The following is a 57,671-nucleotide window of genomic DNA, read 5'->3' on the forward strand; positions in this document are numbered from 1 at the left end:
CGGAGAATGATACCGGGATCGCGTGCACCCTGAGAAGATTGACCGCACTCGACCGAAGCATGATCCTGCTCACTTCAGTCGAACAGCTGACTTTCCAGGAAGTCGGGAGCGCCTTGGGCATACCCCACAGCTTCGTAATCAACGAACTCCCTCTCGCGAGAGAGCGACTGAGGGAGTTCGTCGAGATTCCACTACGGGCGAGCGCACACAAGGGCACACATCTCAGGAGCATCAAGTAATATGCCAACCATCACTGAAATCGAAATCCAGCTGTACATCGACCACTCCCTTCCCGAGGAGCGCAATCGCGCTGTGAAACAATACCTGTACGATGACCTGACAGCTGCGCAACGGATCGGGGCTTACGAGCGCCACGCCGACGCACTTAGGAGAGCGCTCTCTCCTGTCGCCGAAATGCCACTTCCTTCGATCTTCGAGCCAAGCGCGCTCGAGACGGAGTTGTCGCTGTCGCCTTTAAGGCGTCTCAACTCGATCACTGGCGCAATCCTCACAGCCGTCATCGCCTACGTTGGATGGGGATGGTGGCGAGTGCTCGAAGAGCACATAGCCCATTTTCTAGTACGTTAGCATAGGGAGCGTACGACGTCCCGTTTTGCCTGCTCCATCGGGGCCGGGTTTCGTCTCTCGCTATGAAATACGTGATGTCGTGGATAAACGCGTTTCCTCTAATGGCCCTTACTGTGCCTGCGCGTGCTTCCGTCAACCCGTGACGTCGAGAAACTTCAGCGCCTGATGTATCTGGCTGACGACCGCGGCCCCCTCGCCCACGGCTGCGGCAACTCTTTTGGTCGAGCCGGCGCGTACGTCCCCGATTGCGAAGATGTTGGGTATGCTCGTCTCCAGGGCGAACGATTGCCGCCCGAGGGAAGACGAGACATCTTCATCGAACCCCCTGCCTGTAAGTACAAAACCGTTGTTGTCCATGTCAATTTTTCCGCCAGTCCAACTTGTGTTGGGGTCGGCTCCGGCAAACAGGAAGAGGTGGCCAAAATCACAGGCCCTCGTCTGCGTCGATTTCTTATGCTGCAGGATGCCTGAGACATTTGGCCCATTGTCCCTGCTGACGGAGACTAGTTCGTAGCCGAGATGTCTTTCGACGTTAGGCAACGCCGCAATCCGTTCGATGAGATATGACGACATCGTCTCGGAGAGATCGCGGCGAACGATCATGTGCAGTCGCTTGACGCGTGGCGCGAGGAACACGACCGCCTGGCCAGCTGAATTTCCACCTCCGATAAGGGCAACGTCCGAGTTCTCGCAAAGCTTGGCCTCTAGGGCGGAGGCCCAGTACGAAACAGTGGTATCCTGTATCTTCTGCAAGCCGTCGATCTCGGGCGTGCGATACCGCGCACCGGATGCAATCACGAGCGACTTTGCACGAATTGACTGCCCATCTTCGAGTTTCAGCGATATGGGTGCTGACCGTGCACGAGATATTTCGGGGGCCGTCAGTTCCCTGACCTTCAGCGGCAACGCAACCTCTACTCCGAATTTGAGCGCTTGGCTGAAGGCTCGCCCCGCAAGTGCAGCTCCGGAAATTCCAGTCGGAAAGCCGAGGTAATTCTCGATACGGGATGAACTTCCCGCCTGTCCGCCGATCGCGCGTTGGTCGATGACAATCGACCGCAGACCTTCTGAGGCCGCATAGACCGAGGTTGCCAGACCTGCCGGCCCTGCTCCCACGATCGCTACGTCATACAAGATCTCCGGATCGAGCTCAGGAGTGATGCCGAGGCATGCCGCCGCCTCCCCTTCCGTCGGGTTTCTCAGCACCGTGCCGCTTGGGCAAATCATCAGCGGCAGTTCGCTCTGCGATATGCCGAGTCGCTCGACGAGAACCAGCCCTTCCTCGTTCGACGCGGCATCGAGGACCGTGTGGGGGTATTCGTTGCTGGCGAGAAAGCGCTGAAGGCGCAGTAGGGACGGATCACTCGATGTCCCGACCAGGATGGAGCCGCCCAGACCAGTATCAAGATAGGCGACGCGACGAAGTATGTAGGCGCGCATAACAGTCTCGCCGACTTCCGCGGACCCGATGATGAGTGCTCGCAAATGTGCCGCATCAAATGGAATGGCCACACAGCCATCTGGACCGGCCCTGAGGCCCGCCAATGAGGGACGGCCCGATAGCTGGTTGATTTCGCCCGAGAACTGACCGGCCTTATGAGTAGCGGCATCCTGATCCCCGCGAAAGCCATCGTGCCGAAACGCATCGATCCGCCCTTCGAGAACCAGAAAGGCCGGCGCGTTCCGCTCGCCAACAGGAAATATCTCTTGGCCAGGATTGAATGAAAGCGGCCCCTCACTGGCGAATCTGCGGGCTGTCTCTACCTGCAAAGGAGTGAGCGTCGGAAATCTCTGATAGTCGCGGGAACCGTTATCCATGGTCCATTCCTTTTGTCCACGAGCAGTGAGGCCGCGGACAACCTGTCAGGCCTTCGAAAACGCTCGACCAATATTTGAAGCTCGGACGGCGGCCTAGCTCTCGGTCATTCCATCTTGCCGGACGCCGGAGGATCGCTCGCCGGGAAACTTTCCTCGAGTGCTTCCTCGAGAAGTGCGTCCGCGGGAGAAGCTGGTGCGTCTCCTACTTCGAGGATGATGTCCGACAGCTCCGGCAGAGTTTCGATACCGTCCCGAACAGGTTCTTTGCTGACCTCAAGCTTCTTGTTCATCGATCCCGAGCTCCTTTCGTATCAAAGGTTTCCTAGCGATCATTCCGACGTCGATATTGGACGATCGGGTTCCCTCGGGGAGGACCGATCTTACAATCGTTTTTTGCTCGCCTCCGGCACTCCTTTCGAGCGTGCAGCATCGGCGTTGGCCTGTGACGCGCTTTTCCGCAACACCACAGGGGGCTTTGATGAAGTACCGCTCTATTCCATTTTCACTTTGGCTCCTCGCCTGTAGCGTCGCTTTGACTTCGGTCGGAGTTGCTCAGGAAACAGGTACTGCGCCGACGGTCGTCGTGGCCAAGCCAGTGCTGCGCGATGTCGTAGACCGCGATGAATTCATCGGCCGTTTTCAGGCGGCCGAAGAAGTCCAAATCCGGGCGCGCGTAGGCGGATACTTGCAGGCGATCAACTTCAAGGACGGTCAACTCGTCAAGGAGGGAGATCAGCTCTTCGAGATAGACCAGCGTCCTTTCTTGACTGCGCTTAATCAAGCGCGCGCAAACCTCGCCGTTGCCAATGCAGGCCTTACCTATGCGCAAGCTGAGTTCGATCGCGTCAATTCGCTGGTGAAGTCCGGAAGCCAGACGATATCTACTCTGGACGACCGCCGGCGTGCGCTGGACTCGGCTCTAGCGAGTGTGCAGGGTTCGCAGGCGGCATTCGACCGCGCGAACCTTGATCTAACATACAGCCGGATCACAGCACCCCTCGGTGGCCGGATCGATCGCCATCAGATCTCGGTGGGCAATCTCGTGCAAGCCGACGAGACGCTACTGACTTCCATCGTCATGCTGGATCCGATCGACTTCTATTTCGACATCGATGAGCGCAGGCTGCTGAACTACGCCGAAACGGCACGCAAAAACGGCGAAGCCCTGCAGAGCGGCGGCGGACTCAAGGTCTCCGTCACCCTCGGTGATCGCAACCGCACCAAATTCCAAGGAACCCTGGATTTCGCAGAAAACCGCGTCGACCCCCAGACAGGCACGCTTCGCGCTCGCGCGCGGTTCGCAAATCCGGATTTCGCGTTGCAGCCGGGGCTATTCGGCAGGGTCGAGCTTGAGGGATCGAATTCCTATGAGGCTATTCTCATCCCTGACGAGGCTATCAGCTCGGACCAGGATGAGCGGGTCGTTTTTGTTGTCGGGAAAGACAATACGGTCAGTACGAAGGCCATCCGGCCCGGCCCGCGAATATTCGGTTACCGTGTTGTCCGCAGCGGCCTTGACGGAAGCGAGTCCATCGTTGTGAGAGGCGTGGTGCGTGTGCACCCCGGCATGAAGGTCGATCCCAAGGAAACAACGCTGCCCCCGGAAAACAAGGACCCAGTCGGCTCCGCACCGGAAGCCGCTCGGGCAACGGAGGTCGGCCAATGAGATTCGCTCACTTCTTCATTTCCCGTCCGATTTTCGCCTGCGTGATATCGCTTGTCCTGATGATCGTCGGAACGATCGCCTACTTCGAACTTCCCGTCTCCCAGTATCCAGAGATCGCACCTCCCACCATCGTCGTCAGGACCTCCTACCCCGGGGCCGACTCGCAGACGATCGCCGACACCGTTTCGACGCCGATCGAGCAAGAAGTGAACGGCGTCGAGGACATGCTTTATATGTCGTCCTATTCGAGTGCGGACGGAGCAATGACGCTTACGATCACGTTCGCCCTGGGAACCGACCTCGACAAGGCGCAGGTCCTTGTGCAGAACCGCGTAGCCGTCGCCCTTCCTCGACTGCCCCAGGAAGTGCAGCGCCTCGGCGTCACCACCACGAAAAGCTCACCCGACCTCCTCATGGTCGTGCATCTGCTCTCGCCGAATGGTCGCTACGACCAGCTCTATACGTCCAATTACGCGCGAAACCGCGTCAGGGATGTGCTCGTCCGCCTGCAGGGCGTGGGCGATATCCAGATCTTCGGCGAACGGCAATATTCCATGCGGATCTGGCTCGACCCGGAGAAGCTGTCTTCATATGGAATGACAGCAACCGATGTCGTGAACGCTCTGCGCGATCAGAACGTCCAGGTTTCCGGCGGCTCCATCGGAGCTCCACCCACAGCAAGGGAGAACCCGTTCCAATATACCGTGCGCACGGACGGTCGATTCCAGGATGCCCGGCAGTTCCGCTACGTCATCGTGAAGTCAAGGCCTGACGGCAGGCTCGTCAAACTCGAAGACGTTGCCAGGGTCGAGCTCGGCGCGCGGGACTACGTAACGAACTCCTACGTGAACAACCAGCCCGCGGTCGGCATGGGCATTTTCGCGCGGCCCGGTACGAACGCACTGCAGACAGCTGCGCAGATCAAATCGATCATGAAAGACCTCTCCGGCCAGTTTCCGCCCGGTCTGGAGTATCGGATCATCTACGACACCACGGCTTTCGTGTCGGATTCGATCAACGAGGTCTACAGGACGATCGGCGAAGCGATCGTGCTCGTCGCCATCGTCGTTCTCATATTCCTGCAGTCGTGGAGGACCGCGATCGTGCCGATCGTCGCGATCCCGGTTTCGCTTGTCGGTACTTTCGCCTTCCTTGCGGCATTCGGCATGTCCCTGAACATGCTCACTCTCTTCGGTCTGGTGCTCGCAATCGGTATCGTAGTGGACGACGCGATCGTCGTGGTGGAGAACGTCGAGCGCAATCTCGCGAACGGTATGTCGCCCCGTCGGGCAGCGCACGTGACAATGGATGAAGTGGGCACGGCGGTCATCGCTATCTCGCTCGTTCTTATCGCCGTATTCGTGCCGACAGCTTTTATCCCGGGAATCTCCGGTCAGTTCTACAGACAATTCGCGGTGACGATTTCAATCGCGACCGCGATTTCGGCGCTGAACTCGCTGACCCTGTCTCCGGCCATTGCCGCGATCGTCCTGCGCGCTCACGGTCACTCGGAGACGAAGACGAACCTTCCGGCGAGACTGGGGAAATGGTGTTCCGAGATATTCAATCACTGCTTCAACAAACTCAGCTCCGGCTACTCCGCAATCGTCCGAAGCATCGTCAGCTCGAAAACCGGTCTAAGCTGCGCAGTTGCCGTCTTTGTCGCCCTCCTCGGAGCAACCTGGTTCCTCAACACTAAGGTGCCGAGCGGCTTTATTCCGATCATGGACCAGGGTTATGCGATCGTGGTCGTCCAGCTTCCGGAAGGCGCATCCCTCGACCGCACCGATGCGGTGATCAAGAAGGCCGGAAATATCGCTAAGGACACACCTGGTGTCGCCAATGCGGTGCAATTCGCAGGTTTCAGCGGTGCAACCTTCACTAACGCGTCAAACGCCGGCGTGATTTTCACGCCGTTCAAGCCGTTCGAAGAGCGGCTGGCTACCGGGGACACGTCCGAAAAGATCATCCGGGCGCTTTATAAAAACCTGCAGAGCGTCGATGAGGCCTTCATTATTGCCATCCCCCCTCCACCGGTTCAGGGCATCGGCAATTCGGGCGGCTTCAAGATGCAAATTATGGATCAGGACAGCTCGAACATGACCCGCATCCTCGGCCTGGCTCGGCAGATGATGGTCAAAGCGAACCAGACGCCGGGCCTCACCGGGGTCTTCACTACCTTCTCGGAATCGAGCCCGGAGTATTTTCTAGATATCGACAGAGACAAAGCCCAGTATCTGAACGTTCCGATCCCCAATATCTTCGACGCCCTATCCAGCAATCTGGGTGTCGCTTACGTCAACGATTTCAACGCATTCGGAAGAGTCTATCAGGTCCGCGCCCAGGCCGATAAACAGTTCCGCCTCGAACGTGACGACATGCTCGATCTCAAGGTCAAATCCGCGGCCGGAGCCCTTGTTCCGTTGGGAACGCTTGCGGACATCAGGGAGACAAGCGGACCAACGCTCGTCCAGCGCTACAACATGTATGTCTCAGTCCCTCTCCAGGGCAACGCTGCTCCGGGCGTCTCCACCGGCGAGGCGATCGCAAAAATGCAGCAGCTTGCCGCAAAGACGCTACCACCGGGTACGACGTACGAGTGGACCGAACTGTCTTACCAGGAAACCCACGCTGGGGGCAGCGCTGTCTACATCTTCGCGCTGTCAGTAGTCTTCGTGTTTCTCGCACTGTCCGCACAGTACGAGAGCTGGATCCTGCCGGCGGCAATCATCCTCATCGTTCCGCTGGCGGTGTTGGGTGCGCTCTTCGGGGTCTATCTGAGGGGAATGGACAACAACATTCTCACGCAGATCGGCTTCGTGGTTCTGATCGGCCTAGCGGCGAAGAACGCCATTCTGATCGTGGAATTCGCGCGCCAGGCACAGGACGCGGGAAAGACTGCAGTGGAAGCAGCTATCGAAGCCTGCCATCTACGTCTGCGCCCAATCCTCATGACGGCACTCGCATTTATCTTCGGCGTTTTGCCACTCGCGATCGCCGAGGGGCCGGGAGCCGAAATGCGGCGCTCGCTTGGCACCGCCGTGTTCAGCGGCATGATCGGAGTCACGCTATTCGGCCTGTTCCTGACTCCGGTGTTTTACGTGCTGCTGCGGTCACGATATATGCCGAGGAAGCACGTCGAGGACGAGTGGGTGCCGGAGACAAAGCAGGCGGCTGAGTAACCCTCTCCGATCGAAGCCGTCTCCAGCCGGCAGCCATCCGGTGGCAATCGCAATATTGCCAATCCATATAGACAAGGTCTGCCGGCGTCTCCGATAGGGAGTAACGTCGGCAGTGCCGCATTCAGCGCCGCACTGAAAACAGCAGGAGTAATCAGGACTATGCGCAGCGTGGGTTTCATTCTCGAGGATGGTTTCCAGGTCATGGGACTGGCGGCGCTGTCAGCGTTCGAATTCGCAAACCAGGAACTGGGTGAAGAGGCCTATAAGTTGACGGTGATGTCTGAAAAGGGCGGAACGGTCAGGTCGTCCTTGAGCATCGGCATCCAGACCAAGAAGCTGGAAGAGTATCCCGATACATTGATGGTCGTCGGCGAGCTGGTTCCGCGTGCGCCTTCACCGGCACTACGGCAATATATCGTCAACGCCGCCACGGAAAGCAGGCGTGTCGCGGGGGTTTGCACAGGAGCCTTCCTCCTGGCGGAAGCGGGCCTGCTCGATGGCCGGCTCGCCACGACCCATTGGGCACACGCACGCAATCTGCAGCGGAAGTTCCCACAAGTTCATGTCGACGAAGATCGAATCTTCGTTCACGACGAGAACATCTGGACATCAGCCGGAATGAGTGCCGCCATTGACCTGACTTTGGCGCTCATCGAGGATGACTACGGGGCGGCGCTTTCGAAGACGATTGCGCGCAAACTTGTCGTCTATCACAGGAGGCCAGGCGGGCAGTCCCAGTTCTCAGCTCTCCTCGAGCTCGAGCCACGCTCCGACCGCATCCGAAAAGCACTCATCTATGCCAAGGAGCATCTTCGAAATCCGTTGAGCGTCGAAGAGCTCGCGGATTCCGCCAATCTGAGCCCTCGCCAGTTCAGTCGGCTGTTCCGTGACGAAACGGGACATTCTCCGGCAAAAGCCGTTGAGCGACTCCGGCTCGAGGCAGCAAAGGCAATGCTCGAGGACGGAAGCCATCCCGTTGAAATCGTGGCACGCGACACAGGTTTCGCTGATCGGGATCGTATGCGCCGCGCGTTTCTTCGCTCATTCGGTCAGCCGCCTCAAGCCGTTCGTCGCACTCTTAAAATGATTGGAGGCGCTGGGCTGGAGAATGTGGAGAGCTGACGGCCAAATAATGTCCTAAAATGCCGTTTCCTTGACATTTGAGACGATCGCATTTTGGGACATGATCCTCCAATCGAAACCGAGGCGATGCGCCTAGAAATACGCGCGCCTCAACGAATAGGAGCGATCCATGAAAACGACAGGTAACACGATCTTCATTACGGGCGGAACTTCCGGCATCGGCCGCGGGCTGGCGGAAGCCTTCCACAAGCTTGGAAACAAGGTCATCATCGCAGGCCGCCGCAAGGCCTTGCTCGACGAAGTCTCCGCGGCAAACCCAGGGATCGATGGCGTCGAGCTCGACATCAACGACATCAACGACATCCATCGCGTCGCCAAGAAGCTGATCGCCGAGTATCCCAAGCTGAACGTCTTGGTCAACAACGCGGGCATCATGCCGTTCGACGATGCTTCCGGCCTGGTTGACGACGAAGTATCACGTCGCATCATTGACACGAACCTGCTTGGCCCGATCCGTATGACCTCCGCGCTCGTCGAGCACTTGAAGGCGCAGCCCGAGGCGACGATCATCAATAACACATCGGTGCTCGCATTCGTGCCGCTCGCTTCGAACGCGGTCTATTCAGCGACAAAGGCAGCCCTTCATTCATACTCGCTTTCGCAGCGGTTCATGCTTCGCGACACCAATGTAGGGGTCCAGGAAATCGCTCCGCCATGGGTCGATACGGACCTGGTCAAAAAGAGCGGCGATCCGCGCGCGATGCCGCTGGATGTTTTCATCGAAAAGACGATGAAGGGTCTCGAGACGGACGCCCCGGAAGTTTACGTCGAGGAAATTGCAGCCCTTCGTGACAACCCGGGGAACAACGAGCATGCCTTCGTCCATGGATTCAATGAATCCTTGGCGGCGAACCCGATCCCAGTCTAAGCCTTCAAAATCGCGGCATTGCCTTCCGGTCTACGGCCGGGAGGCAAATTCCGCAGGGAATCCGTCATGTCAAATCGACTGAAATCCAAAGACAACAGGTTGTCGATTGACGACGTCACGCAAAACGCGGAAACGTCGGCACCCTCCCTGGTCCCAGCTTATTTCCTCGCTCTCGGTACCTTTGCCATCGGCACCGAAGGCTTCATGATCGCGCCTCTTCTACCAACCATCGCCGACGATCTGGGGATGAGTATTTCGACGACGGCCATGCTGGTCGTTGTGTTCACGCTCGTCCTGGCCATCAGCTCGCCGATCACGACCGTCGCCACCGGACGCATGAATCGCCGGGACACACTGATCTTGGCAATGACGTTGTTCACTGCTGGCAATCTTGCCGCTGCGTTCTCTTCTACCTTCAGCACTCTACTCGTAGCGCGCGTCCTGATGGCGGTGGCATCGGGTCTTTACGTTCCAAGTGCCAATGCGCTCGCGGGTGCCATCGCTGGTCCGCATAGACGCGGCCGTGCCCTGGCGATTGTCAGCGGCGGGATGACCATCGCGATTGCACTTGGTCTGCCGCTCGGCGCGCTGGTTGGCCATGCGTTTGGTTGGCGTGCCACGTTCCTGGCTGTCGCGTTTATGGGCCTCATTGCGATCATCGGCATCATGGCGGGCATACGCCGTCAGGTAGGAGACGGTATGACCGTGGCCAGCCTTTCCGAAAGGGTCAGTGTCGTCCGCCAGGCGGCTATACTTGAGCTGCTCGCCGTGACCCTGTTCTGGTCCCTGGGGGCTTACACTGCGTACCCCTACATTGCGCCCTATCTGAAATCCGAGCTTGGCTTCGGAGTGACCGGCATCGCTGCAACCGTTTCAATGTGGGGAATCGCCGCTGCCGTGGGAGTAACCACAGGCGGAGCGCTCAACGATCGGTTCGGCTCGCGAAAGGTTGCTACAGCTTCACTGATCCTTCTGGCGCTGTCCTTCCTTGCCCTTGCTGCAGTGACGGGCCTGACGCCAACAGCTGCGTTAGTTCCAACCCTCGTTGCGATCGCCGTGTGGGGTTTCAGCGTCTGGTCCTTCTTCCCGGCGCAAATGGCGCGTCTCATCCAGGCCTCGTCGCCGTCCCAGGCATCGGTATCTCTCTCATTGAATACCTCGACGATGTATTTGGGTTTCTCTATCGGAAGCGCTATCGGAGCGGCCATCGTTGGTGCCGGCGACATCTGGCTCATCGGAGTGGCAGCAGGTGCAGCTGAAATGATCGCGCTGCTTCTCGACCGGCGCTTCAAACGCCAAGGGGTTTGAGCACAAACAACCCTTGAAAGCTCGGCGGCGATGTCGAACATCGCCGCCGAGCTTTTCGCCATTCGCGTATCACGGCATCGGATCGGGATCGTCGATAACTACGAGCCCGCGCCCCTCTGCATTCAGTGCATCTCGTACCGACTGCCTTTCAGATACAAGTTTGAGCAAATTCCTCACTCGTGGATACTCATCGGTCGCGATACCGAAGTGCCTCGTCCAGCTCCCAATCACAAAGAGATACGCATCGGCGGCCGTGAAGATTTCCCCGGTCAGGAACGGGCCTTTGAGGCTCTCGTTAAGGAACCCGAGGCGGCTACGGATACGCTGCAAGACGAGCGTCCGCATTTCGTCGTCGATCGGCCAGAACATCGGGACGAAGCTCTTGTGCAGTTCCGCCGCCACGTAGCTCTGCCACTCCATGACACGGTAGCGCGGCATGGTGCCCGGTTCCGGCATGAGGTCACGACGCCCAGCAAGATCACAGAGGTACTGAGCGATCACGAGGTTCTCGGTCAGCATCTCGCCGTTGTCTAGTTCCAGAAGCGGTACCATTCCCCGCTGGGCGACCGTCCAGTAGTCGGAGCCATCCGCGCGAACTTTGGCAGTGACATTGATCACCTCGAGGTCGAAAGGTAGACGCGTCTCGCGCAAAAGGATGTGGACGGAGAGCGAGCTTGCCCCGGGATGCGTGTAAAGTTTCATTGGATGATCTCAATTGAGGTGAGAGGTTAGACGACGGTATCCGGCGTGGAATTTACGCCGGTCGATTTTGCCGATGGAAGTATGGGGCTTCCCACCTTCCACGATGGTCGTCGGCGATTTCCAGCCGAACTGCGGACCGAAAGAGACTCTACCCTACGACCTGCGAGCGCCGCTGTGTGTCGACCATGTGATCTTGCGCCGAGACGGTACCACTCGCTTCTAGCCAGCTGTAGGTACCAATTTATGTGACTGATAGCGGTCGGTTTTCGTTTGAGCCCAGAGACGTCGCGCCATCACAGTTGAGCCAACGCCGTCTCTCAGCTCCTGTTGCTAGCTCAGAGCCGCCTCCGCGAGTGGCAGCGAACGGATGCGTTTTCCGGATGCCGCAAAGATGGCGTTCGCGAGCGCACCTGCGGCAGCAGCCGTTGCGGCCTCACCAACGCCGCCGGGTGTCTCCTGGCTCTTGATGTGATAGATTTCGATCTTGGGGATCTCGTTGATGCGGAGCGCGCGGTACATATCGAAATTGGTCTGGTCGACGGCCCCGTCGGTGAAGGTGACCTGATTGTACATGGCGCTGCTCAGCCCGAAAATCACACCTCCCTGCATCTGGGCTTCTACGGTATCGGGGTTGATCGTCATACCACAATCGACCGCGATGACCGATCGAAGAAGCTTCACTTCTTCTTTCGTAATCTCGATGTCGAGGACGTGTGCGAGATAGCTTCCGAACGCCACCTGAAGGGAGACCCCCCGGCCTCTTCCGGCTGGAAGCTTTTCGCCCCAGCCTGCCTTGGCCGCCGCCTCGTTCAGGACCGCCAGCGCGCGCGGGTTTTTGGTCAGCATCCTGCGTCTGAATTCGACGGGATCCTGCTTTGTCGCCGCGGCCATTTCATCCACAAAGCTTTCAACTACGAAAAGATTGTGCGACGGGCCAACTCCACGCCACCAGCTCGTATTGACGCCGTCGGGTTCATTGCGGACATAATCCACGAAAACCGCGTCCTCGTCGTAGGGCGTCTCCGAGGCGCACTCGATGGCATCAGGATCGACGCCCTTGATGAAAGCCGCAGGCGCATAGCGTGCAAAGATCGAGGATCCCGTCACACGGTGCGTCCGCCCGATGAGCCGGCCATCTTTATCCAGTCCCGCCGCGACCCTGTCATAATAATAGGGGCGGTAGTAATCGTGCGTCATATCCTGTTCTCGGGTCCAGACGAGCTTTACCGGATACCGAATGTCCTTGAGAAGCCGGGCGGCGAGTTCGATCGAGTCCACGTCAAGGCGACGTCCGAACGCCCCGCCGATCAGCTGGTTGTTCACAACTACACTCTCTTGCGGTAGCCCGGTTGCTTCGGCGACGGCCTTCTGTGCCCGAACTGGAACTTGCGTGCCGACCCACATCTCTGCCTTGTGGTCCTGAATGTGAAGCGTGCAATTGAGCGGTTCCAGCGGCGAATGGGAGAGAAAGGGCGACTCATAGACAGCTGAAAGCTTCACCGCCGCATTCGAGACCACCGAGGCGGCATCCTTGTCGTTGCGGATGATCACCCCCTGTTGCTGCGATGCCTGTGCCAGCTTCTCGACGATCGAATTGAGGCTCATCGATCCATTGGGTCCAGCCTCCCACTCGATGGCAAGTGCATCGACGCCCGCCTTAGCGGCCCACATATGATCGCCGATTACGGCCACGGCATCCGGCAGCTTGACGATATCGCGGACTCCTTTCACGGATCGAGCCGCATTTTCATTCATCTTCAAGATGCGTCCTCCGACCACTGGGCTAATGGCCAGGGTCGCAAATTTCATGTTGGGAATGATGATATCTATCCCGTAGATAGCGCTGCCGTTCACCTTGTGCGGGGTATCTAGGCGCTTGGCGCGGGTGCCGATGACCCTAAATTCCGAAGGCTCCTTCAGCACAACGTTTTCAGGAACTGGTAATAACGCAGCTTTGGGCGCGACCTCGAGGTATGTCATGGATCGTCCGGTGGTATCGTGATGGACGACGCCTCGCTTGACACGACATTCGAAGGCGGGCACCGACCATTCGGAAGCGGCGGCCTGAACCAGCATCGTCCGCGCGGTCGCCCCAGCTTGCCTCAGGCGCATCCAGTCGGCTCTCGTCGACGTCGAACCACCTGTCGACTGGTCGAAGAGAAGCGGATCGAGATATTTCGAGAGGTCTGGGGGGGCGGGTTGGAGCTTGACCTGATCAAGTCCAACCTCGAGTTCTTCTGCCATCAGCATGGCGCTGGACGTGAAGATGCCCTGACCGACCTCGTGATGAGCCATGATCAGAGTGATGCCGTCATTGTCGATTTTGATGAATGCATTCGGGAAGAACGACTTCTGGTTCTCCTGACCGGCGGCGATTGCGGCTCTCCCGAGGCGCGGCAGCTGGACCGAAAGCACCAATCCACCCGTCGCCAAAACCGTGCCCTTCAAGAAATTTCGTCGCGAGTGCAAATTGTTAATCATCGCTCTCTTCTCCGGTCCGGCACCATGGATCTGACAAGGAAGCCCACATTCCGGACAGATAACATCTGTGAACTTCGATCCGAGAACTTGCGTCCGTGTCGAATGGTTTTCTTGGACGATCCGGCAGCAACAGCGGGAACTTAAAAAAAGGTGCTCTGATCGGATCCAGTCGCTCCCAGGTGGCATCTTACAGGACGCGGTCGTCTGCCCGGCATATCGTGGTTTATCAACCCCGGTAAATTCGATGAGCGGCATTCTGCTAATCGAGGGAAAAACAGCGGCTGTCGAAAGCGTCAGGCGCAAACCTGTCACCTCGGCGTCTCTACTATGCCTGTTGGCCTCAAGATCGCCCCGCATTCGGATTTGGCCATAGGCGTGCAATTTTGGTTGGTGGGCTCTGGATTTGTCGTTAGCCGTCCACCGCGCCCATGTCTTGTTGTTCGAAAACCGAGTGGAAATTACAACTAACGCATTCATGCAACCCTGGCGGGATCGCACGTTCATCTTTGCGCCATTGCAGAATCCGACCCCCGTCTGGGATCGTTTCAAGGAGAGAGCCTCCATCGCTGCGATGCCGACTTATACAAGAAACGGGGTCAATAACGATGCAACAAGGCGAGAGCAGTTTGCGCATGGTCGGGAACCGCGCGTTCAAAAAAACGCGCGGGACGGCGACCGTTTGAGGAATCTGCACCAACAAGATGGAGAACTCTGATGAGCGATCGAAAACTAACGACAGCAGCAGGCACACCTGTCGCCGATAACTTCAACATTGAGACGGCGGGGCCAAGAGGTCCGGCGTTGCTTCAGGATGTGTGGCTGATCGAAAAGCTTGCCCACTTTGCCAGGGAGGTCATTCCCGAGCGTCGCATGCACGCCAAGGGCGCGGGCGCGTTTGGTACGTTCACCGTCACCAACGACATTTCCAAAGTCACAAAGGCTTCGGTGTTTGCCTCGGTGGGAAAGCAAACACCCGTATTTGTTCGCTTCTCGACCGTGGCCGGGGAGCGCGGTGCTGCGGACGCCGAACGTGACATCCGCGGGTTCGCCATCAAGTTCTATACCGAGCAGGGCAACTGGGACCTTGTCGGCAACAACACTCCCGTCTTCTTCTTTCGCGATCCCCTCCGTTTCCCGGACCTCAATCACGCGGTCAAACGCGACCCGCGCACCGGGATGCGCAGCGCTGAGAACAACTGGGACTTCTGGACGCTCCTTCCCGAGGCGCTGCATCAGGTCACGATCGTTATGTCCGAGCGCGGCATTCCAAAAAGCTACCGTCACATGCACGGTTTCGGATCGCATACCTACAGCTTTATCAACGCCGAAAACGAGCGGACATGGGTGAAGTTCACATTCAAGACGCAGCAATCCATCGAGAACCTGTCGGACGAAGAAGCCAGAGAGCTTATCGGGACCGACCGCGAAAGCCACCAGCGAGATCTCTTCGAAAGCATCGAGCGCGGCGAATTCCCTCGATGGAAGATGTATATCCAGATTATGACTGAAAGCGCCGCCACGACACATCGGCATAATCCCTTCGATCTGACCAAAGTCTGGCCGCACGCGGAATACCCGTTGCACGAGGTCGGCCATTTCGAACTGAACCGAAATCCTGAAAACTTCTTCGCAGAAGTCGAGCAGTCATCCTTCAGCCCAGCGAATATTGTCCCCGGCATCGGCTTCTCGCCGGACAAGATGCTGCAGGCGCGGCTGTTCTCCTACGGTGACGCCGCTCGTTACCGCCTGGGCGTGAACCATCACCAGATCCCCGTGAATGCCCCGAAATGTCCGTTCCACTCTTACCATCGTGACGGTGCGATGCGGGTCGACGGCAACCACGGCGCAGCGACGTCATACGTGCCGAACTCCGTAGGCCAGTGGACGGAGCAACCGGATTTCCGTGAGCCACCGCTCGCACTTGAAGGTGCCGCCGATCACTGGGATCACAGGGTCGAGGAAGACCATTATGAGCAGCCGGGCAATCTCTTCCGGGCAATGTCGACTGACCAGAAGCGCACGTTGTTCGAAAACACTGCGCGCGCAATGGCAGGTACCTCGGTGAAGGTCCAGGAGCGTCACATCGTCAACTGCACGAAGGCCGATTGCGAGTATGGCGCGGGTGTCGCCCGCGCTCTGGGCTTCGCTGTCGACAACGCGGCGGAGTGAACGGCACTGCGGTCGCGCACTTCTCGCGGCGTGGCGCGTCGCTTGTCGATCGGGCCGCGGCCATAAAGGTCGTGCCCCTTATCGACAAGGGGAAGCCGCGATGTCGCCACCGTGATGGCCACGGCAACATCCCAGTCGATAGCTATGGTCGGCGGCCGCTATTCGTCGCCGGTGGCAACTCGAAGGACCGGTCCGCTCTCGCGGCATGCCTGGCCATCTGTCGCTGCAGCGCTTTCGACGGGCGGCCGCCGCGAGTCGGCCGCCATACGGGTCTCAAGGTCCGGCTTACCAGGCGCGCAGCTGTCAGTCGGAGGACCACTCAACTGACGAGCGCTACATTTTAGACCTTCGACGCCTGCGCAAGTCGATCGGCGGCTTCTTCGGTCGTCCACAACGCGTTTGCGAACCAACGGAAATTCACCAAGGCGGCGAGATACGCGTCACCCTCCGGCAGCTTACTTCCGGCCGTGGCGTCGCGTACGACGGCAACCTCAAAGCCCTTTTCGACGAAGTCCCGCAAGTGGGACTCAACGCAGAAATTGGCGGCCATCCCTGCCAGAATAACCTTGTCGATGCGCTTCTTCCGCAGCTGGAAGACGACGTCGTTGGTCTGCGGGCCCGCGATCTTGTGGGGCGAGCAGACGACGGTCTTGCCGTCTTCGATGTACTGCTTGTACTCGGGCATCCAGTCTGCGCCGGAATTCTCGAAGCCATCAAGGGAAAGTGGGTCGCGGCGGTCAAACATCCGGAGCTTGTGCATGAGTGTCTCGCCCGTAGCGGCAAAATCCCACCGATGGTCGAACGGGTAGTAGTAGTGGGGCGAGATGACCACCTCGATTCCGGCCTTCTTCGCCGCCTCGAAGAGCTTGCCGATGTTTTCCACGGTGTTGTGCTCGGTGATGCTTTCGCCGAAAGCGCCCCATCCAGCACCCTTGGGGCTGAGGAAGTCGATTTGGGGATCGGTAATGACCAGGGCAGTCCTCGGGGTGTCGATCTCGACGTCGGTCTTCGGAAGAGCCGGGTTTTCCGGATCTCGATATGCGAGCGGGACGATTTTGTCAGTCATGGAATTTTCCTTTGGCCTTTACTGGCCGGCAACGATCACCCTTCCTCGCGGTCGCGCGGGCCAAGTGGTTGATTTCTGGAATTGGTACCCGCTGATACAGGTCCGTGATGCGGACCTCTTTCTCGGGGGACACGAGCGCCACAATGGAGCGGCGAATGGTTCGTGGATTGTAATATCCAGTCACTTTGGTGCACAAACTCCCCGGCGGGAAGGAGCCCCAGGACTCCGCCGAAATAATCCGCCCCGTCTATGCCTTGCCAACTGCGTCGACAGGAGCTGGTCATGTGAGCTCTGAGCACGCGCAGGTGAGACTGGAAGCAGGAAAAGCGTGCCGTGCGCGATGATACAATAATCAACATCAGCCTCGTCGTAGGCTGCTCCCACACGACGAACTGGCAATAGCCGAGAGTCGACCGAAACGTGACAGTCGAGGCATGCCGCCGAAAACAGGGAGTTTGGAAATGGACGCTACCAACACGATCGAGAGCTTCTCAGGCACCTTCAAAATTGGCGACTACACAATCAACAGGCTTGGGTTCGGTTCCATGCGGCTCACCGGCCGCGGTGTCTGGGGACCCCCGGCGGATATCGAGCAGGCGCTGACTACTCTGCGCCGCGCTCCGGAGCTCGGTGTTAACTTCATCGACACCGCCGATTCCTATGGCCCGGACGTCGCCGAAGAACTGATCGGAAAAGCTCTGGTAGGCCGGAAAGATATCCTAGTCGCCACCAAAGCGGGACTTCGTCGACCGGGCCCCGATCAGTGGGTACCTCACGGCCGACCGGAATACCTGATCGAACGGGCCAAAGGCAGCCTCAAGAAGCTCGGCGTAGAGCGAATCGGCCTTTGGCAACTTCACCGGATCGATCCGCGTGTCCCCATGCAGGATCAGTTCGCGGCGATTCGGCAACTCCTCGACGAGGGCGTGATCGCCAACGCGGGCCTCAGCGAGGTGTCGATCTCCGAGATCGAAATCGCTTCCCGATATTTCAAGGTTGCAACCGTGCAGAACCGCTACAATCTCCTCGACAGAGAAAGCGAGGACGTCCTCGACTACTGCGAACAGAATGGGATCGGCTTCATTCCCTGGTTTCCGCTGGCCGCGGGCGATCTCGCCCGGCAGGGAGGCGTTCTCGATTCCCTCGCAAAACACCATGCCGCGACACCGGGACAGATCGCCCTGGCGTGGATGCTCAAGCGCAGCCCGGTCATGCTGCCCATTCCCGGAACCTCGAAGGTAACCCACCTCGAGCAGAATGTGGCTGCCGCCCGCATCCAGCTCTCTGACGACGAATTCCACAAGCTGGACCAAAGCGTCCGCTGACAAACGGGCGTTCTATGCCCTGCCGCCGCGAACAGCGCGTCGGCCGCCTCACTCAAACGCTCGACGCAGGTTTATCATGACAATCGACTCGACAGGGTACCAACCCAAACAGCATGAGCTCCAAACAGGCTGGCTCGCGGATATCGCCGGCAGAACCCCGGCGGCCTATTTCGGTATGGTACTCGGCCTTGCAGGGCTTGGAAATGCCTGGCGCGCAGCCGAACAGACCTGGCATGTCGGGGTCGGTGCATCGGAGTATATTCTCGCGCTCGCCGTGGCCGTTTGGGCGATCCTAGTCCTGCTGTTCCTGGTGAAGGCTTCGTTGGCCCGGGACAAGCTCGCTGCCGAGGTTGACCACCCCGTGCAATGCTGCTTCGTCGGCCTAATCGGAGTGGCGACGATGCTAGTCGCAGGGGCGGTCGAGCCCTATTCTTACGCAGCTGCCGTCGCGCTGTTCATCGTCGGTTTTGCGTTCACGAGCATCTTTGCGGTTTGGCGCACAGGCGGCCTCTGGCATGGCGAGCGCGATCAGGCGACAACGACGGCTGTCTTGTATCTGCCGACAGTCGCCGGAAGCTTCGTCACCGCCACCATCGCTTCCTCCCTCGGATATCAGGACTGGGGTCAGTTGGCCTTCGGCGCTGGTATTTTCTCGTGGCTCGCGATCGAGTCCGTCCTGCTTCACCGCCTGCTGACCGGACCTATGATGCTTCCTGCGCTTCGTCCGACGCTCGGCGTGCAGCTTGCTCCCGCGCCCGTCGGCGCGGTCGCTTACATAGCGGTCAGCGGCGGCGCGCCCGACGTCTTTGCCCACGCGCTAATCGGCTACGGTGTTCTCCAACTGGTGGTCCTTCTGCGTCTTTCGCGATGGCTACGAGAAGCCGGAGCCGTCATGGGCTTCTGGGCCTTTAGCTTCGGTGCGACCTCCATCGCGACGGCCCCAATCAGGCTTCTCGGTCACGGTGATACCGCGGCGATCTCGCTAATCGCACCGGTCGCCTTTGCTCTCGCCAATGTCTTTGTCCTTGGGCTGGTCATCATGACGCTCTGGCTGCTGCTATCCGGCAGGATGTACGGGCGGCCTTCCCCAGCCAGGTAGGCGTCGACGTCCCGCTGACGGCGGACATGTGCCGTCTGACCGATACATTTTAGTGCATTCCACTGTGGCCAATACTCGATCTTACAAGAACCGACGCAGGTGAGCTGCGACAAAGGCCGGCAGCACATCGCAACCATACCCGGGAACAAGCTATGCCCGAAACTCAAGAATCCTACCTCGCGGTCCAGGCCGTTGCGCCCGGCAAGCTCGAACTCGCCAGGAAGCCGCTTCAAGCTCCGGGGCCAGGCTATGTCCGCATCAAGATCGAAGCTTGCGGGGTCTGCCATTCGGACGCCGCCACCATCGAAGGCGCTTTCACGATCGTCTGGCCCCGTGTCCCTGGCCACGAAGTAGTCGGAAAAATCGACCTGCTCGGGGAAGGTGTCGAGGGATGGAGTGTCGGCCAGCGCGTCGGCGTGGGCTTCCTCGCGGGTAGCTGCGGACATTGCACACAGTGCCGTTCCGGCCATCTCGTAAACTGCACAAACCAGGAATTCACAGGAGTTCATCACGACGGCGGCTACGCGGAATCTATGATCGCCAAAGCGTCGGGTCTGATGTCCATCCCCGACGACCTCACCGACGTTGAAGCCGCTCCGCTCCTATGCGCCGGCTTGACTACATTCAGCGCCCTCAGGAACTCTGACGCGAAAGCCGGAGATCTCGTCGCCATCGTCGGGATCGGCGGGCTCGGTCATCTCGCAGTGCAGTATGCCCGCAGCATGGGATACGAGGTCGCAGCGATCGGCCGAGGGTTGGCTGTGGGAGAACTCGCGAAGAAGCTCGGAGCTCACCACTACATTGACAGTACAGCCGATCACGTCGATGAAGCGCTGCAAAGGCTTGGAGGTGCTGATCTCGTGCTCGCCACCGCCTCGGGCGGCAAAGGCGTTTCTGATACGATTAAGGGCCTCAAGCCACGAGGCAAAACGATCGTTCTCGGCGCGACCGCCGAACCGATCGAGCTTGCATCGGGCGAGCTCTTTTTCAAGGAGAGGTCGGTGGCCGGAGCGTTGACTGGGGACCCAGCTACCGGGGACACGACGTTGCGTTTCAGCTCTCTTTTCGGGATATCCGCCATGATCGAAGAGTTTCCGCTCGAGCGGGCAATCGACGCCTATGACAAGATGATGCACGGCAAGCCGCGGTTCCGGATAGTCCTGACCATGGGGTCCTCGGCGCTCCGAGAAGCGTGACGGGGAGCGTGACTAAAACGAATCCGGCCGCCATTGCCCGGTACGAAAATGTTGCTGCTCTGGGTCTTGGAGACCAATGGCAGTCGCCGCCGATATGTGCCCCCGAGACCAGAGTACCTGTGGGAGAATATGCTCCCGCGTTCGTACTCCCTCGCTGTGACCGGGGATACCTTGGCCTCGCGGAGTTGATCGGAAGACCTTCGGTCATACACTTCTATTCCGGAACGGGCGCTTCATGGTTCGAACAAAGCGCATGCCTCAACGCGCTCGCACCGACACTCGGCGTGCTTGGTGTGGCGCTGGTCGGCATAATTTGTGCCCAGCAAGCGGTGGTCGCGGACCATTGCAAAGTTACCTTGACGGATTTCCCCGTATTGTCGGACTGGGAGCCAAGGGGTCTTGTTTCACGCCTCTACGGCTTCAACCTCAATCGAGCAGCGCCAAACCTAGCGGCAACTTATTTGATAGACGGCCACGGTGTCGTCAGGTGGATCAGATACGGTGTGGAAGCCGCGGACGTGGATTCTGCTACGATAATTGCCGCAGCCAGGTCGCATCTCTCTCGCCAGAAACCCTTAGGCCCGACTGACTGATCCGACTAACTATGGAGTACTTCGCTCCGGCGGTTCAAGGATTACGAAATCGACATCGGGCAGCGTCGGTTGGCCGTACGGTAAGACCCTGCATTGGCGGGGACGACGACGGAATTGGTGGGTACCGCCCAGGACTTTGGCGAAACGATCTCCATCTTTTCCATCGCGACGTCGTCTGGGATCAAGTAAGCCGAGACGCCTCGCTTGGAGACCTTCCTCCTCTATTGCTTTATCCGGGAGCCTCTATGTGGCTGGGCCATCCTCTGATGGGTCGTTGACTGCGATCGAGCCCAAGCGAGCTCACTCGCGAGTGACCACCTCAGAAAAGTGAATGATTCTGGGCATTTGCAGCATGTCGGTGAGAAAACACTGACCCGTCGGTGTGGGGCACATTGCCCCACACCGACGGGTCCGTTCAGGCACCCTTGGCGTAGGTAAACCGAGCGTCCTGCAACTCAGCGAGATATGCGACGACACTGGGCACGAGAATTACGCCGTGGATTAGGTTATTCGTCAGATCGGCTGCCACCGCATCCGCCGGCAACCGCGAATTGCTTTCCCGAGAAGCAATCCCACGAGCAATCGCGTGGATGGAATCGTGGCACGCCACGAATACAGCCCCACGCTTCTGGAGCGATAGGATATTGTTGTTGGCAGGGCCGTAGAAGCCGTCAACATCCTGGTGATCGTCCATGGCCGTCGCGCCTGCCTTTTCGACAATGAAATCGTTTCGCCTGCTTTTGGCACCCGCGATCTCAGCCAGATCGTATTTGTCCCACATGCTCTGATTGAACAGAGTGTGATGAGCGGATCCGTGCACGGCCGCGACGGCAAGAAAGTCCTTGTTTCCGTGAGCGAACACCTGCCCGTTCACCGACTCTCTCATGAGGTTCAGCCAGGCAGCGGAGATGTCTGATGCCTCCCACATCTGCCGCGGCCCGCCGTCGTAAGCAAGGAGCTCGACGGATGCCTCATGATCCCACAGATCTTTGCGATCAGCCATGAAAGGGACGGAGGTGAAATCGCGGCGGCGGGGTACATTGGCCAGTCGCTCCGAGAGGTTTTGGAGCTTCCGGCCCCCGTCGGAGGCAACCGGCGGGGGATTCTTCTCCTTTGCGGACAGCGGAGACGTTCCGATCGACGCGACGGCTACTGCGGAAGCGCCTAGCGCGCCTAGCGCCAACCGACGGGTGGTGGGTTTTTCGAGACCAAACATTGCGATCTCTCCACTCAGTAGCTGTAGACGTTGGCGGCTCGGCCGACCACGCCCTCGAGGAACTTCGTCATTGTTGCGACCGTTGCCTGATCTTTGATTCGGTAACCGTCGACCAGTGTGGCGACATTCGGATAACCAACCCAGGTCCGCCCGTACTCATCTTCCCAGACAAGAACGCGAAGCGGCAGATCAATCCCGATCGACTGGTCCTCCTGCATCAGCTTGGTGCCGATCTTGGGATTGCCGAATACAAGGACCGTCGTCGGACGTAGCTTGTCCCCGACGGATGTCGCGTTCTCCGCATGGTCGAACGTCGCGAACAAAGGAACCTTCTTTGCCGCCAGATCGTCCTTGATCCGTGCAACTGTCTCCGCCGGGCCGAACTTGCTCTCCTGCGCAACGATGTTCTGAGGGTTCACCGCAGGACCAAGATCGGCTCGATACGCCGCCGCAATGTTGCGGGCGAGAGTGGTGAGGTCAACACCTTCCTTGTCGGTGAGCAGCGTCACGCATACAAGTTCGTAGGAAGCGGTAAACCGGCTCAGATATGCACTGAAGCCCGGGGATTTCCCCTTCACTTCCATGAAGCCCGGATGCCTCGTGAACTCCCAACCAGCCATCGCGGGCACGACTGTACCGTTCGCGAGTTTGGTGGGGGTGTAGATGACTTCCCTGTCGGCGGCGTCTTTGATCAGCACGGAGCCTGCCAGCGCAATGTCCCATTTGCTGATATCCTCGGCAGAGGACCAGATGTTGCCGAAGCCAAACAGGTTTTCCGACATCTCGACCGGGACGGGCACCAAGTGACCCTCGACTTCGCGGTAGCCCGTTGCGGGCTCGACTGGATTGATGAAATCGACGTCCGCCTTGAAATGCGAGTGCTGGTTGTCGTGCGCGGGCATCGAGTTCGGCCTGTCGGTCCGGGCTCTCGATTTCATGTCTCCCGCAAACATCGTGCTCGGCAGTCCGGAGGCGTCGATCTGATACTTCCAGATGAAATCATGATAGGACATGCCACTGGCGCGCTCGATTACCATGGCGAGCAGTGTATAGTTTGTAGCGCTCTGTTCGACCTTCGTGCCGCTTTCGAAGTGCAGCGGCTTATTGCCGACCAGGGCAACCAGGTCCTTGGGCGAGTACTGTTTGCTTTCGTCGAGTTTCTCCCGGTAATCTGGAATACCCGAGCTGTGCTGAAGCAATTCAAGAACCGTGATAGCCTTCCAGCTCGAAGGGAGGTTATCGACGTACTTCGAGATCATGTCGTCCAATTTGAGCTTACCCTGCTCTTTGAGCTGCATAACCGCCACCGCGGTGAAAGCCTGGGTGATCGGCCCGATATTCCACATCGTCTTCGTGGACGCGAGTTCATCCCGGTCGATGCTCGTCTTGCCGTAACCGCTCGAGCGCGGGATATAGGGGGCTTGAACGATCGCCAACGTCAAGCCCGGCAACTGGTTCTTCTCGATGAAGTCGGCGATCATCTGATCGATATAGACGCCATAGCTTTTCTGCACGGGGTTACCTCTGACGATCGGTTCGTTTGCTCCGGGAATGGTATCGGCTAGGGCCGTTCCGCTCATCAGCGCGGCGATACCAAGAGCCAAGAGAAATCTGGCCTTCATAAATGTTTCCTTTCGTTTCGGTGAAACTGAGCAGGCGGTCCTCGCGTCGCTTGTAGGAGCGAGGTTGTAACGCCGTTAATTCGGCGGCCTGACAAAGGAGAAATGGCGCAGGAGCCCTTGGTGATATTGTATTATCCGGCTTTGGCACGTCGCCGATCACCAACGACGCAATCTAGCCCAGGGCCGCTGGCTGATCATCCAATCGATAATCACTTTTCCCCGGATGGTTTGTTCTCGGCGATGATCAGTGCTTACCGAAGTCGATGAGCCAATACAGAGAACATAGAGGGAGAAAGCTTGCACCAATGTCGAGGTTGATGACGTCCTCAGGATTGCCAAGCCGATCGAGTTGTAGAGTAAGGCCACCGGCGAGACGCCGGTGGCTTCGCTACTGCAACGAAAGCAGTAAGGCGACAGGATTCGAACCTGCGCGAGCTCCAAAGCCCGGAGCGGGCCCCGCAGGACAGCCGCTCGCGATAAGCCACTCCGCCACGCCTCGTTTAAGATACCATACCGATACCGCCATCTGAACCCAGCCTGTTCGTTTGTGTCGAGATTTCACTCAACTTTGTGTTTCATCGCGACCCTACCCGGATATCGACATCGAAAATTCGTCAATCGGTCTTACGCTGCGGCAGTTGCCGTTCCTTCGAACAGCAGCGCCGCGGCGACTGAATACGCCTTCAAGACGCCTCAGGCATTAGAGCCGAAAAATGTCGGGGTCGTTCGAGAAACCGCTCATAAACGCTTTTTTGATGTACTCTGCCCACTAGATCAAGGACGATACTATGGCAGACACATCGATCGAATGGACCGACGCTACGTGGAACCCGGTGGCAGGCTGCACTATCATGAGTGCTGGTTGCACAAATTGCTACGCCATGAGAATGGCGGCTCGGCTTGATGCCATGGGTTTGGACAAGTATCGCGGGCTGACGCGCAAAAGCGGCGGTCGCGCGAAATGGACCGGAGATATTCGGATCGACGAGGCGGCCCTCAGCATTCCCGAAACCTGGGCGAAGCCTCGGAACGTTTTCGTCAACTCCATGTCCGACCTGTTCCATCCAAACGTACCAACTGACTTCGTTCGGAAAGTCTGGGATGTCATGGCGCGAACCGAGCGACACACATATCAAATCCTGACCAAAAGACCTGATCTCATGAAAGAAATCCTGTGCGATGATTTCCGGACGCTGCCCAATGTTTGGCTCGGTACGAGCGTGGAAGACGACCGCGTGCTACACCGTCTCGATGACCTTAGATCGATACCGGCAGCCGTTCGTTTCGTCTCGTTCGAACCTCTTATTGGTTCCGTAGCGCGCGGCTCGCTAACAGGCATTCAGTGGGCAATAGTTGGTGGCGAGTCTGGCCCAAATGCCCGACCGCTCGACCCCACTTGGGTCGACGAGATCTTTGATATGTGCAGTGACGCTGACGCGGCGTTCTTCTTCAAGCAGTGGGGTGGAAAAAACAAGAAAGCGACCGGAAGAACATACCGTCACCAGACTTGGGATCAAATGCCGCGCTTGAGTATGTGACCAGCAATCTCGGTCGCCAACCTGACGGCAGCCTTGTTGGGGTTTGCGATCGCGAAGAACAGGGATGCCATGGGAGCGCCATTTGGATGGTACAACCGCATCGGCTTTAGGACGCCACCCTTGAAAACAGAGAGAAGGCGGTCACGGACCCATTCTTCGATCCGATCGACGTCAAATGCTCGGCGTTCTTCAACAATCAATTCGCCGAAAATATCGAATTGACGTGCGTTCAGCTCATACCAATCCTGTCGCCATGTTGTGGTGCCGAAGACCCTGTTCAATATAGCAACCTTACCCGCGTCCAAGCGCTCTGGGTCTTTAGGCGCGTTGCGATACAATCCCGATAGCGGGAAAAAATACCAACAGTCCAATGCCTCGGTCCTAGCTATAGCTTCCACAGTATCCCATGTGACTTCCATTCCGTAGGGATCAAGGAAAACTACACCTCTCTTTCGCTCGCTTTGCCAGTCGTACCTTCTGCATACGTGCTGCACGATCGTGTTGGCGTCACCATTTCGTACGCTCCCTCGGGCTTCAGGATACTCGCCAAGCACGGCCTTGAGGACTGCAGCGCGCTCAGGGTCTTTCTCGATAAGGAGGACGTGGTGAAAATTGGGGTTAGTTTCCAGAGCAATTCTCGCACTGCCGGGCGTGGAAACTTCGACGGTAGTCGCCTCTCCTTGCCCCATGAACGGCAAAACAGCTTTTGTCTCTGTCCGACTACCCGTTCCCGCGAACGCGTCGATGTAGATCCGAGCAAAACCTTTGTTCCGCAACGCAATCGAATAGGCGCTCAGGTACCGCCGGAGACAGTCAAGCTTTCTCTCTGTCTCAGAACTTCCAAAGAAATGTCGTTGGTCCAAACTGTCTTGCCTATCACTGAATCTGGCCACACCAATATATTGCATATTGGAGATTGTTCTCTTTCAGTCAAGATTTTCGCGTCTCCATGCTGTGTTTAATACTTCGAAAATACTCGGAATCCTTGGTGCCGCGGCACAAACCCATGCGCACCTCTGACTCCTACCTGTGCGGAAACACTGCCGATAGCGTCGACTGTCACAGTGGGTACTCCAGAAACTCCTTGCCTGATCCACTCTTGGCCTTTCAGTATGCACGTGTAGTTTGGAGGCCCTATTGCAACCGTCCCTAAAATTACTATGGTCGTTGCGGGCGATGCGACTTCAAGGTTTGAGGCGCGAGTCGCGTCTGCCAATTCGGAACCACTTGCTCCGTGTTTTCGCATCGCCCTCTTCAATCGGTCACCCATGAGCTTCAACTACGACTTTTCCCGCATCACGAGCAGAGGCTCCTTGCTCGCGGCACTTTCGATCGACGAAGCCCTGTTCACGCAGGTGCTCGACTTCGTGCCTCCTCCTCCAGCCTGGTCGGTGCCGCCTTCCCCGCCAGACGAAATATCGAAGCTAATGGTCCCCGCGTTTCTGCGGCACGACATTCCTAAGAGAAACACGAAACGCGGCCATAGGACGGTGTGGGAGCCCGTGCTAGCAAAGGGTACCTATAAGGCGCTCGGACGTAGGCTTGACAGCTTCTTTCGCCACAAGCTCGATGGCTACCCTCACAAATCGTCATTCGGATATCGACCGGGCCGCAATATCCGTGAAAACGCCGCGGTCCACCGTGGCAAGAAGTTTCTTCTATCGCTCGACCTCCAGGACTTCTTTCCTTCAATTTCGCGAAGTCGGATTGCCTCCACTTTCGAACACCTTGGCATCGCCCCGGATATAGCAGCGCTTCTGGCCCGATTCGTCACGATATCAGACGCCCTGGCCATGGGTCTCCCAACGAGCCCGACGATTTCGAATGCAGTCGCCCTTTGCCTTGATCAGGCGCTCGAAGAATTGGCTCTGCGTTCAGGTGCCGTGTACACCCGCTATTCAGATGACATCAGTATCTCGAGTGACAACGCGCTTCCAGATCTCGCCTTGATAGCTCAAATCGTTTCGGACAATGATTTCAAACTCGCAGACGAGAAAACAAGGCTATCGGTGCGTGGCCAGGCGCATTACGTCACCGGCCTGAGCATCAGCGACCCTAATCAGCCGCATGTTCCCAAGGCAAAAAAGCGAAGGCTGCGACAGGAGCTGTACTACGCACGAAAATTCGGACTGGGGCAGCATTTGCACCGCCAAGGGATCAATGACCCCACTGTTGTTCAGCAGGAGGTCAATCGCTTGGACGGCATGATTAAATTTGTTGGCCATCACGAACCTAAGCTTTCGTCCATTATAAAACAGCAATGGCGCGAAATTCTCAACGCCGCCGATATGAAACCGAGCTTCGCACCGCGGGGGATGCATCGCGCACCTTTCGTTCTGGTCATAGACGAAGCCGAGTTTTCGAGAGACGACCAGACATATCTCGCTCTCTGTATCGTGGTCAGCCAGCATATAGACCGAATAGCCGAGGAGACGGGGCGAGTATTGTCGAACGCGCTCAATGACCTTTGGGGAGATGGCAACCGTAATGCCCTCCTCGCACGAGGCCTTCATTTCACGGACGCGACCAAAGACCTTCAACTCAACTACATTAAAGAGTTGGCGACGATGCCCTTCGAAGGCTATATTGCGTTTTGCGCATACGATGGTCCGAAAAATTATCAGGCGACATATTTGCGCTTGCTTTCGACGATGATCCCGCGACGCCTGATGGCTGCCGAAAGCCAGTACGCCGCCATCCTGATCGAGCAAAACAGCAAAGTTTCCCAAACAGCGATCGCCGAATGCATCAGCAACGCGGCAGCCGATCTCAAACGTACCAACAACCGACGCCCAAAGGACACGCTAGTCAAATTTCTTTCGAAGCCCGATCCGCTGCTCAGTCCCCCTGATTTTCTGTTGGGCGTCCTGGGACAATATCTGAAATCGAAACCTGCCGTCCCGGAGCCTCGCGAGAGGCTCAGCTTCGAACGACTAAGAGACAAATATCGGTTGATCCTCGATCTGGATACATGCGCCGAATACTCACGGCGACGGCCGATCGCCCCTTGGTAAGCAACAAGGCGTTGCGTGTCCTTGTGTTTTCTTGAGTTTCGCCCTGCAAGTCCGGACAGAATAGTTCGAATTTCGAATCAATTTATGTCGAGATTCTAGGGAGTTTCGTCCGAATCCTAGTAAAGTTGGGCAATTCGCCATCTCGATTCGATAGTGGAATCCGGGCCTTAGACAAGGTTCGACTTTCGGGAATCTAGGAAGATTCCCCGAGCAGCAGCTCGTCATTCAGAAACGAGTTGAATCGCCATCAGCCTGATAGCGAGAGGCCACCCTTCGACCTTAACTAAGGATATCGATATGAAGCTAAGGTTATGTTTCGTTATCGAGCCAAAAGGCATGCATCAAAACGGCCACACCTATCCGCTGGCATCAGCAGCTGCGACGGATTTGGATGTCATCTCAGCTTCCAGACCTCAATGCGACAATCTGGATTGTTGCTAATGAGCTATCCTCGATTGAAAAGGCCTGATTGTGCTCTTATTCCATCTATTCAACCGCAGGCATCTCTTATAAAGTCGGCCACGGAGGGAAAAATTGACAGATATCTCGACCACAAAATCCCGCTGGCTACGAGACCTTTCTCGGTTTTTGTCGCTTAAAAGCCAGTTCGTACTTACCGGAAACGTACGCGATCTGCAGGCCTATGATGTACAACCGGGAACGATAGCGGCAATCCCACTCATCCATTGCCTGGATAGCGAACTACGGGCCCAAGGCTATCGGGACGTTATCGTTTTCACGCCCATGTCGGGTTTCAGTCTCGCCTCTCCAGTCCCCGGCACTGACATAGCGGCGGCACTTGGCAGGCTTGGCATTCAGAACCAGTCGGATGGCGTCCTTGGACTGGAAAGTCTGACCGCAGCCCTTCCCGCCTTTGTCGAAGCAAAGGGCGAACCCGCCGCACTTATCGTCGACTTTGCTTCAAGGCTGATCAATCGGAGCGACGCACTCCTCGCCGCAGAACAGGCTTTGTTTGCCCGGGCGCAAATCTGCTCGTCGAACGCAAGACCCAGACCATCCGGCGATAGTCGAAGGCCGTTTTATAACGCTGTCATTTGGATTGCAGACAAGGAATCCGACGTCCCCGATTGGTTCGTGGTCGAAAACCCCAGAATCCGGCATATCCCGATCGCCGCCCCGGATAACCTTATTCGCAAATCCATCGCTCCTAACATTCTTCGAGGATTGCCGGATTCCCGTGACGTCTCCACAGAGGATTTCGACAAGGCCATCGATACCTTCGTGAATCTGACGAACGGACTGCTGCTTTCGGATATGAATGCCATCGCTCAGCTCGGCCGGAACGACAATCTTTCCGTCCACCAGATCGCCGACGCCATCCGCCGCTACAAGGTTGGTGTCACCGATGACCCTTGGCGGAAGATCGATCGAGCCCGGATCGCGGGAGCGGAAGACTTCATCCGTTCACGCGTTAAAGGCCAGAGCCACGCCGTCGTTCACATGCTCGATATTATCAAGCGAGCAGTGACGGGCGTTGGCAGGTCGTCTTCGAACGGGCGGCCGCGAGGTGTGGCCTTCCTTGCCGGCCCCACTGGCGTCGGGAAGACGGAACTAGCGAAGACGATCACGAGCCTCCTGTTCGGAGACGAGTCCGCCTATATTCGGTTCGACATGTCCGAATTTAGCGCCGAGCATGCGGACCAGCGGTTGATTGGCGCTCCTCCCGGCTACGTAGGTTACGATGCAGGCGGTGAGCTTACGAACGCGATCCGAGAGAAGCCTTTCAGTGTCGTGCTCTTTGACGAAATCGAGAAGGCTCACCCACGAATCCTCGACAAATTTCTGCAGATCCTAGATGACGGCGTCCTGACTTCCGGGCGCGGTGATCGCGTATATTTCTCAGAGGCGATTATCCTCTTTACCTCAAACCTCGGGATCTACCGATCCGACGCGTCGGGTGTCCGAATTCCGAACGTCGTGCCAGGTGACAGCCATCCCGACGTGGTGGCAAAGGTGCGCGAGGAGATTGATCGACATTTCAAACTCGTCTTGAATCGCCCCGAGATCCTAAATCGAATGGGCGAAAACGTCATTGTCTTCGATTTCATCCGCAGACCCGTCGCCGAGCAGATTTTTGCACAGATAGTCCAGGGTCTGCTCGACCAGACGCGAACAATTGGATACGACGTCTCTCTCTCGAGCTCCGCGGAAGCCGACCTTCGCGAACATTGCCTAGCGGATCTGTCAAACGGTGGTCGCGGCATTCGGAACAAGGTCGAGGCTTATCTTGCGAACCCTCTGTCACGGGCACTCTTTGACTCGGGCAAGACGGACGGGTCCTTCATCGTAAGTGCGATACAGATCGAACCCCTGGTCGCGCTGGAGTTGGCCGAGAAACGTCGATCATGACCTCGATCGCGCTATCACGGCTTCATTTTCCGATTACAACTCTTGGGCCGGGCAACCGGATCGGCATTTGGTTCCAGGGATGCTCGATACGATGTCCCGGCTGCATCTCCGCAGACACTTGGGCGGTGGGTCGGAATTTGACAGACGTGGACGCCGTCATCAATGCCTTGAATCGTTGGCTTCCCGACGCAGATGGCTTGACCGTTTCGGGCGGCGAGCCATTTGACCAACCAGATGCGCTAACCGAACTCTTACAAGCTTTTCGCCGGCGTTCCGACGCCGATATCCTGGTGTATTCAGGATATCCGGTAGAAAAAATCATGCCCTATCTCAAGAAGTTGGATGGATTGGTGGATGCATTGATCTCCGATCCATATCTTGCCGAAGCCCCTCAGACGAAAGCCTTGAGAGGTAGTGACAACCAGCGACTTCACTCTCTGACTCCGCTCGGCGAAAATCGGTTCGCGTCATACGAGCGAGCAAACCAGTCCGAAGAGAAAAAATTCGACCTCATGATGGATGCCGATGGTACGGTCTGGATGGCCGGAATACCCGAACGGGGAGTTTTCGAAAAGCTATCGCGCCATTTATCGAACCAACATCATACGTTCCTCACCACCGAAGACCGTTCCATAAGCCGAGCACGTCGAGGCAAGCCCCATGATTAGACTCTGTCCTAACTGCAACACCGAACGTCCGCTGAGCGAATTCTTCTGCCAAAATGTGCTGACTGGCGGAAAAACCTGCAACTGGGATCTGACGTCGGTCGCGATCCGTGAGCCGGGTGCGAGTTCCGCCCAGTCTGCAGACAGCTTGCTAGACGTTTCAGCTCCCGCCGCCTCACTCCCACATGAGCGGACCTGCCCCAACGGTCATCCCGTCGAAGAGGGTGATCTTCTTTGCGTGACCTGCGGTGCGGAGATCGAAATGGACGGCCCCGCTCTCGCCACCGTTGTCGCGGAGCCTGCTTCTAACACCAGTCCCGTATCGGCGTCGGTTCCGACCGAAATTGGCGGTTGGACCGTTGAGTCCCGGATCGCCTCATCGAGTTCGGTCCGTGAACGGTTTATCGCGACGAATCCGGTTAGCGGACAAAGGGGCGTCCTGACGCTTTATGCTGATGGAGCGGAGCCTGACACCGCAGTCTACGATGCGATCCGGAATATGCCTCATGATCATCTGCCGGAAATTTTCGAAATCGGCCGCTGGAACGGCCGCGCGTACGAAATCAGTGAGGAGATCACCGGCGGGACTCTCGAACAACTTATAGCGAACTCCAGCGACACCGACCTCCTACGCACTATCACCTTCGAGATTGGGAAAGCGCTAGGCTCGTTCTCTCAGGCGGGCCTGCGCCACCGTGACATTCGTCCATCGAACGTCCTGATCCGAACAGCGGCCCCTCTGGATCTTGTGATCAGCGGTTTCGGCTCAGCCCGGCTTTCCGACTACGATTTGGATATTGTCGCTCCACTGGAAACCACACGCTATATGGCTCCGGAAGCCATTGCGGGCGGTGTTTCGGCGGCTTCCGACTGGTGGAGCCTGGGCATGATCGTCCTCGAGATCGCTACCGCCGGAAAATGCTTCGAAGGCATCAATTCACATGCACTGTTGATCCATATCATTACCAATGGCGTCGAAATCCCGACCGACATACATCCAACAATCGCAGTTTTGCTGAGGGGATTGCTAACACGCGATCACCGAGACCGCTGGCAGTGGCGCGAGGTCAGAGCCTGGTATGAAGGCGAAGACGTCCCGATATCAGACACTGGACAACAGACACCAGAGCCAGACAGTCGCGCAGCGATTTCACTCGGCGGCAAGGAGTTCCGCAAACCGTCCAGCTACGCCTTGGCGGCCGCTGAACCCGGGAACTGGGACGAGGCTCGAAACCAGGTAACCCGCGGGAGCGTCGCGGCATGGGTCGAAGACGCAGGGATCGATCCGGCTGCGCAAGCCGCCATCCGCCGCCTTTCCCACACGGAAGGCCTGATGGACGACCTGAAGCTTTCGCTTGCGCTAAAGATTCTGCATCCCTCCATGCCGCTCATCGTCAAGGGGAACATCGTCACGCCTGGTTGGTTGCTCGACCATCCGGTAGAAGGCACCGAGCTGATCTTCGGTCCCGCCACCGAGTTCTTACACCGACTGGATGCTGAAGAATGGCTTCAGAGAATGAAGCTGCGCGGACTTTCGGTCCGGGAAAAGGCAAAGCAGTTTGCAATTCAGTTAAACGAGGAAGACCTGCAAGTCCATCTGCTGTCGACCTCAAAAGCCCGCTTGGCGGCGCTCTGGGCTGAGCGAAGAGGCATCTTTCCAGACACGGATCATGCTGGCCTTAATTCCCTGATCGAACGACGTCAAACAACAGAAGAGGATTTTATTCTCCTTCTGTCGGCGGAAGTTAGCCAATTCCGGTCGGTTGACGAAATCCTCGAGGAGGCTTCCAAAACTGCTGATCGCGCCGGAGTGCATTTCTTCGACCGCGAAGAGGCCAGAGAACTGTTGCAGCACTCTCGCCGCGATCTTCATGCAATGATCGAAGATCGCCTCAACGGTTTCTCACGCTCCGGCGTCGAGCGAGTTGACGAATGGGCCGACCAATTCCGCCTAGATCGCAGGATAAGTCTCGACCGATCGCTGGTCCTGCTTTCGGTACCCGCCGAACACTGGCTGGAGCCGCCGAAGCAGGCATATGTGTCGACGTTGCTCGAATACTTCTCGAAGAAGATCTCGGGAAGCATTCTACGCGGCCCTCTCACCAAAATGACGATCGGCAAAACGACGCCACGTGTGGACGTCATGGAATTGGGGACGGAACGTCGTCCAGCTCCCGCCCTTCTCGACCATATCCTTGCGCGATCCGAACAGACACAGATGCTAGACCCCGCAGCGATCGGGGTTTCGGATACGCTTGAGCGCCGCATGCGGAGCCTCCATGCCCACTCGACTTTATACAAGCGAGATACGGGGATCGACGGAATGTATCTTGGTTTTCCCTTCTTGCTACATCGGGAAGACCGGACTCGCACCCGAATTGCGCCGATCCTCCTGTGGCCAATCAAGATTATCCCCGAGGTTGGAAACCGTGGACACGCGTCGATTGGGTTTGATCGGGATCGTGATGAGGTCCGCCTCAATCCAGCATTCGAAGGCATGTTCGGTATTGACGCGGCACGGCGGTGGCAGGAAGCAGCGAACGATTTGCTCGGTCGCTCAACCCTGACTGCCGCCGACGTGGTTGACGGCTTCGGCGGGCTGGCCGAACTCGGAGTTCGCCAACTCGGGCAGTTGCCGGGAAAAGATACAACGGTGGAGATTGGTCGGCCTAAGATCGTCTGTGCCGGGGTTTTCTTCCACCTCGCCTACATGGGACAAGCTATCGTCGAGGACCTGCGAGCTCTAAAGGGCAAGCAACTGAGCGATAGCGGACTTGAGACTGCTCTGAAGGTTACAGACGCCGAACCGGCGGTACCGGAAGCTGCGAAGGTTCCGGAACTCGATCGCTACTTCACCGTCGCCAGCGATCCATCACAGGAAGCTGCGGTATTAGAGGCGAGAAACGCACCGGGACTGGTCATCCAGGGACCACCCGGTACGGGAAAAAGCCAAACGATCGTCAATATGGTAGCTGACGCAATCGGGCGAAAGAAGAGCCTTCTCGTCGTCTGCCAAAAGCAGGCTGCCCTAGAGGTCGTCAAAAAACGCCTGGAAGCCGAGGGTCTCGAAGATCGCATCTTCATGATCACAGATACCAATCGTGACCGTGAGCCGATTATAATGGCCATCCGTGACCAGCTGACGGCGCAGCACGGTGGGGCCGGAGCACAAGGCTGGCGAAGAGACCGCCAGAATCTTGCTATGCGCATCGAGACGATCGAAAAGGACCTCAATGTCCATCATGAAGCACTCCATCACGTCGACGAAACCACCGGCTTGTCGTACCGCGAGCTACTCGGTGAGTTGATCGAGCTAGAAGCTTCGGAAGTCTCGTTGGATGTCCCCAGCTTGCGGCGGCTTTTCGCAAGATTGGAGCCAGGAGCGGTCGCCGCTCTGGCCGAAGCGTGCGCGTCTCAAGCGCGTTTCTGGTTGCCGTCGCAATTTGAAGGTAACGCATTGGCGACGCTAAAGATCTTCAATCCAGACGAAGCCAATATGTCTGCATTCAGAGGAGATTTCATAGCTTTTGTTGACTCTGAAACCGAGCGTCTGGCTATCCTGACCAAGACCGACCACGCGCTCCCAATGAACGATCCCGAACCATATCGTCTGTGGTTCGATCGATACGACGCCGAGTTCCAGCAACTGGAAGACCAGGAGAGACACAACCTGGCTCGATGGCTCCGCTTCTGTGGACGATCCGGCACTGGCAGCAAGGCACTTGAAATTGCCAGCGGGCTTGCCGAACTTGCGGGTCGTTTGCGCTCGTTGCTCGGCACCTCGCCCCCTGAGAACATTCGCATCCGGATGGCGGCCCTCGATGGCAACGCCCTTCAATCCGATGTCGATTTGGCGCGAGCAGTCTCGATCCAACCGACCGGGCTTGGAAAACTGAACCCGTTCCGCTGGCTTCGCGCTAAACGGCTCAAAGCCCGAACGGCAGAGTTGGGTCTGGAAGGAGCGGCCGCAACTGATCTGCTACGAGCAGGCGAATGGGAGCTTCAACTGCGGCCACTCCGCGAGGCTCTAGTCGCGACCCTCGAGGGATTGGGCGACGGCAAGCTGGTTAACCGCGAGATGCCTCGGGATGCTCTGGCACGTGTAGCCGACAACCGCCACGCTGCTCTCAAAAAAACGCAAGCGCTTGCGGATGCGGCATTTGCGTTCCCGTCGGCTGATGCCATGGGACAGGTCGTCGCAAAAGCCACGCTGGCGCAGTACGAGCAGCTACGCGACAGCGCCGAACAGGCGTTCGAACGTCACGAAGCCAAGCAATTCAGCCGCGCGTCGTTGTCGAACGCGGAACAATGGCTCGAACCCGGCTGGGTCGAGGCAAGATTGCGGTCGATCAACAACGACGAAGGTAACGACACCGCTATCGACGCTATATTCAGTGCGCTTACAACGTTGGAGCCTTTCCAACGTTTCCGCATCCGGCTGAATGCCCTCCCCGCAGAAGGCATGGAAATCTTCGCGGTGCTTCGCACCAAGGAGAACGACTTGCTGGCCGTCCCAGTTCACAAACTTGAGGACGAGGTCCGGAAGATTATCAATCGTGAGGCCCGTCTGGCGTGGAAGACGAAGCTTGAAAGTGAATTCCCGCAACTCCTCTACGATGCATCCGAGTTGCAATCGAAGATCCGCACAGTCGCTGAAAGCGAACGCGCGATGCGCCGAGCGAACAAACAGATGCTCACATACGGCATCGACGGATCGAGGGTCGCCTCCGAGCGTGAATGGGAACCGATTACAAGGCTCAGGGGCCAGAGGGCTCAGCGCTTGCGCGAGTTCCTCGAAAAAGGTCCCGATCTCGGTCTGATGGAACTCCGGCCTGTCTGGTTGATGAACCCAGACGTTGCAAGCCGCGTGCTTCCGCTCCGAAAGGGCATGTTCGACATTGTCATCTACGATGAAGCGTCGCAGATGCCCGTCGAGTACGCGTTGCCAACCCTATTCCGTGGCAAGATTGCCATCGTAAGCGGCGATGAAAAGCAGATGCCTCCAACGGCCTTCTTCTCCAGTAAAGTCGAGAACGACGAGGCCGACGTGTTTGACGGCGAAGATCTGGATGAGGACGCAACGGAAGTCGAACGCGAGACCTATAACGACACCTGGAACCGTCGCGAGATAAAAGATTGCCCTGACCTTTTGCAGCTTGCGAAGTCGGTCATGCCGACCACGACGCTGCAAATCCACTATCGCTCTGCCTACCGCGAGCTGATCGGTTTTTCTAACGCATCCTTCTATGCGAACCGCCTGAGCGTTCCTGTTCGCCATCCCGACGACGAGATCCGGCGCGCTAAACCGATAGAAGTTGTCCGCGCGGACGGGGTTTACTCCGATCAGAAGAACGAAATCGAGGCCGAGAAGGTTGTCGACGTGTTGGCCGATCTCTGGAAAGCCGACGGCCGCAAACCCACCGTCGGCATCGTAACCTTCAACAGAAAGCAAGCAGACCTGATTGACGAAGTCCTCGAAGCCAGAGCCCGGCGGGATGAACAGTTCAGGACCATGCTTACTCGCGAGCGCGACCGTGTGGAGGGCGGTGAAGACGTTGGCTTTTTCGTCAAGAACGTCGAAAACGTTCAGGGTGATGAACGCGATGTGATCATCTTCTCCTCAACTTTCGGCCGCAACGCCCAGGGTAGCTTCCGTCGAAACTTCGGTGTCCTTGGGCAAAAGGGCGGCGAGCGACGTTTGAACGTCGCGGTTACGCGTGCACGTTCGAAGGTCATCATGGTGACATCCATGCCTACCGAGCTGGTGTCTGACATGCTATCCAGCCGGCGTAAACCGACCATTCCCCGAGACTACCTCCAAGGATATCTCGAATATGCAAGGATGATGTCCGACGGCGACTTCACAAGCGGGCGCACGCTCCTCGATCGCCTGGTAACGGAACGATCCGCTATGCAATATCGCGGCGAAGACTCTCTCGACGGTTTCGCCAACTCGGTGTTCGAATTTCTTTCCGGATTGGGTGTGGAGCCCCATCGAGTCAATGACGGCAGTGCATTTGGGCTTGACTTTGCTATCGAGGATCCGCGAACGGGTCTTTACGGACTTGGGATCGAATGCGATGCACCGCGGCACAAGATACTTGATAACGCCCGTGCACGCGAAATCTGGCGACCAAGCGTTCTGAAGAGATCAATCCCGAACATCCACCGCGTTTCCTCGCACGGATGGTACCATAATCCAGATGAGGAACGGCAGCATCTCCGCAGTGCTGTCGAAGCCGCACTCTACAAGGAGGCTGCTGAATGAGTGGACCGAAAGTTGTCAAGATCGTCACGCGCGAAGAACTTATCGACATCTGCCGGGGCCACATAGCAACGCTTCGCGCGGCTGCTGGACAATGGGAACGGATCGGCAGGCGAAATGACACCATAAACGACGGAGATATTGCCGCTGTCCAAGCAAGGATAAATGCGATGGAGCAATTGCTTAGGGCGGACAAGTTTGCGGATCTACAAAAGCGTGTACCTGCTGAGATTGCGTTTCTGACTGCTGATTTAGAAGACCGTCTTCAGAAGGCGGCCGACGCGAAAGCATCCGAACGAACGAAGGAGAAAAGGCTGCGTGCAGCGGCCGCAACCCTATCCCGCATGCTCGGGGAGAGGCAGATGCCAATCCCACCCGAACTGGCGACACCTGCCCGGCATTCTGTCCAAGAACTTGAAGCGGCAATTTCGAAAGCACTGGAAGCCGTTTCTCCACCACAGCAAGCCGTAGAACCATCACAACGCCAAAGAGAGCTCGCTGCCGCCCTCTCCCAGGACGAGGAACGGACCACCTTTGCAGCTTGGCTTGAGAGCCGGGGGGACGATAGCGACCCCAAGCTAGCGGCTCTCGAACGTCAACTCGATGAATTAAAAGCCCTAGACCTTTCCACGGCAGCCGTGTTTACGGAGCGCGTCCGTTCGATATCTGATGAGCCCCCGTCGAGGCACTCTCTCCTGATTGACAGCCTTACCGTCGATGTAGCGAGCGCAAAACGAGATGCCAGAGAACGCCTGACCCTGCGGATCGAGCTTGCTTCGCTGAGAGCGCAACTGGCCCTGGTCGAAGACGGGGCAGCTCTTCGGCAGCTGGAAGAAATCGATCGCCTCGGGAGCGATAATCCGTCGGCCACCGAGTTGAAATCCATGATCGAAGCATCGTCCTCGCTGGTGGAGAGCCTGCGGAAGGCTAAGGCAGAGCGTGATCGTCGGAGAGTTCTGCTGTCGGGGTTGGCCGAGCTTGGATATGAGGTCAAAGAGGGGATGGAAACTGCGTGGGTTGAGAACGGTCGTATAGTTTTGAGGCGATCGACGGACCCTGACACTGGCGTGGAGCTTGGTGGCAATCCACAAGCCGCCCTGCAAATGCGCGCGGTGGCGTTCGAGAGCGCGACGTCACCACATAACATAGCGAACGACGTAAAAGCCGAGACGAAATTCTGCGATGACATCGCTCAATTGCGGTCAAAACTTGCATCGACAGGGACAGAGTTCGCGGTCGTGAAGGCGCTCGGTGTTGGAGCTACGCCTGTGAAGACAATTGTGGTCGATGATGAACGGGAACGGCGTTATGAGGCCGCAAACCGCCGACCGTCAGAACAGGCGAAAAGATAGCCATTTGAGAAGCTTGGCGAAATTATCCGTAGGACATGGCGTCAGGTCTGACGCCTATCTCATTCAAGCGCCGTTCGGCGCATTGTGTAACGATTCCTGCCCTTGCGTAAGGTACTATCACGTTTTCGCAGGTCGCACCCATTCAGCCTATCGTATCGGCTACGCTTCCCGCAAGGCCGATGTTAACGAGAGCATCACAGGTAGGCTCGCGCGGAAAGGCATTCTGCAGGGTCCAAGTAAGACAAAACTGGACAATCAATTCTTGTGATCTCTTACGATCGCACGGATATATGAGAAAATTTCGCGATCAATCGACTGCAACTCTTTTCGCTTCTCATCGAATACTTTGCTGATGTCCCTACTCGTCTCTCGCTGACTCCGTTCACTGTGAGAGACAATGAGGTGACAAGCAACGACAGCGATGTAGAGGATCGTCAAACCGTTGATGACGTGCTTTTCGTTATACTCAGCGGGGACTCCGTGGCAAACCTGGTGGCGATTTGGAACTGTTGCGAAAGCTCTGCGGTATTTCTTCCTAATGTCTTCTCTTGATCGAGCATATGCAAAATCGATCGCTCCAAGATTTGCAAAAATGAATCTCTCAGCCGCCATTGCAGTACCAGCGATCCCTAGTGGTGCGTCAATATAGAGATTGACCACACCTAAGCGCATGTCGAAGACACTCGCGAGGCTGTCTTCCTCGCCGGGCTCGTGAAGATACCGACGAACAACCCCCTCAACTTCTGGGAAAATGGCCCGGAGGGAGTAAACGGGCGGCGCGATCTGCACAAATTCACCGATCGCTTCCATGATCCGGGCATCTTCTGAGAGTCCCATAGTGTCCAGTGAGGCGGCATATCTCTGCGACACCAATCCAGGCTCAATTGGCTGCAACTCGGCGACATGCTCACACAGAGGCAATGATGGCAGAAAGCCTTGTCGGAGAAATCGAGAACGATCTTTAGCCCCTTGATCTGTCTGATACGGAAATTTGAGCAACATTTCAAACCCTTGCTGCACTTCCGGACGCTTGAGCCATGCATCCAGCTTTTGCAAGGCGTCGGAGATGGACACCACCAGGCCTCCGATGGAGTTCTTGAGGGGGAGCGTCTGGGATTCGGCCGAAGCCTCGGGTTCCTTTACCATGTGCGATCAATCTTCGGGTCGAGGCGTTTCGGTTCGTAGCCGCCTCAAAGCGCCTTCATCACTGAGAGAGACGACCATTTTTGTTACTTCACGTGCGACTCTCGCCAATAGCTCATCGCGGCTCAATTTTTCGAATTCAGCTTTCTGCGGATGGTTACCAAGCTGATTGAGGAGCTGGGACCGATCGAAGTCTCGATACATTTCCAACGCGCGATCGTAAAACCCGAGGGGACCAGACGCATCCCCTTGTGGTCCTTCCGGCTTTCCGAAGATCGCATTCCCAAGCACCGCGGCTGCCTTCATTTCCTGATCAGAGAGCGGGATCTTGATCAGTACCTGTGCAGCGGTCCGGTCGTCGCTGATCACTGCAATCGCCTCCTGTCCCATGGAGATGATTTCCGTGATCTGACCTACCGCCGGCGCACCGTCCTGATCGGCATATTCGAGATGATCGCCGATCTGCGGAATTTTGATGGGCATTCCCGATGGATCGAGCAATTCATCTGGCACACCATCAAAGCTGGTTGGGAACCGCTGTACCTCGTTGAAGCAGTTCAGAACACGTCGGATCGGTCGATGTTTGTCATGGCGCTCCATTGCAACTTCAATATCGATTGTGTCGCCCCGAAAATCTTGCATCCGAAACCCTTGCAACAGCGCGAAAAAGGGGACCTCCGTAGCGTCATCATTGGCAAGGTCGACATTGTTTGTAACCACGACATAAGCCGGAGGCGGCTCTTTGCCATCCACCGTCATTGTCTCGGCCTCTAGAATAGCTTCGCCAACCAGCTTTTGCAGTTTCTCAGCGTCGTCGTAACCGAACTGCTTCCCAATGCCGAGTTCGAACCAGTAAACCGGGTTCCTCAACTTTTTCTTCGACGCTGCATGTAGTTTATCACGTAGCCAAGATCTAAGTTCCGAAATGAAGGCGTCGCTATCGAAGTTAATCTCGGTCTTCCAACTACGTTTTCGCTTGGCCTCGACAGAATATTGCTGATTTGGACCGAATGTGGCGAAGAATTCTGGCTTCGCCCCATTGCCCTTGGAATCCTCGGCTCCGACGATCTTTGCGCCAGCGACTGCGAAAGCCGCTGCGACGATCGCTTCATAGCATGCGGGATCGAAATCGATAGGCTTTTGGAGTCGTTTGACCAAACTCCTCGGTGGGGCGTCGTTGTGCTCGATGAGATAGAGCGCATAGCAAAAGCGTGCCAAGGCTGAGGAATATCCGCGCAGAGGAATTCCTTTTCCGCTGCCTGCCGCGTTGATGTCCGCCCCGAGGCGGCCAAGCCACCGCAGAACGGGATGGTTGGGCATCGTCTGCAAGGCGTTCTTTCCCCATTCGACACCCATCACATGCTTCATGTTATCTATGAGGAAATCATTGAAGTAGCGCCAAGCACTTGAATACATGAACCTCTTGCCAACCGCGACAAATCGAAAGCCCATGTGTTCTACGGTTATAACAGGGCGACCATGACCCTGCTGTCGCTTGCGTAAAAGCTCCTTGGATTCGTGCTTACGCAAAAGGTTTCGTACATCGGCATCCGAAGGACCTGCGAATAGTTTCTCCGGGAGCTTCCCGTGACAATGCTTGTACTTTTTGCCGCTTTTGCAGGGGCAAGGTGCATTGCGGGGAATGCGTTTCGCGGGTCTCATAGCGGAGTTTTAGCATGTGATGAGTGATTCGCGCACAAGTGCATACAGAGATATCGAAATCTCGGCCATTTGCTCAAGCGAAACTGGACCGTCGTATCAAAAGAAGAAGGCACCAGCTCCTGATAAGGCTCTCCATAGATACTCTAAGGATCCTCGGTCATAAATTTTTGCTGCGGTCTTGACTGCTCTTTGAAGCAATTTGCCGTAAAGCGCGGGTTCGTAGCCTCGTCGGATACCTTTCGACTCGGTTTCCTAGTTCTCATTCACTATTTCGGTCCACAAACCAGCCAAACGTTGATTGCGCGCCTCATATCGTCAGCCTCAAAGGTCCAAACACCTCATGTCTTTGGACTCGATTCTGACGTCCGTTGAGTACCGGATGATCAACGCTTATATGCTGACGAGCTGTATCTTCATATAGGCTCCCATGACCCTCGAGGAATTCACCGCTCAGCTGAACGGCTCCACCTTTTGGAAGGAGTTCACCTTCTCCCAAAACCAGTTTTCACCTCGACCTGGCCAAGAGCTAGAACTCGCAGATAGCTTTGTTTGGCTTGGAGAGACCGCTTTTGTCATTCAGATGAAAGAGCGCGCGAAGCCCACGGACGACCCAGACATCGAAAAACGTTGGTTCAAGGATGCAATCCTGCGGACAGCCGTAAGGCAGATCAAGGATTCCATCCGGTTCCTGAGCGAACACGACGCCATATCGATCGCCAACGAGCGCGGCCAACGTTATGACGTCAGCAGCAGCGACGTTCGGCATCTCGAAAAGATTATCCTCTATGCCGCGGGTGCTTCACTACCTGAGGATTGTCGGCGCGTGCGATACCATGTTAGCCAGACCGCCGGTTTCATCCACATTTTCCAACGGGACGACTATCGGCAGGTAGTCCAAACCCTGGCCGTTCCAGAGGAGGTCAGGCGTTATTTTCGGTATCGCGAGACGTCGCTTATCGAGTTGGCGAGCACCAAAACGGTTGTGGACGAACCCGACATCCTCGCCGCCTATATGTTCGACGAAGCGCTGCCGACCGCCAGATCACACAAGGCACTAGCCCGTCTGATCGACGACCACGAGAAAGTCGATATCGCTCCAGTGATGAACCGTCTGGCGGACCATATTCAGAATTCGGATGGGAGCAGCGACTACACTCGCATCCTGATCGAGTTCGCGAAGTTGCCCAGATCGGGGTGGAGGGCTGTAAAGGAACGGCTTGATCTCTCCATCTCCCAGGCCATGAAGGGCGAATTTGACCGCTCGTACAGATTCCAGTTCCCGCCCAACGATTGCAGCTTCATGTTCTCACCATTCTTTCCGGGGAAACCAACGACAGGCCCGGAGGGCGAGGAAGCGAGGCGGATGAGCCTGCAAAACCTGACGGCGGTCGCGAAATATCTGGCCAAGACCAGTAAAGGAATCGGTGTCCTCGTTTCAAAGGACGGCGATCATCTGCATCTTGACTGGTGCCTGATAGAGCATGCGTGGGAACAGGACGCCGATCTCGATGCTCGCCTGCAGAATCATAACCTCTTCGGGGCCGTCAGAGAGAAGAAGGTCGACGGGTATTACTTCCGGAACCTGTGATGCGTTGCCGATTATCTGCGGAATGAGTTTTCACGAAATCCTGCCCAGACCCATCCCGTGAACCAGCCAAGGATGAATAGTGCGATGGGTGGCAACGATGAAATTTCGGCCACAAGCCACGGCGAATGCGCACTAGGTGGAGTAAAACCTTGTTTATCGACGATTGATCCCGCAGGCAGATAGATGTCGTCCCAATTCCTTTCCCAGGCATGGCAGCTTGGCTGCCCTATTTTGCAAGGAGGGACAGAAAAAGTCTGCGTGCCTGGCGAGCGCAAGGGCCACGTTATTTCGGGCGAGACGGCCAACAACGCGCCCATACCAATGAGCCATAGCAAGGTAACGACCACCCAAAGCCTGAACCATCCGCGAGACCAATTCATCGGCCTGTCGCTTTCTGAAGCTCGTTCATCAGTCCCTCGCTGCAAAACTGTTCATTTCGCAGTCAAACTATGGGCATGAAGCGCTTTTGGGGAAGCCTCAAACAGCTTCTCCCTAACTAAAATTCATGCGAGCGCGACAACTAGACCCCGTCTTCCTTGTTCCGGACCGAGATATGACCCTTTCCGTCTGGTAGACGCTGCACTTCGATGGCGATGTCATAGCCCAGCGCCGTCAGCTTGGCCCGATGCAGACGGTAATATTCCTCGGCGCTCTTCCGCTTCTTAATGAGGTAATTGATCTCCTCGCGCGGAATTTCACCGTCCTTGCGACTTCTTGGTGCCGGCGTGTAGGATGAAAATCGCCTTCACGAATTCGGCCGCAAGCGTGACTTTTCGGTAAGTGGCGTAATTCAGTGAAAATTCCGGGTCTTCACCTTCAGCGTATCGATATGCAAATCCGGCACATAGATGTCCCTGGGCTTGACGGTACGTTTCGGGATCTCGCGAGGATCTGGACCACCACCATGAGTAAAATGGTCCGCCTTGGTAAATGGCAACGTGAAGGACTGGTCGCGGTCGGCCAAGCCCGACAGATCACCAGACAGATCGAAGAGCTGCTGTGCGACCAGATGGACGACCTCCCCTTCCCGCTGGATGCGGCCATTAATTGCCATCATCGACGATCCGAGTAGGACACGCCGACGGCGTTCGAACAGCGTCGGCCAAACGACGATGTTCGCCGGGCCGGTCTCATCTTCGATTGTCACGAACATCACGCCCTTGGCTGAGCCCGGTCTCTGCCGCACGAGCACAAGTCCAGCAGTCAACAACCAGCGACCGTCCCGAGCACCCATTGCTTCCGTGCAGGTGACGATGCTGCGTTCGGTCAAATCCCTGCGGAGGAATGCGATCGGATGCTCCCGAAGCGTCAACCCCGTGTGGCTGTAATCCTCCACGACATTGTGACCCTCGGTCATCTGCCGAAGAACGACATCAGGTTCTTGCTGTTCGGCAATCGCTCGCGCCTCCCGTTCGGACGCAGCGGCAAAAAGCGGTAACGGTTCGTCCCGTAGCGCCTTGATCGCCCATAGCGCGTCACGTCGTTGGAGTTTCAGCGACGGAAGGAACGCGTCGGCTTCGGCAAGCTCGACCAGTGACGCGGCAGGCACTCCGGATCGCCGCCACATGTCGTCAACGCTCTCGAAAGGCAGATCCATGCGGGCGGCCGTTATCCGTGCGGCATTCGCCGCCGCCAGCCCTCGCACCACGCGCATGCCCAGTCGGACGGCATGGCGCTCGCTGCCTTCGACGGGTTCGAGTGTGCAGTCCCACCGGGAGCGGTTGATGCAGACAGGCCGAACCTCGACGCCATGTCGTTGAGCATCCTGAACGATCTGGGCGGGAGCATAGAAACCCATCGGCTGCGAGTTCAACAAGGCCGCACAGAACGCGTCCGGATGATGCCATTTCACGAAGCTGCTTGCGTAAGCAATCAGTGCAAAGGAAGCAGCGTGGCTCTCGGGGAATCCATAGCTGCCGAATCCTTCAAGCTGGCTGAAGGTCTTTTCGGCGAATTCTGGCGAGTAGCCGTTCCGAACCATGCCGGAGACGAGCTTGTCCTTGAACTTCGACACCCCGCCCGTGAACTTGAAGGTCGCCATGGATTTGCGCAGTTGGTCGGCCTCGCCTCCGGTAAACCCGGCGCAGACCATCGCCACCTTCATCGCGCTCTCCTGAAACAGCGGCACCCCGAGTGTCTTGCCAAGCACGGCTTCAAGTTCCGGTGTCGGATACTCGACGTTTTCCTTGCCTTCACGTCTGCGCAGATACGGATGCACCATGTCGCCCTGGATGGGGCCGGGTCGGACGATGGCGACCTGAATGACAAGGTCGTAGAAGGTCCGAGGCTTCATTCTCGGCAACATCGACATCTGAGCACGGGACTCGATCTGGAAGGTACCAAGGGTGTCAGCCTTGCGGATCATGGCATAGGTCGCCGGATCCTCCTGCTCTATGTTCGCCAAATTCAGATCGATGTTCTTGTGCTGGCGAATAAGTTCAAAGGCCTTGGACATGCAGGTGAGCATGCCGAGAGCCAAGACATCGACCTTCATCATCTTCAACGCTTCGACATCGTCCTTGTCCCACTCAATAACCTGTCGGTCCTTCATGGTGGCTGGCTCAATCGGTACAAGATCATCGAGACGATCATGGGTAAGCACGAAGCCGCCAGGATGTTGGCCTAGATGCCTGGGAGCACCCATGAGCTGCTGGGCAAGTTTAAGCGTCAGGACGAGACGACGGTCGTCGGGATTGAGGTTCAACTCCCTGACATTCTTCTCGCTGATCTCCTCCGACCATGCCCACATCCCCGACGACAAGGACTTGATGACATCTTCCGGCAGACCGAGCGCCTTGCCGACGTCGCGAATGGCTCCTTTTGCTCGGTAGCGCGTCACCGTGGAGCACAGCGCCGCCTTGTCATGCCCATAGGTCTTGTAGATCCATTGGATTACCTCTTCGCGCCGCTCGTGCTCGAAGTCGACGTCGATATCAGGCGGCTCGTCACGCTCCTGGCTGACGAAGCGCTCGAAGAGCAGGTTGTTCGTCTCTGGATCGATCGAGGTGATGCCGAGGATATAGCAAACGGCGGAGTTGGCTGCCGAGCCACGCCCCTGACAAAGAATGCCTTGCGAACGGGCATAGCGGACAATGGAGAACACCGTCAGGAAGTATGGGGCGTATTTCATGGTGCGGATCAGATCGAGTTCGTGCCTGACCACCTTCAGCACCGATGGCGGCAACCCTTCCGGATAGCGGTTCGGAACGCATTCCCGAACATAATGCTCCAGGGATTCCTGGGCGGTCTTGCCCGGTACGATGGCCTCCTCCGGATACTGATAGGTTAGCTCCTCGAGCGAGAACTTGCAGCGGTCGACGATCTCCATCGTCCGCCGGAGCGCCTCGGGGTACCTTGGAAAAAGACGTTCCATCTCTTCCGGTGGCTTGAGGAAGCGGTCCGCATGCCGCTCCCGCTCGAAACCGACCTCATCAATGGTCATGTTGTTGCGGATACAGGTGACGACATCCTGAAGCTGGCGGCGGCCGGGCTCGTGGAACAGCACGTCGTTGGTGACAACCGTCTTCACCTTGAAACGTGCCGCGAGATTGGACAGCTCGTGCAACCGCATCTGGTCGTTCGGCCGTCGACGAAGACAGAGCGAAAGGTAGGCACGATCACCAAAGATATCGGCGAGCTTCCTCAATTGGACGGCACAGGTCTCGTCGGTGAGATCGGGCACAAGGATTCCGATCAGGCCCTCGGCATAGAGAGCGACATCCTCGATATGGAGGATGCAGTTGTCCTTGCCACCCCTGGATTTTCCCAGTGTCAGCAGCCTGGTCAGGCGGGAGTATGAGGTGCGGTCGGTGGGATAGATCAGGATCGACATGTCGTCCTGCAGATCGAGACGGCAACCGACGACGAGACGCAGCCCTGTCGCCCGCGATGCTTCCAGCGCCCGGACGATCCCGGCAAGGCTGTTGCGATCGACGATGCCGAGCGCCTCCATCCCCAGCATCTTCGCCGTCGCAAACAGCTCGTCGGCAGAGGATGCGCCGCGCAGGAAGGAGAAATGGGTGGTGACCTGCAGCTCGGCATATCTCATGCGAAGATCCCGTGCAGAAACCAGAGATGCGATCCCGTCTCCGCATCGATGCCGTCACCGCTGCGAAAGATCCAGAAGCGTTCACCGCCTTCGTCCTCGATGACGAAGTAATCGCGCACCGCCGAGAGTTCACTGTCGCGCTTCCACCACTCCCCGAATATTCTCTCAGGGCCGTCGGCACGTTTCACGCGACGCCGCTTGCCGCGCCAGGTAATGCTGGCGGGCGGGTGGTCCGGCAAAAGTGCGATGGCTTCGATTCTATCGGGCTTGGCCAATAGTCGCACGGGGCGCGGCCAATGGTGGACCCATGACTCCACGCTTTCGTCGACAGCCGCCGGAATGCGACGGATACTGCGTTCGGGAACGTCCGACGCGACGGGGGCAATCCGATAGACACGCTGCCCGCGATTGCCGAAAATGTCGATCAAGGGCGTGATGTCCTTATCCGAGTCACCGACCAGTGAAGATGACTGCTGCTCATCGCCAAGTGGCTCAGTCATGATCGCAATGAGCGTCAGCTTCTCGATGCCGAAACCCGGCTCGATCTTTTCGGTGCGGTCCCGAAACAGCTTCATGAGCCAGGCGATGTCGCGGGCTGGCTTGGCTGTTCCCGCACGTATGGCTTGCCTGATGCCATCGACCTTCTCGACGATGAGGTCGGTCCGCCGTACCCCGAGACCCTTGCGTTGCAACTCGGCGACAAGCTGCATGATCAGCCGTCCAACATACTTGTCGATCGTCTCCGCCGCACCGATCGGCTCGGCAAAGGAGCGACTGACCTCGATCAGGTCGGGCGTCCGGATCGGGTCAATTGGTTCCGATATCCGACCGAAGATCTGATCGAGCCGTCGGCCGATTTCGGGACCAAAGCGAAGAGCCAATGGTGCACGTGGTGTCGCTGACAGTTCACCGATCGTCTTAAAACCCAACGTCCGCAGATCACCGACGATCTTGTCCGGCAATCGCAGCTTAGAAACTGGCAGGTGTTCAACCGCACGGACGGTCTCTCCAGGCGGTATGATGACGATTTCCCGGTTGATGGCACGGGCGCAGGCATGGGCAGCCCCCCATGTGTCGGCGATAGCGACGCGGGTCGTCAGTCCCCTCGCCCGGAATCGATTGGCAATTCCGGTCAGCATCGGCAGTTCGCCGCCCTGCAGATGGTCGGCACCTTCCGTGTCCATGACGATCCCATCGAGACCATCCACGGCGACGATCGGCGAATATTGCGTGAGCGCCCAGAACGAGATCCGTTCCAGAGCGACCGCATCTGCAGATGGATCGGCGTCGACCATCAACAGTCCACCGAATAGAGCCTGCGCTTCGGCTGCTTTCATGCCGACACGAACGCCGACCTTCTTCGCCGCAGCGTCGACGGCGGATACCCAGCGCTTGGAGCCGTTCCTGGCAATGACGACGACTGGCTGTTCAGTCGGAATAGCGGGATCTGCCCGCCTGATCCTGTCGGTCGGAAGGTCCGGTAGAAATATCGATACGACCCGAGGCATCACACGCTCCAACGACAAACTCGGCGCATTCGCCTGCTTTCACTCTCATCAATTCCAGAAACCACCTCGCGCGGCCGACACCTGGAACCGGCAGGTCTTCCGAAGGCAGCACGCTGACCCGCCAGCGTGTCGTCGAGGCAGTTGGCTGCCCGAAATCACTGGCTTCGGCCTGTCTGCGCCAACGCCTGACGACGAGGCACATCGTGCCGGTCTTTTCTGCCGCCAACTGTAGGCGACGGGAGGCAACCATCGACAGTCTCACGATCTCGCCAACGACAACTCCAATGCCGCCAAAGGCCAGGGCTTCTTCCATCGACGCCAGGATATCTTCCTCCTTGTCGGCCTCTACGAAGACGACCCGATCAGGATGAAGGCCCGCCTGCGCCAATGCCGGAAAGAACAGGTCCGGCCGCGTCAGGCACCAGACGATCTTTCCATTCGTCCGTGCCGCAACCCCGGCAACAAACAGGGCGACAGCCGCACCGTCGACGACACCCGCCCCACCCCCGGCAAACTCGTGCAACGCGCCATAGGCAAGGCCCCCGCCTGGAAGAACGGCGTCGATCTCAGGAACTCCAAACGGCAAATAGTCTGCTTTACGCCCGGCATTCCGCTCCAGTGCAGCGATGCGGGTACGAAGATCCGATATGACGTGCTCACGCGCAGCCGTCATTATTCACTGAATCCTTTCGGTTCGTGGATGGAAAACACGACCTGATGTCGTCATAAATGATTTATGTTCACGTTCTGTTCCAAAGCATGCCGAGTGTCAAGATGGAGCAAAACAGGAATTTATTCCCCTAGTTTCAGTGGATTTGAAATTACCTCAGTGAATCAAATCGGTAGTCTGCGGATACCGCCAAGCATTGGTGCAGAATATTTTTGGCCTTTACGCCCTTACACGGATCACGGCGATAGTTTTTTGTTCGGGAGCGTGCCCTTAACTGCGTTGTGCGATGGCTGGACCTGCGCCCGGTCTAGTTGTATCAAGAAGATCTAGCGGGCGGGATATCCGAAGAATGGTTTTGGCGTCGCGGTCCAAACAGAAGCGGGAGGAAAAGCCAGACATGTCACGTTTATCAATGGGGTCGCTCTCAATCGTTGCTCGGCAGCTGCCGCAACTATTCGCAATCATACTTGTATTGATCCTCGGATCTTCTTACGCCAAAGCAGGAGCCATTGGCGGCGATAATCGGCACCCAATCGATGAGTATGCCAAATTACACAGCATGTCGCCGGATGAGGCCCGCAAGAAGTTCGGTGCGTCGGGCCGGATCATGTGCCCCTTTGGCGAGGCTAGCGCCTTCCTTATTTTCAAGTCCAATATTGTCGTCACCGCAAGACATGTTCTTTTTCCCGAAGCGAGCATGGGCGGCTACGCTGGTCGGATGTCGATTACGCGTTGTGGCTTTGAGGTGAGCGACGGCAAAGGGTCGAAATGGCACAAGGTTGATGTTCGATCTTTCCTCTATCCCGATGCCGTGCAACGTTCGCTGACGGACCGCTTTGATTGGGTCGTGATGCGACTATCCGAACCAGTAACCGAGTTCGAGCCGTATCATATGCCTTCAAAGCCTGTTTCTGCGGGCGAAAAGATCACAATGGCCACTATTCGCCAGGACAACTTTCTTCCCGACGATTGGAACGAGCGAATTCTCACTGATTGTAGGATACGTGCAATCGACAATATTGATGGCGTCGCCGCCAGTGGCATTCGCACAGATTGTTCCTCCGGCCATGGTGCGTCGGGTGGCGCGTTGCTCCGCCAAGGACCTCAAGGTCTGGAAGCAGTTGGCGTCATGAGTTCGATGAGTGCGTCTTGCACGAAGTTCAACCGAAAGCGCTGCTATACCTTTGCCGTCGGCTTCGAACCGGAACTTGTCGCAGCCGTGCACAAACTTGCAGGAGAATGAGTGTTGGTTGCTACGATGGGGAACGAAGCGTCCCTTCAGCAGAACGCGCTGTGATCGAGGTGGCAAGATACGCTAATAACGGTCGGTGAACGTTACCCGTCAAAGCGCTCCCGTAAGAATTCTCTACCACGTGTTAGTGCGCTGGCAACGGATTCTCCGTTCCATGGGAACTCCAGCAGTCTTTGTTGCGAGCCTTTGGTGAAGCTCATGATGATAAATCCGGGCTTGATCCGTGTGGAACTCCAATCAAATCCGTATCCGTCATCCATAACCTTGCCAGAGAACATCACGTTAAGGTGGCGCTCTACAGTCCTACCCGGTGACTCCCAACTGTGATCCTGGATCAGAATACCGATCTGATGGTCATAATATTCCACGCCGAAAACGACAGTCATTCGGTCGCGACCTGACCATTCCACGGACGTGGCCGTCCTCCTTACGTCGACGATGAGATCATCGCATCCCATACAGCCACAATTGCAGATGCCTATGATAAGGCGACCTTCATGTCCTTCGGTAAGCTGGCGAACAAGGTCGGGGGGATCGAGACCCAAATGGTCGTTTCCGATCCAGTCTAAGCCATCAACGATTAACCTCACTTCGTGCGTATTGTGTTCGTCATGGGAGAGGATTTGATACGAAAAGGTGCTCATGTAATCTGAAGGTACAGAAAAGGTTCCATGCCCGCAATGGACCGGCTACAGCAGCACGGCGTCCTCAGGCCCCGATGCCTTCTTCTTTACCCAAAGATCGCTTGTCTGCTCCATCTGCATCAATTCAGGCGGATAGACGCGTTGCTGGAGGGCAAGTAGGTCGTCGAGGCTACCTTTCATCCACCGTTCGTAATCGTCCCGATGTAAGATTACAGGCATCCGGTCGTGAACTGGCGACACTGCCGCGTTCGCCGCCGTCATGGCTCCGGAATATACCGGCCCCCATTCATCAGAGATACGCCAAAGCCCACCCCACGCGAAGATCGGTTCATTGGAAAGGCTGAACCAGGTCCTGGTCTTCTTTCCCTTCGGTCCTTCCGGCTCTGCGAAATGCGTGACAGGTATCAGGCAACGCCATTGGGGTTTACGAGCAACACCGACCCACATCGGTTTCGTCAGTTCCGCGATGTTGTTCACCGGGATCGGTTTCGCTTCAGGCTTCATCGTTTTGAGACGCAAGGGAAAGCCCCACGTCATCGACCGCATTTCCCGAACACCGTCTTGCTCAACGACAGCAACACCAGGTGTGCCGGGATATACTTCCTCCGGAGCATTCGATTTGACCGGGTTGGCTACACCAAAATAGCGGGCGACTTCTTCAGCTGACTTCCGAACAGTATACAGATTGCACATGCTGCAGCGTTCCTTTCGATCAAATCAGGATCGTTTCCGGCCGTCGGCGAAATTTCAATTGAGGCGTATTGCGTCGCTCGGATACGGTCTATGGCTTTGACAATACGACATTTAAACCAAAGCGCGAGATTTCTCTCCCAAACAGTTTATGGTACTGAAGGAACCCTGTATCTCCAGTACCTCTTCCTCACGCCCCAAACGAGCGCATTCAATGTCAAGCAAGTTCCTAAGCCGAGGTGCGATAATCGATACGATCAAAAGCGCCGAACGCATGAACGCATTGCAAAAGCGAAGCGGCACCCAACGTTACCATGTGGATGTAATATCATGCGGATGCCCCGATCCAAATTGCGGCGCTTTTCACAGACTCCGACTTGAGCGTCCCCTTCCCACGGCAGAAGAGGCGGAAGCCATTTTGCGCATACACAGCAAAACGCGGAAGCGTTCGTGAAGCTATCGTAATATCGCAGCCAGCTCTGTTCGATAGTGGCGTCAGGTAGACCTAGATTGGCATGGCCTCGCGACTGAGGAAAGATTTCTGCCGTGGAGGCATGCCACTGCGCCACAGATCGCGGGTTTGGAGCACATCGAACTCGTCCGATGGGATTGGCTCTCTGAACTGAAATGCGATGACGTCCTTTATGCTTCCATGGAGCCAGAGTTCCCATTCAGATTTCTTGAGCAAAACCGGCATTCGGTCGTTGAACGGTCGAACAAGTTCGTTGGCGGTCATTGTCATCCCTGCGAACACCGGACCGAATTCCTGTGTATTCCGACAGAACCCGGCCCAGGCGATCAACGGCTCCTTCGTGTTTGAGAACCAGGCCCTTGTTTTGCGTCCCTTCACCCCGTCCGGATTGGCAAAATGGGTTATTGGGATGAGGCAACGGTAGCGGGGGTCGACGACGATCCGGTCCCATAAGGGATTGGTCAGATCGGCGACCAGACCAATGCGTCCTGGTGGTTCACCGCTATACTGCATCTCCCGCGTGTGCCGGGGAAAACCCCACGACACAGACTTCAACAGTCGAAGGCCGTCCTTTTCGACGACGATCAGGCCTGGTGATCCCTCGACCGTCTCGCCCGGGACGGACATGGGCGAAGACATATCGACCTGGAAATGCTCAGCGATCTCCTCGATCGTACGAGCAACTGCAAATAGCCTGGACATGGTACCAGCCTCAGCTCTTCAGATTTGTTCTGAATACCATAAGAACAAAAAGAGAACAATCGGCTTCTTGATGATGTTATGAGGAGTGCAGGGTTGAGTGCTCGGGATTTGGAGAGCAAATTTCAAAATCCATATCGTCAACTCGGATGAGAGCAGCACATCCCCGATAGTTGAATCAGAACGCGAATTTTGTCATTGACGACTGTCGCCCGGTGGCGATGTCCCGATCAACCTTCCCAAATTCCCATGTTTCATCAAAATATTCCCTTAAATCTTTCCTCCTCCATGCTTTCAGGGTTCTAGGTGACTGGCAGGCGATAAGTTGCGGATGCATTTCGGCAATTCGGCAGCCCGCCAAGAGGCGGTTCCACCTGGGCTTTAATGGCGGTCTTCTTTTCTTACAGTTCGGCTGCAACGCACTCGACTTGACAGCTCTCCTCTGCGCGAGACGATCTCGATATCGCAATACCCGCGCTCTGCGGCACCATCAAAACGATGGCAGGAAGGGCAGGTCGACAGGGCCCCAATCCACTAGGTCTCACCATAACGCTCGATCGCAATCAGCACTGCAAGTTGCCTCTCACCGCAAGTTTGAGACTAAGCAAAAGATCCCACTGAACTTATCAATACCGAAATATAGAGGATAAAACGTTGACAATTCTCAAAACCTAAGATTGATTTACGCCAATTGCTTGGTGGAGGATAAGATGTATTTCAGAAAGGTGATTGTTGCGACAACGCTTGGCTTGCTCCTCGCCACACAAGTCCATGCACGACCGAAAATGCCAAGCTGCCCAGGCCTCGACAAAAATGGCCATCGTCTACCTCTCATACCAGGCCCCGTCTTACAGGCGACTTCTTCCGCAGACGATATGCAACCAATTCCCGACGACCTTGCGAGTACGGCGCGAAAGGCTGTCGGCTTCTTCGAAGCTGGCGGCGGCGGCGCATACTCAAATATCAGCAAGCTCGATACGATCTCTATCGGGTATCTACAATGGAATTGGGGCACAGGGAGCCTAATTACCGACTTCGTTGCTGCTCTGAAAGATAGTGACATCGCACTTGCACCACAGCCATTGCGGAACGATCTCGAGACACTGAAGAACTACCAGCGTCGAGTCGGAGTCGACAAGGTCGCGGCGGCGGCGATAGTCGCGAAGTGGACCTCCGGAGTCCCCGGAGACCCCTTAATCAGGGGCGTTCGGAAGTCAGTCCGCGAACAAATGTCGACGTGGCTTGATCAGCCGGCCATCCGAGCCGTGCAGGATGGGCTCATCGAGCCGAAGCTCCGTATGGCATATTCCTATGCCAGAAAGTGGCAGCTGGATACCTCCGACATTGGAGGAGATTCGGGAAACCTGAGGGAGACGACGACTAGCTTCTTCGACCTGCTAACTTACAATGCGGGACGGCAGGGCCTTTGGGTGCCTCACGTCCGGCATTTCCGTTCGCGGTTCGCGTCCAACCGCGAAATTGTCAACTTTATCGCGGATTGGACGATGTCGTGCGAAAGCGTCGTCAAGCCGATCAGAAAGCGGAGCCAGAAGGACACCACGCTGTATAACGCCAAGGAGGCTGCGGCCAACGCTAGAAGATGGAAGGCGACGGTCGCCGCAAACCCTCGAGCATTTTCGGACAATCAGACGAACCTGCTCATCTTCGGCTTTCTACGCACGCTGAGGTCCAATGGTGCCAACTCTCCCGACGGATTTCCGGGAATCTATCAGGCAGATGTCATGCTGCGGCGCGGAGCCGTCGCCCTTTCTGTCGGCACGATCCGCGGCCGTCCCGTTGAGGCCGCTTTGAAATGAAATTCGAGGAACTGTGCGGCGGCGGGTGCGGGTTCGTATAGCAATCACTCGTTCGAAAATTGAACCACACGAGGTAATATGAAGGCTGTACATATAGCTATAACTATTGCCGCGATGGTATGTACCGCGGCAGAGAGTGCTTCGGCCAAAGACACGGTTGATCTCGTTGTGCCGCAACCGAAGGATTACCCGACTTCGGACGTGCTGGCGAACATGGTCTACGGACGGATCGAATATTCGATCCTCATGAGCGCACACAAGAAAAGCGCAAAGCTGAGTTTCGAGCACTTCCTCCGCCAGGCGGTGACCAATGCGTTCGGAGGAGAGGACGGCAACTATGTCGTTACACTAGTCGTAAGGAACGGCGGCCAAGAGATCGCGAAGAAGGCAATATCTTCGTTCACTTGGAAGAATAAGAACTTCCTCTTCTTTACGGTCGAATCCACCATCACGAGCGAGATGTCGTTCAGCGGGCGGCTGTTGGACCATTTCCCGGTCACGAACAATAACAACAGTCTTCAGGTTAGCCTGCAGATCCAAGACAATAAAACCGTCGCCCTGGATACGGCAAGGTACAACATGTTCAGCGACCAAGTAAGCCTCATGAAGTTCAATCTTGTTCAACCGGCCGTCGAAATGAGCCCGCTGCTGAAGGTTCCACTGCAAGCGATGGAGTCTCTCATCAATTCATCGGACAAGGCGTCCTTATCCTCAGACACAACGATGTCCTTCATCGCCCTGAATAGCTCGAGCCCCAATCGGGTCGACTTCGCGGTGAATGGGCCAAAAAATCTCGGCGCGAAGATGAACAACGGCGAGAAAATGGGCAACGGCATGGTCGTCACCGTGAAACTCGAAACTGACCCGTCTCTCGTCGGGCAGATCGAGAACGGTAAGTTCAAGAACCTCGACACCAACAACGTCCTGCAGAAGGCGACCGTGGGCGCTTCGGCGGCGGCCGTGCCGTTCGAGAACGTATTGAATACCGATGCCAACAAATTGATTTTGAGCGATCTCATATCGCTCGACCAAGATAAGTTTCCCACCGGACGCACGCCTGGTTCCTTGTGTCGGAGGCTTTGGGACACGCTACAGAAGTACTTTACCGAAAGAGACGCACCGGCGATCTATGTCGCCTATTTGGACAAGTATAAAAAAGTTCTCGATGTCTCCGGCGCAAAGGCCGGCTGTGTCGACCAGTTTCAGACAACGATCTCCAATCTGGGCATTTCCCTTTCGAATGTATCCATCACGAAATAGGAATGGTCAGAAACGGACAACGAACCACTTCGCCGACGGCGGCGCGCCGGCTAGAACGTCTTCTACGGCTTGCGAGGGTCGCTTCTTCATTTCCACAAGCAGCAAGTAGGAGAGTGCTTGAGCCGATAGACTGCTCCCGAACGAAAAGCGCCTTTACAGCAGTAGACACAATGAGGATTGCCGATGAAGTCTTTCCAGCTCTTCTCCCGCATGCCGGTAGTATTCTCGGTTCCTTCACCAGGAAGAAGTCCAATCTCCTGTCGGAGCGACCAACTAATACCGCAGCTCTCAGCTTGCCATACTCGCCTCTCCGTTTGTGCCTCCCGACAATTCGCTGCTGTTTGCTTCCCATGAGATTTCACATGTCCGCTTCTCAATCCCATGATCCCGCACACGACAGCTTGCGCAGCATCTGTCTTCTTGATCACCGGGTTCGAAGCTTCGGGAGCCGGCCGCCGGGAAATCACGTCTGAATCGGCGTTGTAGTAGCGATCAACCGAATCCTTGGCAATCTCTAAAGGTATCGACCCCTTGTTCGCCTCGCTCAGAACCATCGCGGCTTTGAGTTTCTGTGCCTCGTACGGCAAACATTGGATACTAGGCGAGATTTCATCATGGAACCAGTGCGCCCAACGTGCACTACATTGCAGACGTACACTCGACTACTTTGTCCACGCCTCCGAACTTGTCGAGCAGGGTTCCAGCCTCTGCGTCGATCCAATCGACAAAGTGGCCAGCCGATGGTTGGTCTAGCACCTTGAATGCTCCCAAGCTCCCCTTGTACTTCCCGCTGTGACGGAAGATTGCAACCCGCAAGTCGCTTGTCCCGATCTTGGGTGACGCGAACCTTTCGACATCTTCACCCAAGGCGGACTTCTCTGTCGTAACAGGCGGTTTGTCGAGACCCGCCAGCTTCGCGACAAGAAGCGCGGAGGCCTCGTCCAGATTGCCGCCGGTGTCACCGACGAGGAA

General features: G+C 56.9%; 39 protein-coding genes, 1 tRNA gene and 1 pseudogene (1 of these 41 running past the window's edge). 22 read left to right on the top strand and 19 right to left on the bottom strand.

Annotated features, from left to right (window positions below):
* Nucleotides 1–22: 22 nt before the first annotated feature.
* Both ACYJRZ_RS19235 and ACYJRZ_RS19240 read left to right on the top strand, forming a co-directional pair.
* Entirely contained in the window at nucleotides 23–316 is a 294-nt protein-coding gene (locus ACYJRZ_RS19235) for an IgG-binding virulence factor TspB family protein (RefSeq protein WP_112303588.1), read from the top strand.
* A complete protein-coding gene (locus tag ACYJRZ_RS19240) occupies nucleotides 241–588 on the top strand; it encodes an anti-sigma factor family protein (RefSeq protein ID WP_459461605.1) in 348 nt (115 codons plus the stop codon). Before ACYJRZ_RS19235 ends, ACYJRZ_RS19240 begins: the two co-directional genes overlap by 76 nt.
* 132 nt (nucleotides 589–720) lie before the next feature.
* Here the strand turns inward: ACYJRZ_RS19240 and ACYJRZ_RS19245 are convergent, their stop codons facing one another.
* Together ACYJRZ_RS19245 and ACYJRZ_RS19250 are read right to left on the bottom strand one after the other, a co-directional pair.
* The gene (locus ACYJRZ_RS19245; protein WP_459461607.1) at nucleotides 721–2,406 is read right to left on the bottom strand and encodes an FAD-dependent oxidoreductase; all 1,686 of its coding nucleotides are present in this window, start codon (nucleotides 2,404–2,406) and stop codon (nucleotides 721–723) included.
* A gap of 104 nt (nucleotides 2,407–2,510) precedes the next feature.
* Nucleotides 2,511–2,696: a hypothetical protein gene (locus ACYJRZ_RS19250; protein ID WP_095436655.1), complete on the bottom strand. Its 186-nt coding sequence runs from the start codon at nucleotides 2,694–2,696 to the stop codon at nucleotides 2,511–2,513.
* Between the two features lie 188 nt (nucleotides 2,697–2,884).
* On the opposite strand from ACYJRZ_RS19250, the gene ACYJRZ_RS19255 reads away from it, so the two are divergent.
* From ACYJRZ_RS19255 to ACYJRZ_RS19275, 5 genes are all read left to right on the top strand, one after another.
* A complete protein-coding gene (locus ACYJRZ_RS19255) occupies nucleotides 2,885–4,072 on the top strand; it encodes an efflux RND transporter periplasmic adaptor subunit (protein ID WP_371864954.1) in 1,188 nt (395 codons plus the stop codon).
* The gene (locus tag ACYJRZ_RS19260) at nucleotides 4,069–7,254 is read left to right on the top strand and encodes an efflux RND transporter permease subunit (RefSeq protein WP_113407232.1); all 3,186 of its coding nucleotides are present in this window, start codon (nucleotides 4,069–4,071) and stop codon (nucleotides 7,252–7,254) included. Before ACYJRZ_RS19255 ends, ACYJRZ_RS19260 begins: the two co-directional genes overlap by 4 nt.
* Before the next feature lie 159 nt (nucleotides 7,255–7,413).
* Nucleotides 7,414–8,376 (top strand): GlxA family transcriptional regulator, encoded by a 963-nt coding sequence (locus ACYJRZ_RS19265; RefSeq protein ID WP_095436658.1) that lies wholly within the window; start codon nucleotides 7,414–7,416, stop codon nucleotides 8,374–8,376.
* A gap of 130 nt (nucleotides 8,377–8,506) precedes the next feature.
* Nucleotides 8,507–9,265, top strand: a complete 759-nt coding sequence (locus ACYJRZ_RS19270) for an SDR family oxidoreductase (RefSeq protein ID WP_095436659.1) — start codon at nucleotides 8,507–8,509, stop codon at nucleotides 9,263–9,265.
* 66 nt (nucleotides 9,266–9,331) lie between these two features.
* Nucleotides 9,332–10,573 carry an MFS transporter gene (locus ACYJRZ_RS19275; protein WP_233788797.1) on the top strand — a complete coding sequence of 414 codons (1,242 nt, stop codon included), beginning with the start codon at nucleotides 9,332–9,334 and terminating at the stop codon, nucleotides 10,571–10,573.
* A gap of 69 nt (nucleotides 10,574–10,642) precedes the next feature.
* On the opposite strand, the gene ACYJRZ_RS19280 is transcribed toward ACYJRZ_RS19275, so the two are convergent.
* Both ACYJRZ_RS19280 and ACYJRZ_RS19285 read right to left on the bottom strand, forming a co-directional pair.
* Nucleotides 10,643–11,275 carry a glutathione S-transferase N-terminal domain-containing protein gene (locus ACYJRZ_RS19280; protein ID WP_095436660.1) on the bottom strand — a complete coding sequence of 211 codons (633 nt, stop codon included), beginning with the start codon at nucleotides 11,273–11,275 and terminating at the stop codon, nucleotides 10,643–10,645.
* A gap of 330 nt (nucleotides 11,276–11,605) precedes the next feature.
* Nucleotides 11,606–13,756: a xanthine dehydrogenase family protein molybdopterin-binding subunit gene (locus ACYJRZ_RS19285; RefSeq protein WP_459461680.1), complete on the bottom strand. Its 2,151-nt coding sequence runs from the start codon at nucleotides 13,754–13,756 to the stop codon at nucleotides 11,606–11,608.
* Between the two features lie 714 nt (nucleotides 13,757–14,470).
* On the opposite strand from ACYJRZ_RS19285, the gene ACYJRZ_RS19290 reads away from it, so the two are divergent.
* A complete protein-coding gene (locus ACYJRZ_RS19290) occupies nucleotides 14,471–15,925 on the top strand; it encodes a catalase (RefSeq protein ID WP_113407236.1) in 1,455 nt (484 codons plus the stop codon).
* Between the two features lie 340 nt (nucleotides 15,926–16,265).
* Here ACYJRZ_RS19290 and ACYJRZ_RS19295 read toward each other — a convergent pair whose 3' ends face one another.
* Nucleotides 16,266–16,991 carry a cysteine hydrolase family protein gene (locus ACYJRZ_RS19295; RefSeq protein WP_113407237.1) on the bottom strand — a complete coding sequence of 242 codons (726 nt, stop codon included), beginning with the start codon at nucleotides 16,989–16,991 and terminating at the stop codon, nucleotides 16,266–16,268.
* A 461-nt stretch (nucleotides 16,992–17,452) separates the two neighbouring features.
* Here ACYJRZ_RS19295 and ACYJRZ_RS19300 point away from each other — a divergent pair, with 461 nt between their 5' ends.
* The 4 genes from ACYJRZ_RS19300 (at nucleotide 17,453) to ACYJRZ_RS19315 (ending at nucleotide 21,204) form a co-directional block, all read left to right on the top strand.
* The gene (locus ACYJRZ_RS19300; RefSeq protein ID WP_113407238.1) at nucleotides 17,453–18,316 is read left to right on the top strand and encodes an aldo/keto reductase; all 864 of its coding nucleotides are present in this window, start codon (nucleotides 17,453–17,455) and stop codon (nucleotides 18,314–18,316) included.
* Nucleotides 18,317–18,392: 76 nt separating this feature from the next.
* Complete coding sequence (gene tehA / locus ACYJRZ_RS19305) at nucleotides 18,393–19,415, top strand: dicarboxylate transporter/tellurite-resistance protein TehA (protein ID WP_113407239.1); 1,023 nt, start codon at nucleotides 18,393–18,395, stop codon at nucleotides 19,413–19,415.
* A gap of 152 nt (nucleotides 19,416–19,567) precedes the next feature.
* A complete protein-coding gene (locus ACYJRZ_RS19310; RefSeq protein WP_459461613.1) occupies nucleotides 19,568–20,611 on the top strand; it encodes an alcohol dehydrogenase in 1,044 nt (347 codons plus the stop codon).
* Between the two features lie 119 nt (nucleotides 20,612–20,730).
* Entirely contained in the window at nucleotides 20,731–21,204 is a 474-nt protein-coding gene (locus ACYJRZ_RS19315; protein WP_459461682.1) for a redoxin domain-containing protein, read from the top strand.
* Between the two features lie 415 nt (nucleotides 21,205–21,619).
* Here ACYJRZ_RS19315 and tetH read toward each other — a convergent pair whose 3' ends face one another.
* The 3 genes from tetH to ACYJRZ_RS19330 all read right to left on the bottom strand — a co-directional run bounded on the left by tetH (nucleotide 21,620) and on the right by ACYJRZ_RS19330 (nucleotide 24,541).
* Nucleotides 21,620–22,420 carry a thiosulfate dehydrogenase gene (gene tetH / locus ACYJRZ_RS19320; RefSeq protein WP_113407242.1) on the bottom strand — a complete coding sequence of 267 codons (801 nt, stop codon included), beginning with the start codon at nucleotides 22,418–22,420 and terminating at the stop codon, nucleotides 21,620–21,622.
* Between the two features lie 14 nt (nucleotides 22,421–22,434).
* Nucleotides 22,435–24,042 carry a serine hydrolase gene (locus ACYJRZ_RS19325; protein WP_210252953.1) on the bottom strand — a complete coding sequence of 536 codons (1,608 nt, stop codon included), beginning with the start codon at nucleotides 24,040–24,042 and terminating at the stop codon, nucleotides 22,435–22,437.
* 405 nt (nucleotides 24,043–24,447) lie between these two features.
* A tRNA-OTHER gene (locus ACYJRZ_RS19330) sits at nucleotides 24,448–24,541 on the bottom strand.
* A gap of 289 nt (nucleotides 24,542–24,830) precedes the next feature.
* Here ACYJRZ_RS19330 and ACYJRZ_RS19335 point away from each other — a divergent pair.
* Nucleotides 24,831–25,580 carry a DUF5131 family protein gene (locus tag ACYJRZ_RS19335; RefSeq protein WP_113407243.1) on the top strand — a complete coding sequence of 250 codons (750 nt, stop codon included), beginning with the start codon at nucleotides 24,831–24,833 and terminating at the stop codon, nucleotides 25,578–25,580.
* Here ACYJRZ_RS19335 and tcmP read toward each other — a convergent pair.
* Nucleotides 25,556–26,488 (bottom strand): three-Cys-motif partner protein TcmP, encoded by a 933-nt coding sequence (gene tcmP / locus ACYJRZ_RS19340; RefSeq protein ID WP_095436670.1) that lies wholly within the window; start codon nucleotides 26,486–26,488, stop codon nucleotides 25,556–25,558. The two genes, ACYJRZ_RS19335 and tcmP, sit on opposite strands and share 25 nt — an antisense overlap.
* 360 nt (nucleotides 26,489–26,848) lie before the next feature.
* On the opposite strand from tcmP, the gene ACYJRZ_RS19345 reads away from it, so the two are divergent.
* The 5 genes from ACYJRZ_RS19345 (at nucleotide 26,849) to ACYJRZ_RS19365 (ending at nucleotide 39,246) form a co-directional block, all read left to right on the top strand.
* Nucleotides 26,849–28,594, top strand: coding sequence for a reverse transcriptase family protein (locus ACYJRZ_RS19345; RefSeq protein WP_459461616.1), 1,746 nt, complete (start codon nucleotides 26,849–26,851; stop codon nucleotides 28,592–28,594).
* A 534-nt stretch (nucleotides 28,595–29,128) separates the two neighbouring features.
* Nucleotides 29,129–30,964 (top strand): AAA family ATPase, encoded by a 1,836-nt coding sequence (locus ACYJRZ_RS19350; protein ID WP_459461618.1) that lies wholly within the window; start codon nucleotides 29,129–29,131, stop codon nucleotides 30,962–30,964.
* Nucleotides 30,961–31,632: a 4Fe-4S single cluster domain-containing protein gene (locus ACYJRZ_RS19355; RefSeq protein WP_459461620.1), complete on the top strand. Its 672-nt coding sequence runs from the start codon at nucleotides 30,961–30,963 to the stop codon at nucleotides 31,630–31,632. The genes ACYJRZ_RS19350 and ACYJRZ_RS19355 overlap by 4 nt, the downstream gene beginning before the upstream one ends.
* Nucleotides 31,625–37,897, top strand: coding sequence for a protein kinase domain-containing protein (locus ACYJRZ_RS19360; RefSeq protein WP_459461622.1), 6,273 nt, complete (start codon nucleotides 31,625–31,627; stop codon nucleotides 37,895–37,897). The genes ACYJRZ_RS19355 and ACYJRZ_RS19360 overlap by 8 nt, the downstream gene beginning before the upstream one ends.
* The gene (locus ACYJRZ_RS19365; RefSeq protein WP_459461624.1) at nucleotides 37,894–39,246 is read left to right on the top strand and encodes a hypothetical protein; all 1,353 of its coding nucleotides are present in this window, start codon (nucleotides 37,894–37,896) and stop codon (nucleotides 39,244–39,246) included. Before ACYJRZ_RS19360 ends, ACYJRZ_RS19365 begins: the two co-directional genes overlap by 4 nt.
* 255 nt (nucleotides 39,247–39,501) lie before the next feature.
* Here the strand turns inward: ACYJRZ_RS19365 and ACYJRZ_RS19370 are convergent, their stop codons facing one another.
* The 3 genes and pseudogenes from ACYJRZ_RS19370 to ACYJRZ_RS19380 all read right to left on the bottom strand — a co-directional run.
* Nucleotides 39,502–40,392, bottom strand: coding sequence for a hypothetical protein (locus tag ACYJRZ_RS19370; protein ID WP_459461626.1), 891 nt, complete (start codon nucleotides 40,390–40,392; stop codon nucleotides 39,502–39,504).
* Nucleotides 40,393–40,398: 6 nt separating this feature from the next.
* Entirely contained in the window at nucleotides 40,399–41,919 is a 1,521-nt protein-coding gene (locus tag ACYJRZ_RS19375) for a hypothetical protein (protein ID WP_459461686.1), read from the bottom strand.
* A 51-nt stretch (nucleotides 41,920–41,970) separates the two neighbouring features.
* Nucleotides 41,971–42,051: pseudogene (locus ACYJRZ_RS19380) on the bottom strand (SEC-C metal-binding domain-containing protein); the annotation flags it as partial.
* A gap of 427 nt (nucleotides 42,052–42,478) precedes the next feature.
* Here ACYJRZ_RS19380 and ACYJRZ_RS19385 point away from each other — a divergent pair.
* Complete coding sequence (locus ACYJRZ_RS19385; RefSeq protein ID WP_459461628.1) at nucleotides 42,479–43,639, top strand: hypothetical protein; 1,161 nt, start codon at nucleotides 42,479–42,481, stop codon at nucleotides 43,637–43,639.
* A gap of 790 nt (nucleotides 43,640–44,429) precedes the next feature.
* Here ACYJRZ_RS19385 and ACYJRZ_RS19390 read toward each other — a convergent pair.
* The 3 genes from ACYJRZ_RS19390 to ACYJRZ_RS19400 are packed head-to-tail and all read right to left on the bottom strand — an operon-like array spanning nucleotide 44,430 to nucleotide 49,868.
* Nucleotides 44,430–47,687 carry an error-prone DNA polymerase gene (locus ACYJRZ_RS19390; protein ID WP_459461630.1) on the bottom strand — a complete coding sequence of 1,086 codons (3,258 nt, stop codon included), beginning with the start codon at nucleotides 47,685–47,687 and terminating at the stop codon, nucleotides 44,430–44,432.
* A complete protein-coding gene (locus tag ACYJRZ_RS19395; protein WP_459461632.1) occupies nucleotides 47,684–49,195 on the bottom strand; it encodes a Y-family DNA polymerase in 1,512 nt (503 codons plus the stop codon). The genes ACYJRZ_RS19390 and ACYJRZ_RS19395 overlap by 4 nt, the downstream gene beginning before the upstream one ends.
* The gene (locus ACYJRZ_RS19400; protein ID WP_459461634.1) at nucleotides 49,116–49,868 is read right to left on the bottom strand and encodes an ImuA family protein; all 753 of its coding nucleotides are present in this window, start codon (nucleotides 49,866–49,868) and stop codon (nucleotides 49,116–49,118) included. The genes ACYJRZ_RS19395 and ACYJRZ_RS19400 overlap by 80 nt, the downstream gene beginning before the upstream one ends.
* Before the next feature lie 394 nt (nucleotides 49,869–50,262).
* On the opposite strand from ACYJRZ_RS19400, the gene ACYJRZ_RS19405 reads away from it, so the two are divergent.
* Entirely contained in the window at nucleotides 50,263–51,108 is an 846-nt protein-coding gene (locus ACYJRZ_RS19405; protein ID WP_459461636.1) for a trypsin-like serine peptidase, read from the top strand.
* Nucleotides 51,109–51,200: 92 nt separating this feature from the next.
* On the opposite strand, the gene ACYJRZ_RS19410 is transcribed toward ACYJRZ_RS19405, so the two are convergent.
* The 3 genes from ACYJRZ_RS19410 to ACYJRZ_RS19420 form a co-directional block, all read right to left on the bottom strand.
* Nucleotides 51,201–51,761 (bottom strand): hypothetical protein, encoded by a 561-nt coding sequence (locus tag ACYJRZ_RS19410; RefSeq protein WP_459461638.1) that lies wholly within the window; start codon nucleotides 51,759–51,761, stop codon nucleotides 51,201–51,203.
* Nucleotides 51,762–51,806: 45 nt separating this feature from the next.
* Nucleotides 51,807–52,454, bottom strand: a complete 648-nt coding sequence (locus ACYJRZ_RS19415) for an SOS response-associated peptidase (RefSeq protein WP_459461640.1) — start codon at nucleotides 52,452–52,454, stop codon at nucleotides 51,807–51,809.
* A gap of 502 nt (nucleotides 52,455–52,956) precedes the next feature.
* Complete coding sequence (locus ACYJRZ_RS19420; protein ID WP_459461642.1) at nucleotides 52,957–53,625, bottom strand: SOS response-associated peptidase family protein; 669 nt, start codon at nucleotides 53,623–53,625, stop codon at nucleotides 52,957–52,959.
* An 872-nt stretch (nucleotides 53,626–54,497) separates the two neighbouring features.
* Between ACYJRZ_RS19420 and ACYJRZ_RS19425 the strand changes: the two genes are divergently transcribed.
* Both ACYJRZ_RS19425 and ACYJRZ_RS19430 read left to right on the top strand, forming a co-directional pair.
* Nucleotides 54,498–55,439 carry a hypothetical protein gene (locus ACYJRZ_RS19425; RefSeq protein WP_459461644.1) on the top strand — a complete coding sequence of 314 codons (942 nt, stop codon included), beginning with the start codon at nucleotides 54,498–54,500 and terminating at the stop codon, nucleotides 55,437–55,439.
* 78 nt (nucleotides 55,440–55,517) lie between these two features.
* Entirely contained in the window at nucleotides 55,518–56,699 is a 1,182-nt protein-coding gene (locus ACYJRZ_RS19430; RefSeq protein ID WP_459461646.1) for a hypothetical protein, read from the top strand.
* A gap of 639 nt (nucleotides 56,700–57,338) precedes the next feature.
* On the opposite strand, the gene ACYJRZ_RS19435 is transcribed toward ACYJRZ_RS19430, so the two are convergent.
* Nucleotides 57,339–57,671, bottom strand: the final stretch of a protein-coding gene (locus ACYJRZ_RS19435; RefSeq protein ID WP_459461648.1) for a hypothetical protein. It continues 642 nt past the right edge of the window; only the last 333 of its 975 coding nucleotides appear in the window; its start codon lies off the right edge, out of view — the gene reads right to left on this strand; it ends in the stop codon at nucleotides 57,339–57,341.

It is taken from the genome of Rhizobium sp. No.120 (assembly GCF_054558365.1).

Excerpts from the sequence above, each read along its gene's own strand:
- ACYJRZ_RS19385 (WP_459461628.1), top strand. The coding sequence starts at position 42,479 with ATGACCCTCGAGGAATTCACCGCTCAGCTGAACGGCTCCACCTTTTGG.
- ACYJRZ_RS19355 (WP_459461620.1), top strand. The coding sequence starts at position 30,961 with ATGACCTCGATCGCGCTATCACGGCTTCATTTTCCGATTACAACTCTT.
- ACYJRZ_RS19405 (WP_459461636.1), top strand. The coding sequence starts at position 50,263 with ATGTCACGTTTATCAATGGGGTCGCTCTCAATCGTTGCTCGGCAGCTG.
- ACYJRZ_RS19425 (WP_459461644.1), top strand. The coding sequence starts at position 54,498 with ATGCAACCAATTCCCGACGACCTTGCGAGTACGGCGCGAAAGGCTGTC.
- ACYJRZ_RS19255 (WP_371864954.1), top strand. The coding sequence starts at position 2,885 with ATGAAGTACCGCTCTATTCCATTTTCACTTTGGCTCCTCGCCTGTAGC.
- ACYJRZ_RS19295 (WP_113407237.1), bottom strand. The coding sequence starts at position 16,991 with ATGACTGACAAAATCGTCCCGCTCGCATATCGAGATCCGGAAAACCCG.
- ACYJRZ_RS19395 (WP_459461632.1), bottom strand. The coding sequence starts at position 49,195 with ATGCCTCGGGTCGTATCGATATTTCTACCGGACCTTCCGACCGACAGG.
- ACYJRZ_RS19275 (WP_233788797.1), top strand. The coding sequence starts at position 9,332 with ATGTCAAATCGACTGAAATCCAAAGACAACAGGTTGTCGATTGACGAC.
- ACYJRZ_RS19250 (WP_095436655.1), bottom strand. The coding sequence starts at position 2,696 with ATGAACAAGAAGCTTGAGGTCAGCAAAGAACCTGTTCGGGACGGTATC.
- ACYJRZ_RS19325 (WP_210252953.1), bottom strand. The coding sequence starts at position 24,042 with ATGAAGGCCAGATTTCTCTTGGCTCTTGGTATCGCCGCGCTGATGAGC.
- ACYJRZ_RS19400 (WP_459461634.1), bottom strand. The coding sequence starts at position 49,868 with ATGACGGCTGCGCGTGAGCACGTCATATCGGATCTTCGTACCCGCATC.
- ACYJRZ_RS19410 (WP_459461638.1), bottom strand. The coding sequence starts at position 51,761 with ATGAGCACCTTTTCGTATCAAATCCTCTCCCATGACGAACACAATACG.
- ACYJRZ_RS19390 (WP_459461630.1), bottom strand. The coding sequence starts at position 47,687 with ATGAGATATGCCGAGCTGCAGGTCACCACCCATTTCTCCTTCCTGCGC.
- ACYJRZ_RS19285 (WP_459461680.1), bottom strand. The coding sequence starts at position 13,756 with ATGATTAACAATTTGCACTCGCGACGAAATTTCTTGAAGGGCACGGTT.
- ACYJRZ_RS19365 (WP_459461624.1), top strand. The coding sequence starts at position 37,894 with ATGAGTGGACCGAAAGTTGTCAAGATCGTCACGCGCGAAGAACTTATC.
- ACYJRZ_RS19280 (WP_095436660.1), bottom strand. The coding sequence starts at position 11,275 with ATGAAACTTTACACGCATCCCGGGGCAAGCTCGCTCTCCGTCCACATC.
- ACYJRZ_RS19260 (WP_113407232.1), top strand. The coding sequence starts at position 4,069 with ATGAGATTCGCTCACTTCTTCATTTCCCGTCCGATTTTCGCCTGCGTG.
- ACYJRZ_RS19345 (WP_459461616.1), top strand. The coding sequence starts at position 26,849 with ATGAGCTTCAACTACGACTTTTCCCGCATCACGAGCAGAGGCTCCTTG.
- ACYJRZ_RS19335 (WP_113407243.1), top strand. The coding sequence starts at position 24,831 with ATGGCAGACACATCGATCGAATGGACCGACGCTACGTGGAACCCGGTG.
- ACYJRZ_RS19420 (WP_459461642.1), bottom strand. The coding sequence starts at position 53,625 with ATGTCCAGGCTATTTGCAGTTGCTCGTACGATCGAGGAGATCGCTGAG.
- tcmP (WP_095436670.1), bottom strand. The coding sequence starts at position 26,488 with ATGCAATATATTGGTGTGGCCAGATTCAGTGATAGGCAAGACAGTTTG.
- ACYJRZ_RS19245 (WP_459461607.1), bottom strand. The coding sequence starts at position 2,406 with ATGGATAACGGTTCCCGCGACTATCAGAGATTTCCGACGCTCACTCCT.
- ACYJRZ_RS19270 (WP_095436659.1), top strand. The coding sequence starts at position 8,507 with ATGAAAACGACAGGTAACACGATCTTCATTACGGGCGGAACTTCCGGC.
- ACYJRZ_RS19360 (WP_459461622.1), top strand. The coding sequence starts at position 31,625 with ATGATTAGACTCTGTCCTAACTGCAACACCGAACGTCCGCTGAGCGAA.
- ACYJRZ_RS19415 (WP_459461640.1), bottom strand. The coding sequence starts at position 52,454 with ATGTGCAATCTGTATACTGTTCGGAAGTCAGCTGAAGAAGTCGCCCGC.
- ACYJRZ_RS19265 (WP_095436658.1), top strand. The coding sequence starts at position 7,414 with ATGCGCAGCGTGGGTTTCATTCTCGAGGATGGTTTCCAGGTCATGGGA.
- ACYJRZ_RS19430 (WP_459461646.1), top strand. The coding sequence starts at position 55,518 with ATGAAGGCTGTACATATAGCTATAACTATTGCCGCGATGGTATGTACC.
- tetH (WP_113407242.1), bottom strand. The coding sequence starts at position 22,420 with ATGTTTGGTCTCGAAAAACCCACCACCCGTCGGTTGGCGCTAGGCGCG.
- ACYJRZ_RS19370 (WP_459461626.1), bottom strand. The coding sequence starts at position 40,392 with ATGGTAAAGGAACCCGAGGCTTCGGCCGAATCCCAGACGCTCCCCCTC.
- tehA (WP_113407239.1), top strand. The coding sequence starts at position 18,393 with ATGACAATCGACTCGACAGGGTACCAACCCAAACAGCATGAGCTCCAA.
- ACYJRZ_RS19300 (WP_113407238.1), top strand. The coding sequence starts at position 17,453 with ATGGACGCTACCAACACGATCGAGAGCTTCTCAGGCACCTTCAAAATT.
- ACYJRZ_RS19310 (WP_459461613.1), top strand. The coding sequence starts at position 19,568 with ATGCCCGAAACTCAAGAATCCTACCTCGCGGTCCAGGCCGTTGCGCCC.
- ACYJRZ_RS19290 (WP_113407236.1), top strand. The coding sequence starts at position 14,471 with ATGAGCGATCGAAAACTAACGACAGCAGCAGGCACACCTGTCGCCGAT.
- ACYJRZ_RS19240 (WP_459461605.1), top strand. The coding sequence starts at position 241 with ATGCCAACCATCACTGAAATCGAAATCCAGCTGTACATCGACCACTCC.